Below are 44754 nucleotides of genomic sequence, written 5' to 3'. Positions count from 1 at the left end.
TCTCTGTAGTCGACCTAGCACTTACCGCTCGCAACCCAAAAGCGCACATAAATCCAATTGAAAATATGAGGGTCGCGTCAATCTAGAGGCTTTGAGCCATCGGCAATTTCCAGCCTTGGAGTCAGATTTCCATTTAGGGCGGCTCTGGTTTCGAGCCTATCCACTTTAACGGCGAGGCCGCGCAGTTCCTGATTGAACGCACCTTGGACGGCATTAATTGCGCTGTGGGTCTCTTTTACAGCTTCGAGCCTGATGTCTGACTTGGCTTCACGTAACGCAGCCTCAAGTTCTCGTACCCTCTTTTCTAATGCGGAATTTGCATCAGCCAAAATCTTGCAGCCATCCTCCAAAGCGTCAATGCGAGCAAGTGCCCCTCGCACTTGGGTTATGAGTTCTACAGCGTCTAGAATAGTGCCCATGGCCGCCAATACTCTTACTCCTCAAAACTTTTGGCGCATCTGTCCTTAATGTACAAAAGCAGTGAGGAAGAATATTCTGCGTCCTCTTTGGAATCTCGCTCCAAAGATAGTAGGTTAGCGGTTATCCAGTCCTCGCGCGAAAGGTTGAAAAGGTCCCGAACCTTCTTAGGCAGCATGTCAAACGAGAGTTCATTAGACTGCTCTCCTTTTCTGGTGTCCGTATCGCGAATGCCCACAACAAAATCGAGGTGGTCACCTTCAAATTCAACTTCCTCAATCACCAAATGGCCGGCCGCCCGCGATAATTCATCGGCGTAGGCGGCGCGGCTGCCTTGTGGCGGTTTCTTGGCCGGAGCCGCCTTCGCGACGGTTTTTGCCGCGGCCTTCGCGGCCGGTTTTTTGGCTGGCACAGCCTTTGCAACGGGCCCTACCATTTTATTGTGCGATGTCATGCTCAACTAAATAGCACCTCCCGAGCCAATGATAAACAGCAACTAACCGGGTCAATATTACACCAATGGCTCTCCGAAAGCGGCGGGGCCCTTCAAAGGATACCATGATCACCACCCAACGCGCCTCGGCGCGGATGCGGTGCCGTGCCCGAACGATCAGCACAAAGCTCTCATCGGTGGTAGCAGACAGCGAAAAATAGGCCCCCTTCACGATCACCAGCCGAACAAATTCACAATCAATTGGGAGAACGAAACGATGCTGCCTGGCTTTGCATGCGGGATTAGGGTGGCGGCGGCCGTGGCGCCTCCTGCCCCTCTATCGATCAACGGAACTCCGGTCACATCAGCCGGGGAGGATGTGCCCTATGCCGGTTTCACGGTTTCGGCGACGGGCGGCACCGCCCCCTACACCTTTTCGGTCCATGCTGGAACGCTGCCAAGCGGCATCACCTTGAACAGCTCAACCGGCGTTGTTTCGGGAACGCCGACCACTGTAGGAACGTCGTCCGGGATCGTAATTCGGGTCACCGACAATCTCGGCGCCACGGCTGACCTAGCATCCTTCAGCATCGTGGTATCGGTAGTTGATCCATACTTTGCGAACGTTGTTCTTCTGGTCGGTTTCGATGGCGCAGATGGCGCTACGTCCGCAACCGATGACAGCAACGCGGCCCATGCGCTCACCTTCACGGGCAGTTCCCAACTTGACACGGCGCAGTTCAAATATGGGACTGCTTCGTTGCTTCTCAACGGAACAAGTCGGGTAACTCTCCCGGACAGCGCCGATTGGGATTTGTCCGACGCGAACTCCGATCAATATACAATTGAAGCGTGGGTTCGGTTTGCCTCGTCCGTGACGTTCGGCGTAGAGTCCATCGTCGGCCAGTGGGGCAGCGTCGGCCAGCTATCTTGGGAATTTCGTAAGTTTGGCGCGCAAATCGACCTTGTTACAGACTCTTCCGGGTCCGGCGCACAAACCACCGTTGTCACGTCAAGCGCCGGGCTGGTTCTCAACACCTGGCACTTCCTCGAAGTAAACAAAGACTCCACCGGCAAGGTCCGCATATTTGTTGACGGCGTGATGAAGGGCAGCGCCACTCCCGCGAACTCGAATACGTTCAACGCTGCACAGGTACTTGCGATAGGCAAAACCAGCGCCGGATTGAACGGGCATATTGACGACCTGCGCATCACCAAAGGTGTGTGTCGGAACCCATCGGATGCAAGTTACACGCCGCCGACTGCGGCGTTTCCGCGAAGCTAACCGGCGATTGCCATACCGATGCCGGACGATGCCACCGATCAAAAACTGATAAACCGCGGGCAGCCCGTCACCGCGTAGCTCGGCGTCGTGAACGTCGCGGTTCCCGTGAAATAGCGGCAAAAATATCCGTTTCCGACCCTCACCTGATAGACTAGAACGCCGCTCGACGTCGCGACCAGCGTGCCAATCGACAAAACGATCACGATGGCCAAGCCGATGGCGACTGATTTCATCGCCTTGCCTTTCGCCAACCGGCCTGACGCGCTTCTGCCTCGCTGCAAAACCAGCGCTCCCCATATTGCGGGCTGATCTTCGTCTCGGAATAATGCTCTTGCCCGGGGACGTGGTAGATGTGCTCCCCGGTGTTGATGCTGATGTTGCCTTTAATGTCACAACTGCCGGCTGCGTCGAACCCACCCTTACGCACGAGCCCAGCGAGAGCTTCAAGGCTACTTGGGCTCACCGTGAAAAAGGCAGCGAGGGGAACCATCACGAGTGCAACAAGGTATTGCCATCGCCACAACCGCGCTCGACGCCTCCTGGCGTTTCTTCGCCAGCGGTCGGCCTGATTGGCACCCTTATGACGCTGGACTTTGCCCACGCCCCTCTCTCCCCGAAGGGAGAATGCTTCCAACTCACGGAAGAGTCCAGAAGCCTAGCCGGCCAGCGTCAGCTAGCCGAGCGCCCCGGCACCGAATTTGCGACTGCATCATCACATCAGGAAGAGGAGCCAAATGATGCGTCAAGATGGAACAACAGCCCGAAAAGCAACAACACGGTACGTGCCGGAATGGCGTTTCAACAAGAGAACGTTTGAGGTACCGTACCTCATGAAGCTCGGCAACATTGGCCGCCAGGAAGCGCTGGCTTTGATCGCTAGGCATGGTGGGGATAGAGACGAAATCACTGCCGAGCTGTTTTCGCGGAGAGGTCGATCACAATAGCGGCCCGGCGACCGTAGCAGGGTAGGCCAAGGCAGCCGAGCCTAACCGACGGGGCTCAGTGGCGGCGCCGGCTGGGGCCGAATTATAGGCCTCTTCATGCATCATTGCTAATTTAGTAAAATGCGCCATGTTTCCGGCCATCGAACAGACCGGCCCCTGAGTTGAATCCGTGCGTAAGCGAGTGAGTGCTGGCATTGGCCGGCTGGAATTTATCGAGCCTCTGGTGCCTACCCTCGTGGAGAAGCCTCCAGAAGGCGATGGTTGGATTCACGAGGTCAAATTTGACGGCTACCGTTCCCAGATCGTCAGGGATGCCGACGGCGTTCGCATCTTCACCCGCCGCGGTCTCGACTGGACATCGAAATACCGTGACCTCGCCAAGGCGGCCGGCGAGCTGGAGGTGGAAAGCGCCATCATCGACGGTGAGATCATCGTTCTGAACGATGCCGGCCTGTCTGACTTCGGCGAGTTGCGCAAGGCCATCACGCGGCGCCAACATGATTTGTATTTCGTCGCCTTCGATCTCCTGCACCTCAACGGCCACGACCTACGCGACATGCCTCTAGAAGACCGTCGCGAGATCCTCGCCGAGATGATCCCGGAAGGTGCACGAATTCAGTTCAGCCAGGCGTTGCCGGATGCCAAGGCGATTTTCCATCTCGTTGAGCAGGCCGGGCTTGAGGGCATGGTGTCGAAGCGGAAGGACAGCAAGTACCGCGGCGGCCCGTCGACCAACTGGTTGAAGGCGAAGTGCTACGCCATCAGTGAGTTAGAGCTGCTTGGGGTCGAGCGAGAGGCGGGCAAGCCTGCCTTTGCTCTGTTGGCCGAGCGCGGCACAGGGCGCTATGTCGGCTCGGCGTTCATCACCTTGAATCGCGAGATGCGGGAACGCCTCTGGGAGCGCGTCCAGGCACATGCAGGACCACCGCCAAAGGGCATGAGGCGGCCGGCGACGCAATGGGTCAAGCCGGGGCTGATCGGCCGCGTAAAGCACCTGCGGGGCGAGGAAGACCTGCGGCATGCTTCGTTGCAGGATTTCTGGGAGGAAGGAACATAATGCCACTCATGCTTAACCGGGCCGCTTTGAGAGCGGAACGTATCCCCTACAGCGGCGTTGGCTGATGTAAGAGAGGCGAGTGCCTGATGGCCGACGAGCCAGATAAACCACAACTAAGGGGCGGCCCGGTCATTCAGCGCTTAATCAGAGAAACAGGCATCACAGAAGAACAGGCTCGCGATCTCGTCAGCCTTTTGGGTGAAAGCAATTGGCCATCGCTGATGCGAGAAGCCAGGCTGTTGAGCCGAGCCCGCCGATAGATCGGGGCGTTGCCGAGCCCCAGCGTGGCACCTGAGGAAATCAGGCGGCACTTGGATTCCGGTCAAGAACATGGCGGGGGGCTTGGGCTTTGACCGCCGGGCCTAACCGGAAAACGGGGTAGGTTCGCCGGCCGGCGAGGTTATAGGCCGGCTTGCGTCTATGCCAACTTGGCAAAACGGGGGTGTTTGGTTCTGCACTCCTCAAATTGGATGAGACCAGAGTCGCAACCGTGAGTATGCCTGACCGTCGGCAACGTTATGCAAAAAAGGACGCCGGCTGCCGATCGGAACAGCTAACAGAGATCGGCATGCCGGCGCGCTACTCCCCAACCCTGCTTCATTTATCGGTGCGTTGTGGCGCGCGCACAACTAAGCCAAAATGATAGGGTGTCCCTACCTCACCGGACCCGTTCCGCTCCATTGGATGAACGTCACCTCCTTGCCGGTCACTTCCCGCACCGTCTTCAAAAGCGCCTCATGTAGCGTCTGCATCGAGCGGTAGTGGTCGCAGCTAGGCGAAATCAGTGGGCCGACGAGGGCCTTATGCAGCCCTTCCGCTGCCTGTAGGAAACGCTCCAAATCTTGACCTGATAACTGCTTTGGGTGCGCCTGACCGTAGCGACCTCCGTTATAGAAATCGCCCCACATAGGATTATGGTCCTACATCGCAAATCTCAGATCAAGGGCTGTTTTGGGCGACCTCACAGGAATCCAGGGCCACGGCGCCTAGGCAGCCAATGCGCGAACGCGTTGGAACGAATGTTCGTCATCCTCGTTGAAAATGCTGGCCGGATGCCCTTGTGCCCCATACCCCTTTCCGGCCAAGCCTTGATAGGCCCGCTGCTTTAGCCCGGCAGCGGGCCATTCATTTTTTACGGAATCGAGGAGATCACGCCGAAGGTGAAGAGGCGCTAACCGGCCAACGCCATTCGGTATCAGCAGAACACTGCCTAGCTTGCGCCATCATATCAGACAAGCCTAATGTAAATCATGATCTGGCCATGGAGCGGGCGCTGTGGCGCATCCGGGTTGGGCGCTATCATCGCCGCGGCCTGCGCTTTCGGAACTCCTTTGGCATCGGCACATGATGAGTATTGGTACGAAAAACAGTGCTGTCATGACCAGCATTGCGAGCCGATGGCAGACGGTGCCGTCCGCGAAACAAGCCAGGGCTTCAAGGTGCCTTCAGGCGAATTGCTGCCTTACGCGGACGGCAGGGTGCGTCAGTCACACGATATGCGTTTTCATTGGTGCCATGCCCAAAAAGCAACAGCAGGCCGGCATCATAAATTCCCATCTGGAAACCCTGACATTACGATCTGCCTGTACGTACCGCCTAAGTCATTCTGACATTCTGTCCAGCTATTAACCGCGCGCGGTACGCGCCCGATACAAGCCGAAGCCTACGACAGTAGCAAATAGACGCCCATGCCGGCCATCAGGAGGCAAGCAGCCATCCCGATCATGTCGCGCTGCCTGTAGCGCCAGACGGCGCCGGCGAGCATCGAGGCGGTGATCGCAGCGATGTAGAGCGGAACGAACAGAAGGCTACTCAACGATTTCCGGATGGGGCTTACCGCTGTCGCGGAGTGCTTTCGCCAATTTTTTGAAGAGGTGCGGGTTGCCTCTATCGCTGGCGGCATTGGCATTCACAGTCGAAAGACCATGAGCCTCGATACTGAGATGGATGTCACCCTTTTTCTCGTCGTACCAAATGCCAATCTTTGGATAAGCCGTCTTCCCACTGCGCTCGGCCATAGCATGCCTCCATTTTAGCCGAGCCGACGCATTTCCCGAAGTTGGAGAACGATCACACCCAGCGCAAAGGTGACCGATCCAAAGCCGAAAGCTGCTACCGCCAAGATTTCATGGATCGCGGATTTTGATGCCGCGAGCGTCGTCACGCCCAATAGTAATTCCAGCAAGCTGACGAGAATAATTAGAACGCCCATGCTACCCCTCCCATTTCCCTGTCGTCAGCATCGCGCAACTGACGCGTGTGCACAAGTCTTCGCCCGCAAGGGCGCGCTTGACGACTTCAGCGCAGGAAAATAGCCGGCGCCGCTCACTGGAGGTTGCCTGAAAGGCGCCGGCCGGGCGGAAAAAGTCCGCCCGCGCCTCAAGCGATAGCAGAGACTTGACGCAGCGTCATGTTGGCCGCGCAGCCATCAACAAGTAGGCGCTAGCGCCTAGCAAACTTGTGTAAACGCCGTCTTTTCTCTACAAAAATGTGTAAACGCCCAGTACTGATTGTACAGTCTGGAAATCGGCTCAGTATTCGTAAAAAATAACATTTGCTATCCGCTCGACTCTGTGGAATTCTGTCTGTCGGGGAAGGGGTTTCCTGCACATAATAGAACGGCAGAACGCCGAGACATTTGGCCGGGGTGGCAAGCTATGTCCAGGGCCGAAGTCTAAAGGCTTGCCGGCGACTCCAGGTCGTCTCCACCCCCCGGCTGCCGGCGGCATCGGCAAACAGCATGGCCTGTGGAGGCCAAAACCTGGAGTGATGGAAATGAACGCTCTTGCTATTGTCGCCGAACCACTGCCTGAGGTGTCAGCGTCAAACCGCATGGTACTCATGTGTACAGTGATCGCTCGCATAGACGAGTGTGGAAAGCAGGCCGAGTGGTGGAGCGCCCCGAGCAATTGGGCGGCGCTCGAGTGGATCAAGCAGAAGCCAAAAGAGAGGTTCGTCGTTTACGATCAATACATCGATCGGAGTTTTGCAAGCCGGTTCGGCTGACCGCCTGAAAACCACCGCAACGACAAAAACCCGCTTCGGCGGCTTCCAGACAACAAAAAAGCGGGCGTCAGCCCGCTTCCCTTCGTTGCCGAGACTAATTGCGTGATGCCAGTACATTCGTGGTCATCGCGCCGTCGATCGGCTCAAATTGCAGCGTGCGCCTTGGGTGGAACCTCACCGAACATCTGAAGGAACGTTCCTCGCCAGCGGCGACTGCTGGCGGGTATATGGCCCCGCAAGGTGTTGGAAACAAGGCGACACAAGAAAATCCCGCTTCGGCGGGGTTTTTCATCCGCACACTATTCCCTAACGCGAATTCCGGTCGGTACATATTTCTGTGGCGGAAACTGGCGATACTCCACGCCCGTCTCGGTGAAGTTGATTCCTGCGTTGGCAAGCTCCTGCATGATAACGAAAAGTGACGCCTCATGTGGCTCGCGCTTGTTCGCTTCCAAGTCGGCGATAGTGGATCGGCTCACCTTCGCCCCCTCGGCAAGATAACCCTGCGACCATCCGAGAAGCGCTCTGGCGGCGCGCACCTGCGCGGCCAACAAACCAAAATCAGTCACTTCGTCTATTATCCAACATTTTGCTTGACTTTTCAGGTGAAATCAGTCAATATGTCGGATATCATGCCATTCGTGTGATGTCCAGATGGGGGAGACACATGTCCAGACTGGCAGCAAACGACAATCTCCCACAGGGTGCATCAATCCGCTTTATGGTTGAACCCCGTCTAGTTCCGGCAGCAAAGGCGGCTCGGCGTCTTCATTTGACGCTAGCCGAATTCGAAACCAAGCGCGCCGCCTTGCATGGGCGTGGGTTTCCGCTCCCTTGCCCGGTTGTCGAGCACTTCGATTTGGTCGCCATCGACGCGTGGCTAGATAGGATGTCGGGCGTTGGTGCGGTGGGATCATCACCTAGCGATCCGGAGCGTATTGTTGCGGAAAGGCTAACCGCCATTGGCTGAGATCAAGCTCAAGCACTACCACGTGCGCAAGGGGAGGGGCTATTGGCTCGTCACCCCCAAGATGCGAGCGCACGGCTTCGACAATGTGCGTTGCGGGCCGGACGGGGCGCAGGCGTGGGCGGTAGCTCAGGAATGGGAACAGCGGTGGCAGCGTGCCCGTAAGGGGCAGGAGGCATCGCAGCGCAAGGTCTACCCGCGCAACTCAGTTGGTTACGCTTTCGAACGGCTCCGGCAGACGAACGAATGGGCCAGGAAGCCAGCGCGGACCCGTGAAGATTGGGACCGCGGCTGGCAATACATCGAACCGATTTTTGGCGACCTGAGTCCGTCGGTGATCACCTTCGAAATGCTCGACAGTTGGTATTCCAAGTGGTGCAAGGTCAAGGGCGTTGGCGAGGGCGGACGGGCCATGAAGACATGGCGCGCTCTCTACAATGTCATGGCGGCGATGAAACTGTGCCAGGCCAATCAGGATCCGTCGCTCGCAATCCGCAAGACGGCTGTTCGCGGCCGAACTCAGACGTGGGCAGAGGGCGAGGTGGTGCGCCTGGCAAAGGGCGCCTGGCGTGCTGGTTATCGCGGTCTTGCCTGCATCATCGCTGTGGCCTGGGATACCAGCTTTTCGCCCGTGGACGTTCGTACGCTCACGTCAGGACAGGCTGTGCAGACTGCGCAAGAATGGGGCTTTCTCATTGAACGCACGAAGAGTGGTGAAGCAGCGTTCGGCACGCTTTCGGCGCGTACGCAGCGGCTTGTTTTGGCGTACGTCGAATCGCTGGGCGTTACGCTAATGGACGACGCCCCAATCTTCCGCTCTCGAGGCTACACCCCCGGCACCAAGGGCGGACGTCCCCGCGCCGGTGTCCCGTACACAAAAGATGCCTTGGTTGATGATTTCGCCGACCTTCGCCTTCTTGTTTTCGGTGAGGGGGAAAAGCGTCGTCTGATGGACATGCGACGTTCTGGCGCCGTCGAAGCAAATGCCGGTGGCGCTTCAGTCGAGGCAATCTCGGCCAAGATGGGCAACTCGATCGATGAGAACAAAGCCCTGCAGCGGACCTACATGCCTGTCAATCTTGCCGCGGTTCGTTCGGCAGACGAACACCGCCGCAGAGGCCGCCAATTGCTCGGCCAGGAACGCAACGAATACAAAAAGTTGAAACTCGGCGGAGTGAAAAGTTGAAACCAATCGGAGGGAAGGGCACTAAGCCCTTGAAAAGAATGGCGCGAGTGACGGGGCTCGAACCCGCGACCTCCGGCGTGACAGGCCGGCACTCTAACCGACTGAGCTACACCCGCGCACAAGACGAGCACGGGTCAGCCGTGTTCGTCGTTGGGCCGCTGGATAAGGGGTTCGCCACCGGGTGTCAAGCGGAGTGGGACAGCATAACAGCAAACAGGAGAAGGTTTTTTGACAAGCCTCGCTTTGTTGGCGAAACCGGTATCCGAACAGGACGTTGCCCGTTCATTTTGCCTTGCGAAGCCTGTCCTGACCGCTTAAAGGTCCGCGCCGGAGCGGGCGATTAGCTCAGTTGGTAGAGCGCTTCGTTTACACCGAAGATGTCGGCGGTTCGAGCCCGTCATCGCCCACCATTTTTCAGGTTGATCTTATCCCTCTTCACTTGACCCCGATGCCGGCGGTCAGGCCGCCGTCGATTTTGTAGTCGGCGCCTGTGCAGAAGCCTGCCATGGACGAGCATAGAAACGCGATCAGCTCCGCCACTTCTTCCGGTTCGCCGATGCGGCCAAGCGGGTGTGCTTCGCCGAAGCGTTTGTAGGCGGCCTCGACATCGGCGTCGGTCCCGTTGTCGCCGCGCGCGGCCTTTTCCAGGATCGGCGTGCGGATCGATCCGGGGCTCACCGAATTCACCCGGATCCCCTGGCGGGCGTAGTCGAGCGCCAGCGAGCGCGTCAGCGTATGGATCGCTCCCTTCGTCGTCGCATAGGCGGCGACGTTCTGCTGGCAGGCGTGGCCCTGCACCGAAGCGACGTTGACGATGGCGCCGCCGCCCCGCTTGACCATTTCAGGAATGCCGAAATGCGCGGTCAAATAGATCGAGCCGACATTGACGGTCATCGCCCGGCTCCAGGTTTCGAAATCCGTGCTCGTTGCCGTGCCATAAGGGTGCACGGCGGCGGAGTTGACGATGACGTCCAGCCCGCCGAACCGCGCGACGCCGGCGGCGACCGCCCGGGCAACCTGATCCGGCACGGAAACGTCCGTCGTCACCACCAGCGCTTTGGCGCCCGAGTGGTCGAGTTCGGCCTGCATCGCCGCATTTGCGTTGCTGTCGATGCCGCAGGCGATGATTGCGGCACCACCCGCCGCCAGGCGTCTGGCGCTTGCCAGGCCGATCCCGGTCGTTCCCGTCACCAGGGCAACCTTGCCGCCAAAATCGTTCATGGCTCAAACTCCGTCATGCGTCGTTGGGATTGCCGAAGTCTCGACTCCGACTATGGTCCAACAATACGGTTTTGGCTTCGCTTCGGAAGGGACCTTTATGGAACAATGTTGGCGCTGGTACGGGCCGGACGATCCGGTCACGCTCGATCATGTCAGGCAGGCAGCGGCGACGGGCATCGTGTCGGCCCTCCACAATATCTACGATGGCCGTGCCTGGCCTCTGATCGATATCCTTGAACGCAAGCGCATCATCGAGGCCGCGGGGCTGACCTGGTCGGTGGTGGAGAGCATCCCGGTCCACAACTCGATCAAGATCGGATCGGCGGAGAGGCAGCGCTACGCCAGCTTCTACAAGGACACCATTCGCGCTTTGGCCAAGGCCGGCATTTCGACCATCTGCTACAATTTCATGCCTGTGGTCGACTGGACCCGCACCGATCTCATGTATCGGTTGCCGACCACCGGCTACGCCTTGCGCTTCGACGCGATCGACTTTGCCGCCTATGACCTGTTCGTGCTGAAGCGGCGCAATGCCGAGGCCAGCTACAGCCCGGCGCGCATCACCGAGGCGGAAGCGCGGCTGAAGGCCTTGAGCGACGAGCAAATCGACACGATCGAGCGCAACCTCATTGCCGGACTGCCGGCCACCGAACGCAAGTACAACCGCGATACGATGCGCGAGGCGCTTGCCGACTACGATGCAATCGGCCCGGTCGAACTGCGCGCCAATCTTGCCTGGTTCCTGAAGGAGATCATCCCTGTGGCCGAGGAGGTCGGCGCGCGCATGTGCATCCATCCCGACGATCCGCCTTTCTCGCTGTTTGGGCTGCCGCGGGTCGTCTCCACCGCCGACGACGCACGCTTCATCCTGGGGACGGTCGACAGCCCGGCGAACGGCCTGACATTCTGCACCGGCTCCTACGGCGTGCGCGCCGACAACGACCTTGTCGCGATGATCGAGGAGTTCGCGTCGCGGATCCACTTCGTTCACCTGCGCAACGTCACGCGCGAGGACGACGGCTCGTTCTTCGAGGCCGAACATCTGGAAGGCTCCACCGACATGGCGGCGGTGATCCTGGCACTGATGAAGGAAGAGGTCCGCCGGCGCAAGGAAGGCAGGAGCGACTGGCGCATCCCCATGCGTCCTGACCATGGCCATCTGCTTGCCGACGACATCGGCAAGACCAGGATCAACCCAGGCTATTCGCTGATCGGCCGCCTCAAGGGGTTGGCTGAACTGCGCGGCATCATGCGGGCGGTGGAGCGGTTTGGGTTGGCTTGAGACAATCGAGCGTTTGCAGGCGACAGTTTAGCAACGCGTATCCTGCGAAGGATCGCTTGCGCGATCCTTCGCTTTTTTCGCTCTATGCTCGCACCGCTGTTCGTGCCGGGGCAACGGCATTGACCGCCACTGCCACGGCGATGTTTGCGGCAAGTGCAAGCAGCCCCGTATAGACCGTGAAGGGTTCTCCTCCGAGACTGATCAGGTGCAGTGGTTTCCAGCCGGCATCCCAGACAAGCCAGGTACCGCCGAAGAAGCCGACGAACCAGCCCGCAAGCAGGGCCGGAGCCCGGAACCAGTTGGTGTAGAGCCCGAAGACCAGGGCCGGCAGCGTCTGCAGGATCCAGATGCCGCCGAGCAATTGCAGATCGAGCGCGAACTGCGTCGGCAGGAAAATGATCACCAGCAGGGCGCCCACCTTCACCACCAGCGAGGTCATCTTCGCGACCTTGGCTTCACCGGCATCGCTCACTTGAGGATTGACATAGGCTTTCCAGAAATTGCGGGTAAAGAGATTGGCGGCGCCAATGCTCATCACCGCCGCCGGCACAAGGGCGCCGATCGCGATCGCAGCGAAAGCGAAGCCTGAGAACCAGCCCGAAAACAGCGTCTTGAACAGGGCTGGAACGACGTCGGTCGCACTGTCGAGCTTGAGGTTGGCGGCGTGCCCCATGTAGCCGAGCAGCGCCAGCAGACCGAGCAGCAGCGTATAGGCCGGCAGCAGGATCGCATTCTTGCGGATCGTGTTGCCGCTGTTCGAGGCAAAAATCCCCGTCAGCGTATGCGGATACATGAAGGCTGCGAGCGCCGACCCGAAGGCGAGCGTCGCATAGGCGACATACTGGTTGCCGGCGAGAAGCAGGCTGCCGGAGCCCTTGGCCTGGAAGGCCGCGTCGGCCGAGGCGAAGACATTGGCATAGCCACCGAGCTTCGAGGGGATAAGCGCGACGGCGGCGATCACCACGATATAGATCATGATGTCCTTGACGAAGGCGATCAGGGCCGGCGCACGCAATCCCGCCGAATAGGTGTAGAGCGCCAGCACGATGAAGGCGATGGCAAGCGGCAGTTCGCCATGCAGACCGAGCGCCTTAAGCACCGCCGTCATGCCGACGAGCTGAAGGGCGATATAAGGCATCGTCGCGATGACGCCGGTTACCGCCACGGCGAGTTCGAGACCGCGCGATCCGTATTGGCCATGGACGACGTCGCCGGCCGTGACATAGCCGAAATCCCTGGCGCGCTTCCAAAGAACCGGCATGACCATGAAGACGAAGGGATAGACGACGATGGTGTAGGGCAGTGCGAAGAAGCCATACGCTCCGACAGTATAAACCAGCGCCGGGACGGCGATCACGGTATAGGCGGTGTAGAAGTCGCCGCCGACCAGGAACCAGGTGATCCAGGTACCGAAACTGCGCCCGCCAAGCCCCCATTCATCGATATGGGCAAGCGTTTCGGGCTTGCGCCAGCGGGCGGCGACAAACCCCAGGATCGTAACGAGCACGAAGAAGAAGATGAAGACGGCGAGCGCCGCGGGGTTGATGTCAGTCGTCATGGCGCGTGCTCCGATAGGCGATCCAGGTCAGCGTCGCGGTGATCGGCACCCAGGCAAGCTGGTACCAGTAGAAGAAGGGGAAGCCGAACATGGCCGGCTCGCGGACATTGTAGAAGGGCGGCCAGAGCAGGCCTAAATAGGGAATGACGAGCAGCCAGAGGGCCGCCTTGCTGCGAGGTTTTTCCATGTCGAGATACCTTCCAGGCGCCATGATATGGGCCGCCATGTTGCAGTTGCCGGTACGGAAGGCAGGCACTGTCACCGGCCGTGGAGACATCGCGCGGCGGCTCTCCTTGCGCCGCTGCGACAGGTTCGCGACCCATCGCCGGCTGTTCCGGCATGGCATGGACATAGTGAATTCCTCCCGACGGCTCGCCCTTTCGTGGCCAGCCGTGATGAACCCCTATGGCAGCGTTTTTGCCCTCACAAGATGGTGGCGGCGCTGAAATCCAAGGGTCTACCCAGAAGTGGGTAGACCGGGAATCAGCCGGGTTTTGCCACGATTCCGTGACCGAGGGCGTAGCGGATCAGTCCCGCCGTCGTGGCGATGCCGAGCTTCTTCTTGAGGTTCTTGCGATGCGTCTCGGCCGTGGCGGACGTGATCCCGAGCGCTTCGGCGATCTCCCGGTTGCTCTGACCCGCAACGATCAGGCCGAGAATGTCGCGCTCGCGCGGCGTGAGCGGATCCACCTGGTCCTGCCCCCCGCGCTCCATCAGCACGTCGGCGACGCCGGACGAGAAATATGTCCCGCCGCCTGCGACGGTCTCGATGGCGGCGACGATCTCGTCCGTCAATACATCCTTGAGGAGTAGCCGGATGCGCCGCGCATGACGGACGAAGAGATATATTCGCGGCTCTCATGCATCGAGAGCATCACGATCCGGGCGTCGGCAAGTTCCCTTCTGAACAGTTCGATCGCGTCTATGCCGCTCAGCTTCGGCATGTTGATATCCATCAGCACGACCTGTGGCCGGGTCTGCCGGCCTATTTCCAGGCCGGCATGCGCGAGGCCTGCCGTACCGACGACCTCGATATGGTCGAACGTCTCGAGCACGGCTTTCAGGCCATCCAGGACCAGCGGGTGGTTGTCGATCAGCAGCACCTTGATCACACGGCGGTCGCTCATGCAGCAACGGCCCGTTCGCTGGCCGGCATATTGGCCGATTTCGGCAGCATCGCCGTCAGCGTCGTGCCGGTCGGCAGGCTGTCGAGCAGCAGCAGGCCGCGGAAATGCGCCATGCGCTCCTGCATGTTGCGCAGCCCGAGGCCTGTCTTGCTGGAGGCGCTGCCGTCAAAGCCGGTGCCGTTGTCGGAGATCGTCATGCGCGCACGGCCGCCCTCGCTCCAGAGCTTGACCGCAAGCTGGGTGGCGCCGGAATGCCGCTCGACATTGTTGAACGCCTCCTGTGCGACGCGGTAGAGAGCCGTGCTGGCTGCCGGCTGCAAGCAGTCCGTAAAGCCTGATGCCTCGATTTCGGTCTCTATGCCCGTCCGCTCCGCGAAATTGTAGCAGAGCGCCTCGAGGGCCGCGGTCAAGCCGAGATCGTCGAGGACACGGGGGCGGAGATCGTGGGACAACCGCCTGATTTCCTTGATCGCGCCGTTGAGTGCTTCCACGCCGCGCTCGATGGTGAGCGCCGCGTCATCGACATGGTTCCTGACCTGCCTCCCGGCGAGATCCATGGCGTAGCGCACGCCGACGAGGTTCTGCGAAATGCCGTCATGCAGTTCGCGAGCCAGCCGCGAGCGCTCCTCTTCCTGGGTGTCGATCACTCGCTGGGTCAACTGCTTGAGCCTGCCATCGGCAATGCGGCGTTCGTGGAATGTCAGAAGCATGCATGTCGTGAAGACCACGAGCACCGCCGGAACGGCGACCAGCGCCACGATCACGAAGGTCTTCTTTATGTTCGCCCGCATGCTGGCGTTCGCGGCGGCGGTTTGGGCAAAGACATCGTCGAGATAGACGCCGGTTCCCACCACCCATTTCCATTTGTCGAGGCCGACCACGAACGACAATTTATCCGCGATCAGGCCTGTCGACGGCTTCTGCCATTTGTAGTGATGCAGGCCGCCGCCGGCCTTCGCCGTCGCGATCAGTTCGGCAATGACCTTGTCGCCGTCCGGATCGGTCAGGCCAAGCCAGTTTCGCCCGTGCCGGAAGCTTTGGCGCGGGTGAACGATGTTGTTGCCGTCATAGTCGTAGACGAAGAAATAGCCGTCCTTGCCATAGTCGAGCGAGGTCAGGATCGCAGCCACTTTCTCCTTGGCGGCAGCATCGTCGGGACCGGCATCGCGATAGCTTGTTTCGATGGCCGATAGAGCGAGATTGGTCAGATTGAGGATTTCCGCTTCCTTGGCTTTCAGCATGTTCTGCTCGAACGTGTCGATATTGTTCTTGGCAAGGTTTGCCGACTGCCAGGTTATGAACGTGGTGATCGCCAGGATCGCGATCATGAGTGGGACGATCGCAAGCGCGATGATCTGGTTCCGCAGCGTCAATTGGAGATCCTTCCCATGCACCGCGTCGTCGCTTAGGCGTGAACAACGATCCGCTGATAAAGGCCCGGCCAATAAGGGGCAATGCCGGCATGGGTCAAGTCTGGACGAACATTGGCCGGTTGCAAAGACAGAGGGTCGAGCCGAGAGCGGTTGTCTGGCCTGCTGCCTGTTCAGCGGATAGGCGCGTATGCCGACATCCTGATTTCTCGAACTCGGCAAGTCTGGGATAACCCGCGTCGCCCGTTCAATATTTTATAACCCGACGCTCAACGAGCACGACGATTGCAAACAGCGCGATCGACAGCGATGACGACAGCACGATCGCCGCATAGAGCCGGTCCGACTGGTAGTTGAAGCTCGCCTGGATGATGAGCGCGCCGAGCCCCTTGTCCGAGCCGATCCATTCGCCGACGATGGCGCCGATGACGGCGGTGGCCGATGCGATCCGCAGCGAGGAGAACAGCATCGGCAGGGCTCGCGGCAGGCGCAGGCTCCAGAACACCTCCCGGCGCGTCGCCGACAGCACCCGGAACAGTTCGTGCTCGTTGTCGCTGGCCGAATCCAGCCCGCGGATCATGTTGACCAGGGTCGGGAAGAAGCAGATCACGGCGGCGATGACGATCTTCGGCGTCATGCCAAGCCCGAAGATCAGGATGATGATCGGCGACAGCGCCAGGATCGGGATCGTGTTGAAGAAAAGCACGATCGGAAAATAGGCGGCCTGCAGCACGCGGCTGTGCACGAAGACCACCGCCAGCAGCACGCCGGCGAGGTTGCCGATGACGAAGCCGGCCAGCGCCTCGACCAGCGTCGGCCAGAGATTGCTCATAAACAGCGCAAGGCTCTTCCGGAAAACTCCGAATATCGCCGTCGGCGTGGGCACGATATAGGCCGGCACGCCGAGCCAGGGCAGCAGGAACTGCCAGGAGAGCAGGATCGAGGCTGCACCCAGGACGGGGAGCGCAATCGCCAGAGCCGGCGGCAGGGGTGCCTGTCTCATGAGGCCCGCTCCAGCGCGCCGCGCAATTCGGCCATGGCGGCGATAACAGCGGGATCCTCGCGTGAGCAGCGGTTGCCGTCCTGCTTGAACGGCCGCATGTCCAGGTCCTTGACTAGGCGTCCGGGATTGGCGGCAAGCACGATGACGCGCTCACCGAGATAGGCGGCTTCAGCGATCGAGTGGGTGACGAAGAGGATGGTCGTGCCGGTGCGCCGCCACAGCGCCAGCAATTCGTCGTTGAGGCGGTCGCGGGTGATTTCGTCCAGCGCGCCGAACGGCTCGTCCATCAAAAGCAACTTCGGTTGTCCAAGCAGCGCGCGGGCGATCGCCACGCGCTGCCGCTGGCCGCCCGACAATTGGTGTGGCAGGCGCTCGCCGAACCCGGCAAGCCCCATCAGCTCCAGCAATTCGTCGCTGCGATCCTCGATCGTACGCGTCAGGCTGCCTTGCCCGACACCAAGCGGCAGGCGGACATTGTCGCGAACCGTGCGCCAGGGCAGCAGGGTCGAATCCTGGAAGACAAAACCGACATCGCGGCGCGAGCGCACCGCGTGCGGCGTGTCGCCAAGCACGCTGATCGTGCCGCCGAGCGGATCAAGCAGGTCGGCGACCACCCGGAGCAAGGTCGACTTGCCGCAGCCCGACGGCCCGAGGATCGACAGGAAGGAGCCGGCCGCGACCGTGAGGTCGAGGCCGGAGAGCACTTTCACCGCCGTCTGCCGGCCGCCATAGCCGACATCCAGCCTGCTTGCCTCGATCGCGTTCGCCATCAGGCGGCGGGCGCGTCGAGCTTGGGCCGGTCGGCGGCCGAGAGTTCCAGGATCTTGGTGGTGTAAACGTCCGCTGCCGCAGGCCGGCCGTTCGGGTATTGGCCGACCTTGTCCAGCAGCGCCAATTGCTCCTCGATCGAAGCCGGGTCGAACGTTCCCCAGCCGTCCTTGGCGGTCTGCCCGTCGAAGGAAAGCTTCAGCACCAGATTGACGGTCTTTTCTTCCCAGCCGAGGTCCATTTCCGGATAGGCGGCGACCATTTTCTTCACCGCTTCCTGCGGATTGGCATGCACCCAGCCCCAGCCCTTGGCGACGGCGCCGATGAACTTGGCCAGCGTGTCCGGATCCTGTTCGATCGCGGCGTCGGTGGCGAAGTAGACATCGGCATAGGAGCTCAGCCCGAGATCGCGCACCAGAAGGTCGATGCGGTCGTCGCCGACGACGCTCAACGCCTGGGTGTTGGTGATCCAGCCGCCGATGGCGTCGACATCGCCGCGCACCAGCGGCGCCTTGTCGAAGCCGACATTGACGATGGTGACTTCGGACGGGTCGATGCCGTTCTTGGCCAGGATCTCGTCGATGACGAAGCGCGCCGTCGGCTGGATGCCGATCTTCTTGCCCTTGAGGTCGGCGACGCCGCGGATCGGCTTGGCCGGCTTCGAGGTGAAGGCATAGGGGCCGGTGCGGAAGCCGCAGGCGATGATCTTCACCGGCACGCCGCTGGCCCGCGCCGCATAGAGCTGCGGCGTTTCCGAGAACTGGCCGAGTTGGGCGGCACCCGAGATGACCGGCGGCACGGTGGCGGCATTCGGCCCGCCGGGGCTGAATTCCACCTCCAGACCGGCGTCCTTGAAATAGCCGTTGGCAACGGCTGCGATGTCGCCGATCTGTCCATTCGACATCAGCCAGTCATATTGGATGACGACCTTGCCGGCCGCCCTGGCGCCCGGCGTCAGCACCAACTGCATGCCGGCCGAGGCGGCGGCAAGGCCGGCGAAACCGGCTTTCACGAAGCTGCGGCGGTTCATGTCGTATTGTCTGTTCCCACTCATTTGTCGCTCCTGTTGCAAGACTTCTTGTTTCTTCTTCAGGCGCCGCTCCCACGGCGCGGCGTCGTCTACGGCTGTTCGTCGTGGTAGTCGCCGGGGCCGCCGTCGAGCCAGGCGTATAATTCCCAAAGCGTGTCGTCGGGATCGGTGAAGTAGGCGCAGCGCGCGTTCCAGACATAGTCTTCGGGCGGTCCGTAGAAGGGCACGCCCTTGGCGCTCAGCTCGCCATGCAGGCGGTCGACATCGGCGGGCGCATCGAGCTTCACCGCCACGCAGACCTTGTGCGCCTGGCGCGGCGACTTGAGCTTCGACACGCCGGTATGGCGGCTGATATGGTAGATCTCCCACGCCGCCAGCGTCACGCCCTCGCCATGGAAATCGGCAAAGCCTTCGGCGCGGCGGCGCAGCCGAAAGCCGAGTTTCTCGACATAGAAGTCGACCGTCCGCTCGATATCCTCGACGAGCAGGCAGACATCCGAAATCGCGTATGCACCTCCGAGCGGCATCGTCATTTCCCCTTGCCGGTGTGCTTGGCGCGCGCCGCGGGCAGCTTGACGCCGACACGCTCGGCGGCGCCGATGATATGGGCGCGCATTGCCGCCTCGGCGGCCTTGGGATCGCCGGCGACCAGCGCCTCGTAAATGCGCACATGCTCGCCGACATTGACGTCCACCAGGTCGTGCAGCGGATTGGTGAGGCGGGCGTAGTGGATCGAGCGGCGGATCTGCTCGCAAACGAAGGAAATGAAGGTGTGGATGTAGCTGTTGCCGGTGGCCCGTGCGATCTCGCGATGGAACAGCAGATCGGCGTCGATGCTGCCTTCCTCCCAGCGCTCCTCGCCGCTCATGCGGTCGAGCGCCGCCTTGATCGCGTCGAGGTGCTCCTGTCCCCGCCGCTCGGCGGCAAGGGCTGCCGACTCGGCCTCGAGGATGCAGCGCAGCTCGAACAGCCGCTCCATATTCTCGGTGTCTTTCAACGCCTCGCCGTCGATGCGGATCGAGGCGCGCTGCTCCGGCGCCAGTACGAAGGCGCCGACGCCTTGCCGCGCCTCGATCATGCCGTCGGCGCGAAGCTGTGCGATCGCTTCACGCACCACGTTGCGGCTGACGCCGAATTTCTCCGATAGCTGCTGCTCCGTCGGCAGCCGCGTGCCCGGATTGAGCTCACCGGAGTCTATCTCGCGGCTGAGGAAGGCGGCGACACGGTGAGGCAGCGCTTCCACCGTGCCGATGGCGGCCAGTCTTTGCTTCATGAAGAGGTCTCCGTCAAAGGCAGAAGGCAACCGGGGTTCATCAGCCCTTGCGGGTCGAGCGCATCCTTCAGCGCGGTGATGAGCCGGCGATGGGTGGGCGCCAGGCCGGCCCAGAAAGCGTGGTGGCGGGTGCGGCCGATGCCATGCTCGGCGCTGATCGAACCGCCGAGCGCGCCGGCGATCCGGTAGAGCCCGGCAGTGATGTCGGCGCCCCTGGCGCGCGCCTCGCTTTCGGCAAGGCCGGCTGGCGGTAGCACGTTGAAATGGATGTTGCCGTCGCCGGCATGGCCGTAGGCCTGCGGCAACCAGCCGGGATGGTCGAGCGCAACGAACCGGCGGGCCTGATCAACCAGGGCAGGGACGTCCGATATCCTGACCGCAAGGTCGGTGCGCACATGATAGCCGCGCTTTGCCTGGCCCTCGACCAGCCCTTCGCGGATTGCCCAGAAGGACCTGGCCTGCGCGCCGCTTTCGGCGAGCACGGCTTCGGTGATGAGACCGCTCCCCATGGCGCCGGCCAGGAAGTCGACCAGCAGCGCGCGCAGATCGACCGCGGCACTTGCGGACAGTTCGATCAGCACATGGACGGGAGCCTCGACCGGCGAGGCGATATCGGCGTCGATTAGGCGCGCGAGCTCGATGCACTCCGAGCCAATGATCTCGAAGGCCGACATCAGATCGGCCGAGGCCCGGCGCGCCTGCCGGAACAGCGCGATGGCTGCTTCGAACGAGGCAAGGCCGAGATAGGCGGTTTCGACCCGAACGGGTTTTGGAAACAGTTTCAGCTCGACGCCGGTGATGATGCCGAGCGTTCCTTCGCTGCCGATGAAAAGCTGCTTCAAATCGTAGCCGCGATTGTCCTTGCGCAGGCCGGAAAAGCTGCTCCACAATTCGCCGTCCGGCAGCACGACTTCGAGGCCGAGGATGAGATCGCGCGCCATGCCGTAACGCAGCACATTGATGCCGCCGGCATTGCTGGCCGCATTGCCGCCGATCTGGCAGCTGCCCTGGGCCCCGAGCGCCAGCGGAAACAGGCAGTCATACGCCTCGCTGGCATCCTTGATGGTCTGCAATATGCAGCCGGCATCGGCCTGCAGGACGAAATTGTCGGCATCTATGAGGCGGATGGCGTTCAGCCGTTCCAGGCTGACGATCACCGATCCGCGGGTCTCGATGTCGATCGCGCCCGCCACCAGGCCAGTGTTGCCGCCTTGCGGGATGATGCCCAGCCCAAGCGCTGCGCACAGCCGCACCACCGCCTGAACCTCGGCGACCGAAGCCGGCTTCAGCACCGCAAGCGCGCCGCCATGGTAATCGCCCGACCAGTCGCCAAGGTATTTCGCCATGTCGGCGGCATCGATGGCGATGCCGCCTTGCCCGACAGCGCCTTCCATGGCGCTGAGGATTTTTGGCGAAAGGCGATGAACGGTCATGTAAGGGCGACAACGATGTCTGGAGATAGGGTGATACATATCATCCTACAACTCAGATCGAGTCAACAGCTCTTCCGGGAAAGGTGGGCAATCGGTCCTCTGTCCGGGTTGAAGAACGTTGGGAGCTGCCCGTGCCGCCGGCAAAGGGAAGGTCGTGTTGGACGTATCGGGTTTAGGACCTGCTCATGCGCCGCCTTGGCCGATTGCCGCCAGGTCGAAAGCATTTCAATGGTGAGCGGCGGCTCGCCCGCGACCGTTGATCCAGCAAGGCATGGGGACAAGATGATCGAATTGCCGTTTACGCGTGACGAATACCAGCAGCGGCTTCGAAAGATCCGCACCGAGATGGCAAGGCGCGGCATCGAACTTCTGATCGTGAACGATGTTGCCAACCAGCATTACATCACCGGCTATGATGGCTGGTCATTCTACACGCCGCAAATGGTGCTCGTTCCAATCGAAGAGGTCGAGCCGGTCTGGATCGGGCGGGCCATGGATGCGGCAGGCGGGCTGCTGACAGCATGGATGAAGCCGGAAAACGTGGTTGGCTTCCCGGAGGACCATGTTCAACGCGCCGATCGGCATCCCATGGACTGGATCGCGAGCTGGATCGTCGCCAAGGGCTGGGGCAACCGCCACATCGGCATTGAGCTCGAAGCCTATTATTTCTCGCCGAAGGCACATGCCCGGCTTGTTGCCGGCCTGCCCAATGCCAGACTGCATGACGCTGATCTTCTGGTGAACTGGATACGCGCGGTCAAATCGGCGCCCGAGATCGATTATTTGCGCAAGGCATCAACCTTGGCCGAAGCGGCGGTCGCGCGGGCCTTCGAAATTATTGCACCGGGCGTTCGCGAATGTGATGCGATTGCCTCCATCCAGGCGGCACAGATCGCCGGCAGCCCGGACTTCGCGGGCGATATCACCGCTCTGCCTCCGACAATTCTCGGTGGCGAGAATGCCTCCGCTCCGCACATCATGTGGAGCGACAGGCGGTTCGGGGAGAATGAGACGATTGCCCTGGAACTCGCCGGCGTCTGCCGCCGCTATGCCGCCGGGCTTGCCAGGACGATGCAACTCGGCAAGACGCCGACGCGTGTCGCGGACACCGCAAAAGCGGTGATCGAAGGCATGGATGCGGTGCTCGAAGCGGCCAGGCCAGGAACGACCGCCGAGGCGGTCGAAGTTGCGTGGCGCAAGGTCATTCAACGCTACGGGCTGAAGAAGGAGTCGCGTATCGGCTATTCCATCGGCGTCGCGTACCCGCCGGATTGGGGCGAGCACACGATCAGCCTCAGGCCAGGCGACAAGACGGTGCTTGAGCCCGGCAACGTCGTGCATTCCATTCTTGGCATGTGGATGGACGGTTGGGGCATCGAGATCAGCGAGACCATCCTGGTGACCGGAACCGGCAACGAGACCCTGACCAAGTTCCCGCGAGACATCCATGTCAAACCCTGACGATCCGACGGCGGTGGGCGGTGCCGCGGCTCCCGTCCCAGTCGACATCGATGCCGGGATCCTCGATCGGATGATCGAGATCCGCCGGCATCTGCATCGCAATCCGGAGCTTTCGAACCAGGAAGTGAACACGCAGCGTTACCTGCGGCAGATGCTGGCTGCTCAGGGAATTGCCGACATTCGCGACGTCGCGGGCTTCGGTCTGGCCGTCGATATTGTCGGCACCGGCAAGCCTTCAAATCGCAAGCTGGTCATTCGCGCCGACATCGATGCCTTGCCCATCGAGGAGGAATCCGGTGTCGACTATGCGTCGATAAATCCAGGCGTGATGCACGCGTGCGGTCACGACGCCCATGCATCGATGGGCTTTGCGGTTGCCGCGCATCTTCATCAGTCGAGGCACGATTTTGGCGGCACCGTGCGCCTCATCTTCCAGCCGGCCGAGGAAGACGAACCGTCGGGCGGGAGACGAGTGGTCGAAGAGGGGCTTCTCGACGATGTCGACGCCGCCATCTGCGTTCATGTCGATCCGTACACGCAGTCCGGCAAGATCGCCGTCAGTTCCGGTCCATACACCTTGGCTTGCGATACGTTCGATGTTCTCGTCACGGGCTCCGCCGCCCACGCCGCAAAACCGTACGAAGGGGTCGATGCGATAGCCGTGGCGTGTTCGATGGTCACGGAACTGCAGAAGATCGTCTCGCGCGAGATCGACCCCTACGACCCGTTGGTCATATCCGTTACCACCATCAACGGCGGTAGCGCCTACAATGTGATCGCCGGCAAGGTCACATTGAAGGGCACCATCCGCAGCGGAAGTGACGCCACCCGCGAGCGGGCCTGGCACCGCGTTCGGGCCATACTCGAGGGGATAGCGGCGAGCCATGGAGCGAGTGTCCAGCTCGACATCCACAAGGGCGAGCCGGGGGTCGTCAACGATGTCGAGATGACTGAGCTGGTTGTCGCCAGCGCCAAGGCTTGCATCGGGGCCGACAATGTTCTCAACACGCCCGGATGGACCATCGCCGACGATTTTGGCTACTACAGCGAGAAACGGCCATCGGTTTATTTCCGGCTTGGAATCCGAAATGAAGAGATCGGATCGGTCTTTCCGCTCCACCATGCCAGGTTTCGTGTCGACGAGGCCGTCCTGAAAATCGGTGCGACCACTCTGGCTTCGGCAGCGACGATGTTTCTGTCGACGCAGCCGGAAAGTCTCGACGCACAGTGAATCGCGGGACAGGGTGGCCTAGAGGTACTGCTCGACCTTCTTGCCGACGGTGAGAAAACGCAGCGGGTCGACCGCCTCGCCATTGTGGCGAACCTCATAGTGCAGATGCGGGCCGGTCGAGCGGCCGCTGCTGCCGGTCTTGCCGATGACGTCGCCGGCGGCGAGCTTCTGGCCGACGATGACGTCGATTTCGCTGAGATGCCCGTAACGCGTGGCAAAGCCGTTGCCGTGATCGACCTCGACCATGCGGCCATAGCCGCCGTTCCAGCCGGCCTTGACGACGACACCGGGCGCGGTGACCTTGGCCGCCATGCCGATCGGGGCCCTGAAATCCATCCCCGAATGCAGTGCGGCGGTGCCAAGGATCGGGTCGGTGCGCACGCCGAACGGGCTGGTGACTGAATGACCCGGAGCGGGATTGGCGAGCGGCAGCTTCCGCGCTTCCTTCTTCAGATGGTCGAGCGCGTCCAGCGCCTCGTCGAGTTCCTTTACCTTGCTGTCGAAGATCATCGAGCCGTCGACCGGGATCAGCGGACCGCCGGCGTCGCTCTTGCCGAAGTCGCTGTCGACCGGCAGCCCGGCAGCCTGCAGTGCCTGGGTTATGGCATCGGCACTCTTGTAGGCGTTGTCGGCAAGCGTGGCGACGCGGGTAAGTTGTTCGGTTTCGATGGCCTTGAGCGACTGGTTGATCGACACGAACAGCCTGTCGGCGCGGTCGGCGGCCGAATCGCTGGGCAGCGGGTCGGAGCGGGTCGACCACAGCGAGAACGGCCTGGTGTCGCCTGCGCCCGGATTGGTGGTAAGGCTGGCCACGGAATAGGCCGCCGGCTGGGCGATACTGCCGGTCACGTCGGCATGTTCGTCGGGCTTGGCGGCGGCATCGGCTGCAGCGGGCGCGGTGCCGACTTCGCTTTCTGCACGTTCGAGGATCGGGCCGAGGCGGCCATGGCGCTGGCTGAGCTGGCTCTGCCGCTCGAGAAGTTCGCTGACCTTGGTTTCCATGAGTTGCTGGTCGAGAAGCTGGCGGCTGGTGATGCGGTCGACCTGGGCGCGAAGCGCCGAGATGCGGTCCTCATAGGCCTGCTGCATGCGTGCCTGGCGCGCCGTGGTGGCGCCGATGAGATCGTCGCGCAGCACCAGATAGGAGGTCGCCAAGAGGTAACCGATGGCGATCGCCGACAGCGCCGAGCCGATGAAGGCGGCAAGCCAGGGGCGGATGGTGAAATGCCGTATCTCGTTGCCCCGGGCGATGATGACTGTGTGGGGCTCTTTGCGCCTGCCGAAGACCGCTGACTGACCGGTTAGGTTCACGGGACCAAGCTTTCGTTACGACATCAACGACAAGCCTGATTACACATCATTAAGGTTAACGGTCGGTTGATTTGGCGCAACGCCTTGCAATTCACGGGTTGTAGCCGTTTTAAGATGAGGCGCGCCAGCGCGGCGGCCGTCGCGCCGACTGGCAACCTTTTCCACGTGCTTCTTCGACGGCATCCTGACCGTCACCAAAGGCAGCAACATGAAGCTTGCCGGCAACGTCATAACCTCGGCGCTGGACACCCTGACCGTGACCTGGGATGGTACGAAAAGTGCCGGTCGGTGAACGTCTAGAGTTCAGCCACCTCAACGACATAGCCATCCCGAAGCCAGTAACGTTCTCGGGATGGCGACAGCCCGGCGGCAAGCATCAGCTCGCGGGCGGTGAATGGGTTGGCTTCGTGGTTGATGGAGATCAGAAGTTTGGCGTTCTCCTTCGCCCATTGAATGTATTGCTCGGCACTGCCCCTCGACATTTCAGTGAACGAATCCACGTTGATGACGATGTCGACCGGCGGGGCTTCCGGCAGCCATTCTGGGATGCGCATGTTTACGGCTGCCCGCTCTTCGCCATGCAGCGAGATCTGATCGTCGCCAAGAGTGCGGCCCAGAAAATAGGCTTGGGCAACACCTGTCGTCGGAAGGTCGATGAGGGTGTAGTTCTCAAAGCCGAACCTTTGGGCGTAGTATGCGGTGCGGCCGAGACCACCGCCGATGTCGAGTACGGAGGGGGAAGGCATCCCGGCGGCATATCGCTTAAGCAAAATGGCCTGGTAGAGGGAGTTGATGGTCCTGTATGAGGCGACGCCGCGCTTCGATACGATGCCGAATTCGTTCGGGAATGGATTGGGAAACGACAACTCCCCACCCATGATGTCTTCGATACCGTCGATCAGTATGTCGGTGTCAAGAGCGGCCCGTGGCCCACTTTCCGGGTTTGCGAGTCTTATCGCGCCGATGACTTCGGCGAGATAAACAAGCCTAATGTGAAAAATGGCGCCCTGCTGCTTGTGAACGGCATCCCCACCATTCTTAAGCGCGTCGCTGAAGTCGCTCATGAGATTGTCGAAACCATAGTGGAACGTGGTGCTGGATGGATCGCGCAAGAGCTTGGTGGCCAGATCAATGTCGTCATTCATCAGCGCAGCTGAGACGTCGCCCTTCTTCTGTTCGACAATCGACTTCCAAAATGAGCCGGCAGGATCGGTGTGCATGGCGCACGCCGCACGGAAGGAGCGGGCTATCCGCCTTACCAAGTCGGCATCATCGGGCGTGGTCTCGCCGCTGAAAGTGGTACGGTAGGGAGCAGTCTCTACGGGAGGTTCGGCCTCTGGCTTAAGTTGTTCTGGATCTCCGCTACTGTCCAGCCGAGGCTGGGTGCAGAAATGGTCAAGCATGAAGCGTTGCCAAAGCGTTCGCGGTTGTTCCGTCATGCTGTACCCCCTAAAGTCCAACTGACCCTTAACCGAAAATCTCAACCCTGAATAGTTGCCCGCTGCGCCACTGCACAGCGATAACTCCACACCCGCGCCGCGGCCGTATCTCTTACGATTGCAGGAGGCGCAATCCATGGACCGCAACTTTTCCCGCGCGCTGGCGCTGGTGCTGAAATCCAAGGGCGAATGGTTGGACAATCCGGTCGACCCGGGCGGCGCCACGATGAAGGGCGTCACGCTCGCCAACTTCCGCCGCTACGTGAAGGCGGACGCCAGCAAGGCGGATCTGCCCGAGATCAGCGATGCCCAGATCGCCACCGTCTACCGGCGGATCTATTGGGACGCCGTCGCCGGCGTCGGCCAGGGCGGACGCATCGGTTCCGCCACGCTTGCCGCCGTGGGCAAGATGCTACCGGTGAGCGGGATCGACAAGTTCTGCGACAACCGCCTGGCCTCGCTGAAGCGCCTGCCGACCTGGCCGACCTTCGGCAGGGGCTAGACGGAGCGCGTCGTTTCGGTGTGGGCGCAGGCCTTGCTCATGGCTTCCTTATGCCGCCTGCCACGCCCGCACAGCCGGCGCCAGAAGCGTCGACAGCACCGCACGCCAGGACCGGCCAACGGCTCCGCGCGTCAAAGCGCGCGCACCGCCTCGAGCACCTCTTCGGCGTGGCCCTTGACCCGGACCTTCCGCCAGATCCTGGCGATGCGTCCGTCCTTGCCGATCAGGAACGTCGCGCGCTCGACGCCCATATAGTTGCGGCCGTACATCGTCTTTTCGACCCACAGATTGTAGGCCTCGATCACCTTGCGCTCCTCGTCGGCGACGAGGTCGACGGTCAGATCGTATTTCTGCTTGAACTTGTCGTGCTTCTTGATGCTGTCCGGCGACAGGCCGATCACCACCGCGCCGGCCTTCTCGAATTGCGGCTTCAGCTGCGAAAAGCTGATCGCCTCGGTGGTGCAGCTTGAGGTGTCGTCCTGCGGGTAGAAGTAGAGTACAACAGGCTTTCCGGAATACGCGGCGAGGCTGAGCGACCCGCCACCGTCGCGCGGAAGGTCGAATTGCGGCGCATGGTCGCCCAGGTCGAGATCAGCCATATCGGTGCCCTTGTTTGCGGTTACGCGCCAAGCCGCATCGATATAGTGTCGAGCGGGGATTCGTCCACGATCGAGTTCGTTACAACGGAATATTGCGTGGATCAGGAAGAACCGCAGCACGAGAAGATCAGGTTCAGGCGTGACGAGATCACCGACCTGGGGGCTTTTCCGTCTGCGTGCAAGGTGCCGCCGCTTGGCCGCGCCAAGATCGGCCGCGGCTTTCGCATTCTTGGGCGGCTGGTTGCCGGCCTTTGCGCGCTGGTGCTGCTGGCCGCGGCCGGCGTCTATGTGCTCGGCGCGACGGGCTTCGGCACCGAACGGCTTCGGGCCGAGGCCGAGACGGCAATCGAGAAACTGGCCGGCTTCGATGTCGATGTCGCGGTCGGGCCGGCACGACTGACGCTCGATGGCTCGAGCTTCATCGCCTTGCAGGTGAGCGAAGTCGTCTTGAAGACCGCCGATGGCAAGCCGATGGCCGATGCCGGGCGTGTACGTTTCGGCATAAGGCTGATCCCGCTGCTTTCGGGCGAGGTACGGCTGACCAGCGCCAGGATTTCAGACTCGCACATCGTGGCGGCGGCGATGCCGTCAGGCGGCGGCGACTGGACGGCCGCGTTGCGCAACGAAGACGGGCTCGTCGATCCGGAGAAGCTCGCCGACGCGGTGTTCGCCAACGTCAACCACGCGCTCGACGCGGTGCGCGAGGATTCGATGCGCCAGATCGACCTCTCGAATGTCGAGTTCGTGCTGCCGGACGCCGGCTCGGTCAAGCGGGTCACCGTCGCCGACGCCTCGGTTCTGCAGACGGGGCCGGGCAGCATGCGGCTGTCAGCCACGGCCGATGTCGACGGCAGGGCACTCACCGTCGCCGCCACGGCCACGCGCGATTCGACGGCGCGGCGCGTCAGCGCGCTGGACGCCAGCGTCGGGTTGGCCGAGGCCGAAGGTGCTGCCACGGCCACCGGCGGAAAGCTGGGCACGGTCGCGCTCAAATTGACGGGATCGGAAGGAGCGGGCGAGACGGCGTCGCGGCTTGTGGCTTCCCTGTCGCTTGCCGGCGCCGTGCTCGATCTCGGCACGCGTGGCCTGCTTCCAGCCGACGTCGATGCCAATGCCACGCTCATCTCCGGCTCGAACAAGATCCAGGTCGACAGGCTGCTGCTCAAGACCGGCCGCTCGACCTTCGACTTCGCCGGTTCGATCGGACCGAAGCCGGCCTCCGGCACGGCGGGCGAAGAGCCGGCCTACCGCTACGACCTGACCAGCGACCGTTCGATTTTGGCGCCTTCCGAGTCGCCGGAGCCGGCGCTCGACTTCGTCGCGCGCGTTGCTGGCGTCTATCAGACCAAAAGCCACAAGCTCCTCGCCGAGCAGATCGGGGTCCGGTCGGGCGGCTTGAGCGAGGTCATGGGCACGGCCGCGGTCACCCTTGTCGACGGCAAGGCGCCGGGCATATCCGTCTCCCTCAACGTCCACGACATGCCGGTCTCGCATGTCAAGCAATTGTGGCCCTGGTTCTCCGCCCGCAACGCCCGCCTCTGGGTGCTGAACAATCTGTTTGGCGGCCGTGTCGTCAATGGCAGCGTGGGATTCCAGGTCGTGCCGGATCGTCTCGGCAACGGCGTCCCGCTTTCCGCCAGCGAGGTGTTCGGCCGCTTCCAGATCGAAGGGTCGCGCTTCGACACCGCCGGCCGCATCCCGCCGATCCGCGATGCGGTGGGCGAGGTTTCGTTCCATGGCAACGACGTCGACGTCGCGCTCACCTCCGGCAGCGTCTTCATGCCGAGCGGCCGCACCGTGGCGGCCAGCAACGGCACGCTGACGGTCAAGCAAGCCAACCGCCCGCCGGTGATCGGCGCGCTCGATATCGACGTCGCCGGCGAGGCGCCGGCGATCGCGGAGCTCGCTTCCTACGAGCCGATCAACGCCATGCGCCATGTCGGCCTCGTGCCGGAGGACCTGTCCGGCGAAATGACCGGCCACGTCAAGGCGGACATTCCGCTGCAGTCGGGTGTCGACACCTCGAAACTCGATTGGCTGGTATCGCTCGACTACACGGACCTGTCGCTCGCCAAGCCGTTCGAGGACCAGACGGTGACCGAGGCCGACGGTTCGATCACGGTCGGGCCCGATCAGGCAGTGATCTCCGCCAAGGCGCGGCTCAACGGCATCCCGGCCGAGCTTGACCTCGTCGAACCGCTCAAGGACGGTGGCCCGCCGCGCAGCCGCAAGGTCGCATTGGTGCTCGACGACAAGATACGCGCTGCCGCCATGCCTGGCCTGTCGCCGCTGCTTTCGGGAACCATAAAGGTGGCGATCGACAAGAGCGAGGGCGACCAGAACGTCTCGGCTGACCTCACCAATGCCAGGCTGGACATTCCCTGGGCAGGCTGGAGCAAGGGCGCGGGCGTTCCGGCCAAAGTCACCTTCGTCATGGCCAAGTCGGGCAGCACCACGACGCTGTCCGATTTCGACCTCGACGGAAAGAGTTTTTCCGTCGATGGCGACGTGACGCTGGTCAACGGCGGCCTGTCGTCGGCCCGCTTCAGCAAGGTCGCGCTGAACAGGGGCGACGATGTCGCCGTGTCGGTCAAGCGATCGGGCAAGGGCTACGCGGTCGATGTCAGCGGCGAGGCACTCGACGCCCGCTCGCTGATCAAGCAGTTCACCTCCGACGTTGACACCGCCACCAAGACCACCGGCTCCGATGCGATTTCGGTCAGCGCCGACGTCAATTCCCTGACCGGATTCCATGACGAGGTACTGTCCAATTTGAAGCTGGACTACAGCGCCGCCGGTTCCAGGGTGAACGGGCTGAAGGTGAGCGCAACCGCAAGTTCGGGCGCCGCGATCACCATCAGCAACACGGCCGGCGACGGCCAGCGCATGCTCAACATGAAGTCGGCGGACGCCGGCGCGATCCTGCGCTTCCTCAACATCTACGAGCACATGGAAGGCGGCTCGATCACGCTGTCGATGGCTGGCACAAGCGATGGGCCGATGAAGGGCCAGGTCGATTCCAGCAACTTCTTCATCGTCAACGAGCCGAAGCTTGCCTCGATCGTATCGACGACACCGGCCGGTGACAGCCGCAATTTGAGCCAGGCGGTCAAGGCCGACATCGATACGTCGCGGGTCAAGTTCGAGCGCGGCTTCGCCGAGATCGACAAGGGCGCCGGCTATCTGAAACTTGCGAACGGCGTGCTGCGCGGCCCGCGCATCGGCACCACCTTCCAGGGCACGCTCTACGACCAGAGCAACAATATGGACATGACCGGCACCTTCATGCCGGTCTACGGCCTCAACCGCATCTTCGGCGAACTGCCGCTGTTCGGCCCGCTGCTCGGCAATGGCAGGGACCGCGGCCTGATCGGCGTCACCTACCGGCTCAAGGGCAACGCCAACAAGCCGGTTCTGGACATCAACCCGCTGTCGGTGATCGCGCCTGGCATATTCAGGTCGATCTTCGAGTACCGGTGAGGCGGGTCGGGTTTAGCCTTCAATCGGCCGCGCCAGGACGTGTTTTTTCTTGCCGAGTGAAAGCTTTATGACGTTTTCCGGACTCAAATCCTGAAGTGTTACCATGCGGCGGTCGTCCGAGACCGGCTGGTCGTTGAGGCGCACGGCGCCGCCCTGGATGTGCCGCCGCGCCTCGCCGTTGGAGGCTGCGAGCCCGGCGGTGACGAGCAGCGACAATATGCCGACGCCGGCTTCCAGCGCCGCTCTGTCCACGTCCACGCTCGGCAATGTGTCGGCGAGCGCGCCTTCCTCGAAGGTCTTGCGCGCGGTTTCGCTGGCAGTCTCCGCCGCGTCGCGGCCATGCAGCATGGCGGTGATCTCGGTGGCGAGGATCTTCTTCGCCTCGTTGATCTCCGAGCCGTCGAGTTGTTGGAGCCGCGCCACCTCGTCGAGCGGCAGCGTCGTGTAGAGCTTCAGGAAGCGGCTGACATCGGCGTCCTCGGTGTTGCGCCAGTACTGCCAGAACTCGTAGGGCGACAGCATCTCGGCATCGAGCCAGACGGCGCCCGAGGCCGACTTGCCCATCTTGGCGCCCGACGAGGTGGTGAGCAGTGGCGTGGTCAGCGCATAGAGCTGTGCGCCTTCCATGCGATGTCCGAGATCAATGCCGTTGACGATGTTGCCCCACTGGTCGGAGCCGCCCATCTGCAGCCGGCAGCCGACGCGCTTGTAGAGCTCGACGAAGTCATAGGCCTGCAGGATCATGTAGTTGAATTCGAGGAACGACAGCGACTGCTCGCGGTCGAGCCGGAGCTTGACGGAATCGAAGGCCAGCATGCGGTTGACGGAAAAATGCCGGCCGACATCGCGCAGGAAGTTGACGTAGTTGATCTCCATCAGCCAGTCGGCGTTGTTGACCATGACGGCGTCGTGCGCACCGCTGCCGAATTTGAGGTAGGGCGCGAAATTGCGGCGGATGCCGGCGAGATTATCCTCGATATCCTGCGGCGTCAGGAGCTTGCGCGCCTCGTCCTTGAAGGACGGGTCGCCGATCATCGAGGTGCCGCCGCCCATCAGCGCGATCGGCCGGTGGCCGGTCTGCTGCAGCCAGTGCAGCATCATGATCTGGATCAGCGATCCGGCGTGCAGGCTCTTGGCGGTCGCGTCGAAGCCGATATAGGCGCTCACCGTTTCCTTGGCGAAAAGCTGGTCGAGGCCGGCATCATCCGAGGTCTGGTGGATGAAGCCGCGCTCGCTCATCGTGCGCAGGAAATCGGATTTGAAGGCGGACATTTTTTCTTTCCCGAAAGCGCCAGGCCGCTGCGGCTGGCGTGATATGAACGCGGGCGTTTAGCATCCAAGCGCGATCAGCAAAAGTGGAATCCGGTTTTGCGTCTGATCGCGCTTCAGCCGGTAAGCGCGATCAGCAAAAGTGGTTTTCGGTTTTGCGTCCGACCGCCCGCCAACAAAAGACCAGCGATCAGCAAAAGTGGAATCCGGTTTTGCGGGCCTGCGGCGGTGCCATTTGCGAATCCTTGCCTCATCGTTTTGGCTGGCGTAATGAGGCGCCGCGCAACGGCTTCGCCCGAGGCGCGCCGCGACGAGGCCAATCGACCGCCCCGCAGATCAAGTCAGGAATCCGGCCTCCCGCACATGAACAGGAATTACCTCATCCTCTTTCTGTTCAGCCTGCTGATGACGCTCAGTGGGCTGATGACCCTACCGCCCGTCGATCGCGACGAGTCACGCTTCGTCCAGGCCACCAAGCAGATGGTCGAGACCGGCGACTATGTCGACATCCGTTTTCAGGATGTCTCCCGCTACAAGAAGCCGATTGGCATCTACTGGCTGCAATCGGCGGCGGTCGCGCTGAGCGGGCAGGGGGCCGAAGCCCCGATCTGGGTCTATCGCCTTGTGTCGGCCCTGGGCATTGCCATCGCCGTCGTCGGCATTGCCTGGACGGGCACAAAACTTTTCGGCGCCAAGGCCGGTCTCGCCGCCGGCCTGATGATGGCCGCGATCTTCGCCACCGCCTTCGAGGCCCGCGACGCCAAGACGGACGCCATGCTCCTGGCCTGCTGCGTGGCGGCGCAGGGCGCGCTGGCGCAGATCTACCTGGCATCGCGCCGCAATGAACCGGTTGCCGGCCATCTGCCGTGGGTCTTCTGGATCGCCCAAGGCGCGGGAATCCTCATCAAGGGCCCCGTGAGCCCGCTACTTTCGGTCCTGACGGTCGCCGCGCTGTTCGCCTTCGAGCGCGACTGGCGCTGGTTGTTGAAGCTGAAGCTTGTGCGCGGTATCGCGCTGGTCCTGCTGATCGTGCTGCCCTGGGTCATCCTCATTACCTGGAAGAGCGGTGGCGCATTTCTGCAGGAAGCCGTCGGCAAGGACATGATTGCCAAGGTCGCGCAGGGTGAGGAATCGCATGGCCTGCCGCCCGGCTTCTACATGCTGACCTATTCGCTGTTCATGTGGCCCTTCGGCCTGATTGCGGTCGGCGCCGGGCTGCAGGCCATCAACCGCTTCTGGGACGATCCGCGCCTGCGCTTCTGCCTCGCCTGGTACATCCCGTTCTGGCTGGTGTTCGAGCTGATCCCGACCAAGCTGCCGCACTATGTCATGCCGGCCTATCCCGGCATGGCGCTGCTGATCGGCTGGCTGCTCACCTTGCCGGCCGAGGAGGCCAATGCGCCACTACGGCGCTGGCAGTCCTGGCTGTGGTGGGCGACCGCTTTCGGCCATGTCGTGGTCTCCATAGGCCTGGCTGTCGTTTGCATCGGAGCGCCGCTTTATCTGGCCGGGACATTTTCCTGGTGGAGCTTGCCTGCCGCGCTCGCCGCCGGCTATCTGGCCTTCCCGCGCCAATTGCAGGTGCCGCTCGCCCGCATCGGCGCAATCGCGGTCTGCGCCGGCATCACTTTCTCCCTGCTGTTCGGTGTCATCGCGCCATCCTTGAAGCCGATCTGGCTGAGCCCGGCGATCAAGGCCGCAGTCGATGCGAACCGCCCGTGCGAGACGAGCGTGCTCGCCTCCGCGCCGTATCATGAGCCGAGCCTCGTCTTCCTGGTCGGCACCAAGACGATGCTGACCGATGTCGACGGCGTCGCAAGGCACCTGCTCGACGACCCCGCTTGCGCGCTGGGACTGGCGCCGGTCGCGGATGAGAAGAAGCTGAACGATGCGCTGGCCGGGCAGGGCAAATCCGCACGCCGGCTGGCTGAGATCGACGGCCTCAACTACTCGTCAGGGGACAAGCTGTCGCTCGGCCTCTATCGGGTGGACAAGTGAACACGTCCATGACCCCGCCTGCGGTGTTCCGTCGGTCTCTCGGCAACTTCCTCGACACGATGCGGATCGTGCGAAGGCGCTTTGCCGTGCGCAAACCCGACTATCCGCGCATAGCCTGGCCGGTCTGGCTGCTCGCCTGGATCATGCTCACGGCAGCGGTCTTCTTTCGCCTTGACCACGCAGCCGGGACGCGTTGGGGGGAATGGCCTCCCGGTCTTGCGCGCTTCACCGAGTTTTTCACCGACTTCGGCCTGGGCGGCTGGTATCTCATTCCGGCAGCACTCTGCCTTGTCGCCGCCAACCTGACCGACTGGCGAGGCCTTTCGCGGCGCGCGCGAATGCTCGTCTACAACTGGACCTGCCTTGCCTTTCTGGTGCTCGGCGCGGTCGGTCTTTCGGGCATCGCCGTCAATCTGCTGAAATACAGCATCGGGCGGGCGCGTCCGCGCTATTTCGACGATTTCGGAGTGTTGTCGTTGCATCCTTTCGCTTTTGATGCGCGCTTTGCCGGCTTTCCGTCCGGCCACGCCACCACCATGGGCGCCGTCTTCGGCGTCGCGCTGCTCTTGTTTCCGAGACGCTGGTACATCGCGCTGGCGATCACAGCGTGCATCTCGTCGACGCGGGTCTTCGTCGGCGCGCACTATCCCAGTGACACCGTCGCCGGCTTTGGCCTCGGCTGCGCCAGCGCGATCCTGTGCGGACTTCTCTTCGCCCGGCTCGGCTTCATCTTCCGCCGAACGTCGGCGAAGCTGCCTGTCCGCAAGACAACCTTTCGGCTCGCAGGCTATGGCGGGACAGGAAACAGAAGGGTGGCGTCCAGACAGAGCGAAGATCGCGTCGCCGCGGACCGGCCTTAGGGTCAAAACTCAACCGTCAGGGTCGCCAATGGCCGGGATGGGTGGGAAGTTGCCGTTCGGCTCAATAGCCAGAATGCGCACGTTGCGCCAGAAAACGGTCATCCACCGCCATTTCTCGAATGACCGCAGTGGGCCGGAAGCGGACTTGCGGCTTCGAGGCTTGGAATGTCAGAAGCGGACATTCAGGGCCGGCTGGGGCATCGTCGTGACCTGACCCCTAGTGGTCATTCCGGAGGCGAGATTGAAGGTCCGAATCGGATTGAGAAAACGGACGTTCGGCTATGCTATCAGCGCCGACCGTCGCGCCACCCCCATTGGCGAGACGCCCGTGAGCCTCTTGAAACCCCGACTGAAGGCCGCCTCCGCCGGCCTACAGTGGAACGAATTAAACAAATGTTGACAAACGTAAGCCTACGGTGAAGGTCGCCTTAGGACGAACATTGCAAGTCCGGGGAATAATCCTGGGAGGAGTCCTATGACGTACTGGCCCCATTTGCGGCGGAATGGGTGTCCACTACACGATTAAGCCTTGGTGGGGGGCAACCGCGAAAATGTTGCGAGAACGAGGACCTCATCAATGGCTGCGATTGCTCTTCCTGGCGATTGGACCGGACAGTACAAAGGATCGGAGCTGAACCTCTCCAGTTTCAACCTCTCCTTTTCCGACGAGTTCAATACGATGGATGTCGTGCCGAACAACGGCACCGGCAAGTGGTTCGCGCCTGTGCATGCCCCCTATGGGGCCGCCACGTTCATGTCGCCGGAGGGAGCAACGAACCCGTTCTCCGTCTCTGGCGGGCAGCTGACCATTACCATGAAGCAGGTGGACGGCGGCTGGCAGTCGGGAACGATGCAAACGGTCAACAGCGCCGGCCAGGGTTTCGCGCAAGAGTACGGGTACTTCGAGATGCGTGCCGCCTTTCACGGCGGGGCGGGAGCCTGGCCGGCTTTCTGGATGCTGTCGCCCGATCAGACTGTGCCACGCGTCGAGGTCGACATCGTTGAAGCGTATGGCGGCGATCCCGATGGTCATCACCAGGCGGTGCACTTGAGCAATAAGGAAAGCCACGCTTCGAAAGGCAACTATACGGGCCTCGCCGGTTCGATGTTTGACGGGGCGTTTCACACCTACGGCGCGAGGATCACGACGGACTGGATCACCGTGTACTATGACGGCAAGGAGCTGAGCCGCTTTCCAATGAGCGAGTCCTTCCGCACGCCACTTTATATGCTGGTCTCGCTGGCCATGAATCCCAAAGAGGTCGAGCAGGCGTCCGGCACGTACAAGATGGTCGTCGATTACGTGCGCGCCTATGCCGCGCCGGATGTGATGGAGCAGCACCTGACCGGGACGGATGCGGCGGATATCCTGAACGGCGGCAGCTTTGATGACGTTCTGGACGGGGGAGCTGGTGCTGACAAAATGTCCGGCGGTTTCGGCAACGATACCTACCGCGTCGACAACGCATTCGACGTAGTCATTGAGGCTGCCGGCGCCGGCATCGATCTGGTCATCACCTCGATGACGTATTCGCTGTCCGGCCAGCAAATAGAGCAGCTCACGCTCACCGGCGTTGCCGACATCGACGCGATGGGTAACGAACTCGACAACACGCTGGTCGGCAACGCCGGCAGGAACCTGCTCTCCGGCTTGTCCGGCGACGACGCCCTGCGGGGCGGCGCCGGAGCCGATCGGCTCGACGGCGGAGCCGGAATCGACAAGATGGAGGGCGGCGCAGGCAACGATACCTACTATGTTGACAATGCGCTCGACCGCGTGATCGAGGGCGACGCGGCGGGCAACGACCGGGTATTCAGCTCGATCACCTATTCACTGCCCAGCCATGTCGAAAATCTGACTCTCATGGGCGTCGCCAACATTAACGCCCAAGGCAATTCTTCCGACAACGAGCTGACCGGGAACAATGGGAACAACCGGTTATATAGCTATGATGGCGCGGACCGGCTCGATGGCGGGAGCGGGGCCGACCTGTTGAATGGCGGTGCCGGCAACGATACCTATTATGTGGACAATGTACTGGACAACGTCATCGACGAAGCGGGCCTCGACCAGATTTTCAGCTCGGTCACGTACTCACTGGCGGTCGATCGCCGGGAGGTAGAAAATCTGCGTCTGACCGGCAACGCCAACGTCAGAGCCACGGGAAATTCCCTCGACAACGTGCTCGACGGCAACGACAGCGACAATAACCTGGACGGCGGCCGAGGCAATGATTCCGTGCTTGGGCGGGGTGGCAACGATGCACTAGTCGGCGGCCTGGGTATTGACCAGCTTACTGGTGGCGCCGGTAACGATTCCTTCATTTTCAGCGCGGCGCTCTCGGTGGCCAACCGCGACATCATGACGGATTTCAACCATTCGGCCGACTCAGTCAGGCTCCAAAATGCGTATATGGAGGCACTTGGAGCCACCACCGGAGCCCTCGACCCAGACTACTTCTTCGCTGGAACCAGCGCCCACGACGCCGACGACCACATCATCTATAACAAGGTTACGGGTGAGTTGTTTTACGATTCCAACGGAATTGCAGCAGGTGGCGTGACACAGCTCGCGACGCTGACGAACAGGCCGACGCTGCTCGCCGACGATTTTTTCGTGATCTGATCCGGCGCCTACAGCGGTGCGCGTGAAAACGAGATCACGCGCACCGCTATAGCTTCTTGTTTGCGCATCGCTTTGTTCGAAAAGCCGGTGACCACTTTTTCGAGCGATGCTCTAGTCTACTGCGGCATAAACTGTGTTGGATGTCTTTGGCAGCAGGGACATCGTGTGATGTTATCCTACAACGTCGCTCCGACCGATCCAGTGCCCGTTCGTGACAGCTAGCAAGAACAGCGCCCATAAGCTCCGGCAAGGCCGCTGGTGGCTTGTCCCGTGGTGGAAGGAGATGCCGAACGCCTGGATTTCAGGCGTTCGGCATCTCCTTCCAGCGCTCCAGCCGCTCTTCGATCAGCTCCGCGCGCTGGCGATCGTCGTTTCCGTCCAGGATGGCCAAATCCGCCGGATCGGCGCGCAGGTAGACACCGGACGTCCGCGCGTTCACGCCCTCGGGGGTACTTGTGGAGAGCAGCCACCGAGAGAACTGCACTTGCGTGCGCGTTCAGCGTTAGGCTGTCGCGACCTGAAATGACCTGCCGAGGTGGAAGGAGCTCCGCTAGTTGGCGAAGGCTCACTAGGGCTAGTCCCGATTTGAACCGCTGAGGACCTTTGCCAGCTACCCGCCGCACACGCAGCTTATGCCCGCACCATTGAAGGTCCGGCTACAGCAGACAAAGCGGCCTAAGTTCCGTGTTGAGGGAGGTCCGCCTATGGCGCAACCGCGACCTCCAGTGCGGTCGCCGGTAATGTCCGCATTAAGGCAGTGGCACAGCTAACTTTAATGACCGATATGCGGCGCAAAGCTGCCGTTCGTGTCGTGGAAGACGTACGCCGGCTTCGGGTCTAACTCGGTCGTTCAGAGTGATTGGGTTTGACCCAAAGAGCCTCGGCCTCAGTTATTCGCGTTCAATACCGCCATAGGATCTGACCAGCTCGGCCATGTCTGGCGCGCTTGCACTCGGCGCCTCGGTCTCCAGCCCTTCGGCGACGCCGACGCGGTCGGCGACCGGCCGGTTCTGGCTGACCTTCCATTTGCCGCTGATGTCGGTAATCTCGATTTCCAGCCCGATGATGCCCTTGATCTGCGACTGGATGAAGCTCGCCGGAGCGTCGGTCACCGCCCAGGGTGCCTCGCGGCTGCCTTCCTGCGACGCGGTCAGCTCGGCGATCTGCTGCGCGATCCAGGCAGCGTCGTCGATCACCTTGACCGTGCCGCGTACCTGGACGATGGCATAGTTCCAGGTCGGCACGACCTTGCCGGTCTCGCGCTTGGTCTCGTACCAGGACGGCGTCACATAGGCGTCGGCGCCCTGAAAGACGACCAGCACCGGCGAAGCGGGGTTTTCGGCCAGCAGCCGCCACTGCGGGTTGGCCTTCGCCAGATGGGCGCGCAGCCTGCCCTTCGCGCCAATCTCGGCGTCGAGCAGGAACGGGATCGCGTTCGCGACCGGCCCCTCGGCGCCGTTGGAGATCAGCAGTCCCAGCGGATGCGCCCGTACCAGCCCGTGCAGGACGTCCTGCCGCGTCTCCTGGAAATGCGGAGGCTGGTACATGGCGATCGCTCCTTATCTCAGGCGCTTCGGCCGCGGGTCGGACAATTCGCCGGCGAGCCGCCGGTCGAGATAGTCGGCGCATTCCTGCAGCAAGAGGTCCGCGTCATTGGCGAAGAAGTGGTTGGCGCCGGGCAGCGTCTTCTGGGTGATGGTGATGCCCTTTTGTGTGTGCAGCTTGTCGACCAGCGCCTGCACGTCCTTGGGCGGCGCCACCTTGTCGGCATCGCCATGGATGATCAGGCCCGACGACGGGCAGGGCGCCAGGAACGAGAAATCATAGGTGTTGGGCTGCGGCGCGATCGAGATGAAGCCCTCGATCTCGGGACGGCGCATCAGAAGCTGCATGCCGATCCACGAGCCGAACGAATAGCCGGCGACCCAGCAGCTCTTGGAATCCGGATGCAGCGACTGCACCCAGTCGAGTGCTGCGGCGGCATCCGACAACTCGCCGGTGCCGTGGTCGAATTCGCCCTGGCTGCGGCCGATGCCGCGGAAATTGAAGCGAAGCGTGGTGAAATCGCGCTTCTGGAACATGTAGAAGAGGTCGTAAACGATCTTGTTGTTCATTGTGCCGCCGAATTGCGGATGTGGATGCAGCACAATGGCGATCGGCGCGCTCTTTTCCTTAGAAGGCTGGTAGCGACCCTCAAGGCGGCCGGCCGGACCGGTAAAAATGACCTCAGGCATAAAATACTCCACATGGCATAAGAATGCGCGGCGCCCGGAACACTCTTTCCTCTGGCCTTGACGCAGGGCGAGCGTCTTCTTAGAAGCTAGTTTAGAATTGTTCAAAACTGGGTGGCCAAAACCTGCCGGCTAGGCCGCCCGCGCCGCAAGCCGGGTAAATAGGACGGCTTGCCTTGCGATTTCAAGGAAATAACGCGCTATCCTCGCCGAATGGCTTTTGACGGGACCAATTGAAGGAAAATGGCCGCAACTCGCGCCTATCTCGACTACAATGCCAGCGCGCCACTCAATGCAGAGGCGCGTTCGGCGATGATTGTCGCACTCGACGTCGCCGCCAATCCGTCGTCGGTCCATGCCGAGGGTCGCGCCGCCCGCCGGCTGATCGAGGATGCGCGGCGCGATGTCGCTCGGCTGGTCAACGCCAAGCCGGAGCATGTCGTGTTCACCTCCGGCGCGACGGAAGCCGCCTCGACGCTTCTTTCGCCCGACTGGCAGATGGGACGCGGCACTGTCCGCATGAGCCGGCTCTATGTTTGCGAAGCCGATCATCCCTGCTTGCTGAATGGCGGCCGCTTCCCGGTGGCGCAGTTGACGCGGATCGGTGTCGACGCCAACGGCATCGCCGATCTCGGCGCATTGGCGGCGGCCCTTGCCGCCCATGACAAGGCCGATGGCCTGCCGTTGGTGGCGATCCATGCCGCCAACAACGAGACCGGCGTCATCCAGCCCGTTGAGGCCATCGCCGGAATCGTCAAGGCGGCGGGCGGCATACTCGTCGTCGATGCGGTGCAGGCGGCTGGCCGTATTTCCCTGGATATGTCGGCGCCTTACGCCGATTATCTGATCCTGTCCTCGCACAAGATCGGCGGCCCCAAGGGTGTCGGCGCCATGGTCGCCGCGTCCGATCTTATGATGCCGAAGCCTCTGGTCAATGGCGGCGGCCAGGAAAAGGGCCACCGCGGCGGCACCGAGAACCTTGCAGCCATCGCCGGGTTTGGCGCCGCGGCACGGCAGGCGCTGGCCGGGCTGAACGACGTCGATGTGCTCGCGCGCCGCCGCGATGAGGTCGAAACGATCATCAAAACGCTGGTGAATGACGCGGAAATCTTCGGAACCGGCGCGCCAAGGCTTGCCAACACGACATTCTTCGCTATTCCCGGCATCAAGGCCGAGACGGCGCAGATCGCATTCGATCTGGCCGGCGTCGCGCTGTCGGCGGGATCGGCCTGTTCGTCGGGCAAGGTCGGTCCGAGCCATGTGCTGAAGGCCATGGGCTACGGCGATGGTCTTGGTGCCTTGCGCCTGTCCATCGGCCACGCGACGAGTGCCGAGGACATCGAACTGTTCCGGACCGCGCTGGCAGGCATTGCCGCGCGCCGGACGGGCAGGGAAAGAGCCGCCTGAGGGTGGCAAGACGAATTCGGGCCTTGCGGCCTGGTAGAGCCGTGCGTTTCAAAGTGGCCGGGTGAATTCCCGGTCGGGACGCACTATATGGAGCTTACGCCGCCTCGGCTGCCTGCGGGCCCGTCGCGATGCCATAGTTTGAAAACTGTCGGGCCTTGACCCCGGCGTGGATGGAGAACGCTTATGCCTGCTGTGCAGGACACGATCGATCGGGTCCGAAAGATCGACGTCGACCAGTATAAATACGGATTCCAGACAGAGATCGCGATGGACAAGGCCCCCAAGGGCCTGAGCGAAGACATTATTCGCTTCATCTCGGCCAAGAAGGACGAGCCGTCCTGGATGCTGGAATGGCGTCTTGAAGCCTATCGCCGCTGGCTGACGCTGGACGAGCCGACCTGGGCGCGCGTCCACTATCCGAAGATCGACTTCCAGGACATCTACTATTACGCAGCGCCGAAGAGCACGCCCGGACCGACATCGCTGAGCGACGTCGATCCCGAACTCTTGAAGGTCTATGAAAAGCTCGGCATTCCGCTCAGGGAGCAGGAAATCCTCGCCGGCGTGCAGAAGACCGACGTGTCGGAATTCGAGGAGGCCAGCGACAATGTCTACAAGTCGGGCCGCGTTGCCGTCGACGCGGTGTTCGATTCCGTCTCCGTCGTCACCACCTTCAAGAAGGAGCTGGCGCAGGCCGGCGTCATCTTCTGCTCGATCTCGGAAGCCATCCGCGAGCACCCGGAGCTGGTGAAGAAGTATCTCGGCTCGGTCGTGCCGACCACCGACAACTACTATGCCACGCTGAACTCGGCCGTCTTCACCGACGGTTCCTTCGTCTTCGTGCCCAAGGGCGTGCACTGCCCGATGGAGCTGTCGACCTATTTCCGCATGAACGAGAAGAACACCGGCCAGTTCGAGCGCACGCTGATCATCGCCGAGGAGGGGGCTTACGTCTCCTATCTCGAAGGCTGCACGGCGCCGCAGCGCGACGAGAACCAGCTGCATGCCGCGGTCGTCGAACTGGTGGCGCTCGACGACGCCGAGATCAAATATTCGACGGTGCAGAACTGGTACCCCGGCGACGCCGAGGGCAAGGGCGGCATCTACAATTTCGTCACCAAGCGCGGCGACTGCCGTGGCCACCGCTCGAAGATTTCGTGGACGCAGGTCGAGACCGGCTCCGCCATCACCTGGAAGTACCCGAGCTGTATCCTGCGCGGCGACGATTCCAGCGGTGAGTTCTATTCGATTGCCGTGTCGAACGGCTACCAGCAGGTCGACAGCGGCACCAAGATGATCCATCTCGGCAAGAACACGTCGAGCCGCATCATTTCCAAGGGCATCGCCGCCGGCTTCTCGCAGAACACCTATCGCGGCCAGGTCTCGGCGCACCGCAAGGCGACCAACGCGCGCAACTTCACCAATTGCGACTCCTTGCTGATCGGCGACCAGTGCGGGGCGCACACCGTGCCCTACATGGAAGCCAAGAACTCGACGGCGCAGTTCGAGCATGAAGCGACGACGTCGAAGATTTCCGAGGACCAGAAATTCTACGTCATGCAGCGCGGCATCCCCGAGGAGGAGGCGATCGCACTGATCGTCAACGGCTTCGTCAAGGACGTCATCCAGCAGCTGCCGATGGAATTCGCGGTCGAGGCGCAGAAGCTGATCGGAATCAGCCTCGAAGGAAGCGTGGGGTGACAAAGGCGCCCAAACGCGAATCCGCAGAAAAGCATGTCTATCTGCGGGATCGAATGGACAGCTGGGAATCGAGGCTGCAACTGGCGTTGTGTTTGGGCGCCGCGGGTGTTGCGTTGCTTGTCGCGGTCTATTCGCCGGACGGCTTTTGGCAGGGGCTTTTGGAAGCCTTGAAGCAGTTGATAAATCGGATTTAGCCGGGCAGACGGCTACGGATAGGACGAATGGAAATGCTTGAAATCAGAAACCTCCATGCCCGCATCGTCGACGACGGCACCGAGATCATCCGCGGGCTGGACCTGACGGTGAAAGCCGGCGAGGTCGCCGCCATCATGGGCCCGAACGGTTCGGGCAAGTCGACGCTGTCCTATATCCTCGCCGGTCGCGAGGACTATGAGGTCACCGAAGGCGACATCCTCTACAACGGCCAGTCGATCCTCGAAATGGATCCGGCCGAGCGCGCCACGGCCGGCATCTTCCTGGCCTTCCAATATCCGATGGAGATACCGGGCGTCGCGACCATGGAATTCCTGAAAGTGGCGATGAACGAGCAGCGCAAGGCGCGTGGCGAGGAGCCGCTGAAGATCCCGGAATTTTTGAAGCGCGTGAAGGACGCCGCCGGCTCGCTCAGCATGGACATGGCGATGCTGAAGCGGCCGCTCAATGTCGGCTTTTCCGGCGGCGAGAAGAAGCGCGCCGAGATCCTGCAGATGAAGCTCCTGGAGCCGAAGCTTTGCGTGCTCGACGAGACCGATTCCGGCCTCGACATCGACGCGCTGAAGATCGTCTCGGACGGCGTCAACGCGCTGCGTTCGCCGGAGCGTGCCATTGTCGTCATCACCCACTACCAGCGCCTGCTCGAGCACATCGTGCCGGACAGCGTGCACGTCCTCTACAAGGGCCAGGTCATCAAGTCGGGCGACAAGTCGCTGGCGCTCGATCTCGAAGCCAATGGCTATGCCGGTGTGATCGGCGAAGCCGCATGAGATGCCAGGGGCGGAACTGATGAACATGCACGCACAACCGCAGCGCACCCCGGCCGAAACGGCGTTGATCGACGCCTTCGGCGAGCGGCTGTCGCTGCTGCCTGGCGACGGCGCGGTAATGCTGAAGCGCGACGACGCCATCGAGGCGATCAAGCACGGCCTGCCGACCCGGCGCATCGAATCCTGGCACTACACGGACCTGCGCCGACTGCTGACTTCGGTGCCGGAGTTCGATCCCGCAGCCGCCACCAAGGCCATTGCGCCAATCGTCGAAGGCTCTGCCATCCTGCCGGTCT

Annotated in this window: 42 protein-coding genes, 2 tRNA genes and 1 pseudogene (1 of these 45 only partly in view); 18 read left to right on the top strand and 27 right to left on the bottom strand. The window is 61.9% G+C overall.

Going from position 1 to position 44754, the window contains the following annotated elements; all coding sequences use genetic code 11:
* Window positions 1-77 precede the first annotated feature (77 nt).
* Together AC04SI_RS13925 and AC04SI_RS13920 are read right to left on the bottom strand one after the other, a co-directional pair.
* Entirely contained in the window at window positions 78-428 is a 351-nt protein-coding gene (locus tag AC04SI_RS13925) for a hypothetical protein (RefSeq protein ID WP_488474337.1), read from the bottom strand.
* 5 nt (window positions 429-433) lie between these two features.
* Window positions 434-877, bottom strand: a complete 444-nt coding sequence (locus AC04SI_RS13920) for a hypothetical protein (protein ID WP_488474336.1) — start codon at window positions 875-877, stop codon at window positions 434-436.
* A gap of 250 nt (window positions 878-1127) precedes the next feature.
* On the opposite strand from AC04SI_RS13920, the gene AC04SI_RS13915 reads away from it, so the two are divergent.
* Complete coding sequence (locus AC04SI_RS13915; RefSeq protein ID WP_488474335.1) at window positions 1128-2135, top strand: LamG-like jellyroll fold domain-containing protein; 1008 nt, start codon at window positions 1128-1130, stop codon at window positions 2133-2135.
* A gap of 38 nt (window positions 2136-2173) precedes the next feature.
* Here the strand turns inward: AC04SI_RS13915 and AC04SI_RS13910 are convergent, their stop codons facing one another.
* Both AC04SI_RS13910 and AC04SI_RS13905 read right to left on the bottom strand, forming a co-directional pair.
* Entirely contained in the window at window positions 2174-2368 is a 195-nt protein-coding gene (locus tag AC04SI_RS13910) for a hypothetical protein (RefSeq protein WP_488474334.1), read from the bottom strand.
* Complete coding sequence (locus tag AC04SI_RS13905) at window positions 2365-2736, bottom strand: sunset domain-containing protein (protein ID WP_488474333.1); 372 nt, start codon at window positions 2734-2736, stop codon at window positions 2365-2367. Before AC04SI_RS13905 ends, AC04SI_RS13910 begins: the two co-directional genes overlap by 4 nt.
* Window positions 2737-3260: 524 nt before the next feature.
* Between AC04SI_RS13905 and AC04SI_RS13900 the strand changes: the two genes are divergently transcribed.
* Complete coding sequence (locus AC04SI_RS13900) at window positions 3261-4136, top strand: ATP-dependent DNA ligase (protein WP_488474332.1); 876 nt, start codon at window positions 3261-3263, stop codon at window positions 4134-4136.
* Window positions 4137-5799: 1663 nt separating this feature from the next.
* Here AC04SI_RS13900 and AC04SI_RS13895 read toward each other — a convergent pair.
* Genes AC04SI_RS13895 through AC04SI_RS13885 form a run of 3 tightly spaced genes read right to left on the bottom strand, consistent with a single transcriptional unit; the run spans window position 5800 to window position 6348 of the window.
* Window positions 5800-5952, bottom strand: coding sequence for a hypothetical protein (locus AC04SI_RS13895; protein ID WP_488474331.1), 153 nt, complete (start codon window positions 5950-5952; stop codon window positions 5800-5802).
* Window positions 5945-6154: a hypothetical protein gene (locus AC04SI_RS13890; RefSeq protein ID WP_488474330.1), complete on the bottom strand. Its 210-nt coding sequence runs from the start codon at window positions 6152-6154 to the stop codon at window positions 5945-5947. The genes AC04SI_RS13895 and AC04SI_RS13890 overlap by 8 nt, the downstream gene beginning before the upstream one ends.
* Before the next feature lie 14 nt (window positions 6155-6168).
* Window positions 6169-6348, bottom strand: coding sequence for a hypothetical protein (locus AC04SI_RS13885; protein WP_488474329.1), 180 nt, complete (start codon window positions 6346-6348; stop codon window positions 6169-6171).
* A gap of 563 nt (window positions 6349-6911) precedes the next feature.
* Here AC04SI_RS13885 and AC04SI_RS13880 point away from each other — a divergent pair.
* On the top strand, window positions 6912-7142 hold the full coding sequence (locus tag AC04SI_RS13880) for a hypothetical protein (protein ID WP_488474328.1): 231 nt from the start codon (window positions 6912-6914) through the stop codon (window positions 7140-7142).
* Between the two features lie 299 nt (window positions 7143-7441).
* Here AC04SI_RS13880 and AC04SI_RS13875 read toward each other — a convergent pair whose 3' ends face one another.
* A complete protein-coding gene (locus AC04SI_RS13875; protein WP_488474327.1) occupies window positions 7442-7711 on the bottom strand; it encodes a helix-turn-helix domain-containing protein in 270 nt (89 codons plus the stop codon).
* A 393-nt stretch (window positions 7712-8104) separates the two neighbouring features.
* Between AC04SI_RS13875 and AC04SI_RS13870 the strand changes: the two genes are divergently transcribed.
* Entirely contained in the window at window positions 8105-9295 is a 1191-nt protein-coding gene (locus AC04SI_RS13870) for a hypothetical protein (protein ID WP_488474326.1), read from the top strand.
* Window positions 9296-9334: 39 nt separating this feature from the next.
* Here AC04SI_RS13870 and AC04SI_RS13865 read toward each other — a convergent pair.
* Window positions 9335-9411, bottom strand: a tRNA-Asp gene (locus AC04SI_RS13865).
* Between the two features lie 218 nt (window positions 9412-9629).
* Between AC04SI_RS13865 and AC04SI_RS13860 the strand changes: the two genes are divergently transcribed.
* Window positions 9630-9705 (top strand) — tRNA-Val (locus tag AC04SI_RS13860).
* Window positions 9706-9730: 25 nt separating this feature from the next.
* Here the strand turns inward: AC04SI_RS13860 and AC04SI_RS13855 are convergent.
* On the bottom strand, window positions 9731-10516 hold the full coding sequence (locus AC04SI_RS13855; protein WP_404277934.1) for an SDR family NAD(P)-dependent oxidoreductase: 786 nt from the start codon (window positions 10514-10516) through the stop codon (window positions 9731-9733).
* A 97-nt stretch (window positions 10517-10613) separates the two neighbouring features.
* Here AC04SI_RS13855 and uxuA point away from each other — a divergent pair, with 97 nt between their 5' ends.
* Window positions 10614-11798 (top strand): mannonate dehydratase, encoded by a 1185-nt coding sequence (uxuA, locus tag AC04SI_RS13850; RefSeq protein ID WP_404277936.1) that lies wholly within the window; start codon window positions 10614-10616, stop codon window positions 11796-11798.
* 82 nt (window positions 11799-11880) lie between these two features.
* Here the strand turns inward: uxuA and mctP are convergent, their stop codons facing one another.
* From mctP to AC04SI_RS13800, 10 genes and pseudogenes are all read right to left on the bottom strand, one after another.
* A complete protein-coding gene (gene mctP / locus AC04SI_RS13845) occupies window positions 11881-13356 on the bottom strand; it encodes a monocarboxylate uptake permease MctP (protein ID WP_404277938.1) in 1476 nt (491 codons plus the stop codon).
* Window positions 13346-13543, bottom strand: coding sequence for a DUF3311 domain-containing protein (locus AC04SI_RS13840; RefSeq protein ID WP_404277964.1), 198 nt, complete (start codon window positions 13541-13543; stop codon window positions 13346-13348). The genes mctP and AC04SI_RS13840 overlap by 11 nt, the downstream gene beginning before the upstream one ends.
* 296 nt (window positions 13544-13839) lie before the next feature.
* Window positions 13840-14483: pseudogene (gene mctR / locus AC04SI_RS13835) on the bottom strand (two-component system response regulator MctR).
* Window positions 14480-15856 (bottom strand): two-component system sensor histidine kinase MctS, encoded by a 1377-nt coding sequence (gene mctS, locus AC04SI_RS13830; protein WP_488474325.1) that lies wholly within the window; start codon window positions 15854-15856, stop codon window positions 14480-14482. The pseudogene mctR and the gene mctS overlap by 4 nt, the downstream one beginning before the upstream one ends.
* 244 nt (window positions 15857-16100) lie before the next feature.
* Window positions 16101-16856: an ABC transporter permease gene (locus tag AC04SI_RS13825; RefSeq protein ID WP_404283980.1), complete on the bottom strand. Its 756-nt coding sequence runs from the start codon at window positions 16854-16856 to the stop codon at window positions 16101-16103.
* Window positions 16853-17626, bottom strand: coding sequence for an ABC transporter ATP-binding protein (locus tag AC04SI_RS13820; protein ID WP_192178996.1), 774 nt, complete (start codon window positions 17624-17626; stop codon window positions 16853-16855). Before AC04SI_RS13820 ends, AC04SI_RS13825 begins: the two co-directional genes overlap by 4 nt.
* A complete protein-coding gene (locus AC04SI_RS13815) occupies window positions 17626-18654 on the bottom strand; it encodes an ABC transporter substrate-binding protein (protein ID WP_404284034.1) in 1029 nt (342 codons plus the stop codon). Before AC04SI_RS13815 ends, AC04SI_RS13820 begins: the two co-directional genes overlap by 1 nt.
* Before the next feature lie 89 nt (window positions 18655-18743).
* The gene (locus AC04SI_RS13810) at window positions 18744-19181 is read right to left on the bottom strand and encodes a VOC family protein (protein ID WP_404283982.1); all 438 of its coding nucleotides are present in this window, start codon (window positions 19179-19181) and stop codon (window positions 18744-18746) included.
* Between the two features lie 2 nt (window positions 19182-19183).
* On the bottom strand, window positions 19184-19927 hold the full coding sequence (locus AC04SI_RS13805; RefSeq protein WP_006204455.1) for a FadR/GntR family transcriptional regulator: 744 nt from the start codon (window positions 19925-19927) through the stop codon (window positions 19184-19186).
* Entirely contained in the window at window positions 19924-21360 is a 1437-nt protein-coding gene (locus AC04SI_RS13800; protein ID WP_488474324.1) for an FAD-binding oxidoreductase, read from the bottom strand. The genes AC04SI_RS13805 and AC04SI_RS13800 overlap by 4 nt, the downstream gene beginning before the upstream one ends.
* Window positions 21361-21642: 282 nt before the next feature.
* Here AC04SI_RS13800 and AC04SI_RS13795 point away from each other — a divergent pair, with 282 nt between their 5' ends.
* Together AC04SI_RS13795 and AC04SI_RS13790 are read left to right on the top strand one after the other, a co-directional pair.
* Window positions 21643-22821 (top strand): M24 family metallopeptidase, encoded by a 1179-nt coding sequence (locus tag AC04SI_RS13795; protein WP_404283986.1) that lies wholly within the window; start codon window positions 21643-21645, stop codon window positions 22819-22821.
* 70 nt (window positions 22822-22891) lie between these two features.
* Window positions 22892-24052 carry a M20 metallopeptidase family protein gene (locus AC04SI_RS13790; protein WP_488474323.1) on the top strand — a complete coding sequence of 387 codons (1161 nt, stop codon included), beginning with the start codon at window positions 22892-22894 and terminating at the stop codon, window positions 24050-24052.
* An 18-nt stretch (window positions 24053-24070) separates the two neighbouring features.
* On the opposite strand, the gene AC04SI_RS13785 is transcribed toward AC04SI_RS13790, so the two are convergent.
* Together AC04SI_RS13785 and AC04SI_RS13780 are read right to left on the bottom strand one after the other, a co-directional pair.
* Complete coding sequence (locus AC04SI_RS13785; protein WP_404283990.1) at window positions 24071-25363, bottom strand: M23 family metallopeptidase; 1293 nt, start codon at window positions 25361-25363, stop codon at window positions 24071-24073.
* A 296-nt stretch (window positions 25364-25659) separates the two neighbouring features.
* A complete protein-coding gene (locus tag AC04SI_RS13780) occupies window positions 25660-26802 on the bottom strand; it encodes a putative sugar O-methyltransferase (protein WP_404283992.1) in 1143 nt (380 codons plus the stop codon).
* 136 nt (window positions 26803-26938) lie between these two features.
* On the opposite strand from AC04SI_RS13780, the gene AC04SI_RS13775 reads away from it, so the two are divergent.
* The gene (locus AC04SI_RS13775) at window positions 26939-27304 is read left to right on the top strand and encodes a glycosyl hydrolase 108 family protein (RefSeq protein WP_488474322.1); all 366 of its coding nucleotides are present in this window, start codon (window positions 26939-26941) and stop codon (window positions 27302-27304) included.
* Window positions 27305-27435: 131 nt separating this feature from the next.
* Here AC04SI_RS13775 and AC04SI_RS13770 read toward each other — a convergent pair whose 3' ends face one another.
* Window positions 27436-27903: a peroxiredoxin gene (locus tag AC04SI_RS13770; protein WP_006204461.1), complete on the bottom strand. Its 468-nt coding sequence runs from the start codon at window positions 27901-27903 to the stop codon at window positions 27436-27438.
* Between the two features lie 96 nt (window positions 27904-27999).
* Between AC04SI_RS13770 and AC04SI_RS13765 the strand changes: the two genes are divergently transcribed.
* The gene (locus AC04SI_RS13765) at window positions 28000-31383 is read left to right on the top strand and encodes a hypothetical protein (protein WP_488474321.1); all 3384 of its coding nucleotides are present in this window, start codon (window positions 28000-28002) and stop codon (window positions 31381-31383) included.
* Between the two features lie 12 nt (window positions 31384-31395).
* Here the strand turns inward: AC04SI_RS13765 and tyrS are convergent, their stop codons facing one another.
* Complete coding sequence (tyrS, locus tag AC04SI_RS13760; protein ID WP_404283998.1) at window positions 31396-32655, bottom strand: tyrosine--tRNA ligase; 1260 nt, start codon at window positions 32653-32655, stop codon at window positions 31396-31398.
* Window positions 32656-33015: 360 nt separating this feature from the next.
* Between tyrS and AC04SI_RS13755 the strand changes: the two genes are divergently transcribed.
* The 3 genes from AC04SI_RS13755 to AC04SI_RS13745 all read left to right on the top strand — a co-directional run bounded on the left by AC04SI_RS13755 (window position 33016) and on the right by AC04SI_RS13745 (window position 38136).
* A complete protein-coding gene (locus AC04SI_RS13755; protein ID WP_404284000.1) occupies window positions 33016-34650 on the top strand; it encodes an ArnT family glycosyltransferase in 1635 nt (544 codons plus the stop codon).
* A gap of 8 nt (window positions 34651-34658) precedes the next feature.
* Window positions 34659-35510, top strand: coding sequence for a phosphatase PAP2 family protein (locus AC04SI_RS13750; RefSeq protein WP_488474320.1), 852 nt, complete (start codon window positions 34659-34661; stop codon window positions 35508-35510).
* Between the two features lie 577 nt (window positions 35511-36087).
* Entirely contained in the window at window positions 36088-38136 is a 2049-nt protein-coding gene (locus AC04SI_RS13745) for a family 16 glycosylhydrolase (RefSeq protein ID WP_404284004.1), read from the top strand.
* A gap of 301 nt (window positions 38137-38437) precedes the next feature.
* Here AC04SI_RS13745 and AC04SI_RS13740 read toward each other — a convergent pair whose 3' ends face one another.
* The 3 genes from AC04SI_RS13740 to AC04SI_RS13730 form a co-directional block, all read right to left on the bottom strand.
* Complete coding sequence (locus AC04SI_RS13740) at window positions 38438-38575, bottom strand: hypothetical protein (RefSeq protein ID WP_488474319.1); 138 nt, start codon at window positions 38573-38575, stop codon at window positions 38438-38440.
* A gap of 451 nt (window positions 38576-39026) precedes the next feature.
* Entirely contained in the window at window positions 39027-39683 is a 657-nt protein-coding gene (locus tag AC04SI_RS13735) for an FMN-binding negative transcriptional regulator (RefSeq protein ID WP_404284008.1), read from the bottom strand.
* A gap of 12 nt (window positions 39684-39695) precedes the next feature.
* Window positions 39696-40370, bottom strand: a complete 675-nt coding sequence (locus tag AC04SI_RS13730; protein ID WP_006205994.1) for an alpha/beta hydrolase — start codon at window positions 40368-40370, stop codon at window positions 39696-39698.
* 240 nt (window positions 40371-40610) lie between these two features.
* Here AC04SI_RS13730 and AC04SI_RS13725 point away from each other — a divergent pair, with 240 nt between their 5' ends.
* From AC04SI_RS13725 to sufD, 5 genes are all read left to right on the top strand, one after another.
* The gene (locus AC04SI_RS13725; protein ID WP_404284009.1) at window positions 40611-41774 is read left to right on the top strand and encodes a cysteine desulfurase family protein; all 1164 of its coding nucleotides are present in this window, start codon (window positions 40611-40613) and stop codon (window positions 41772-41774) included.
* A gap of 183 nt (window positions 41775-41957) precedes the next feature.
* Entirely contained in the window at window positions 41958-43475 is a 1518-nt protein-coding gene (gene sufB, locus AC04SI_RS13720; RefSeq protein ID WP_404284011.1) for a Fe-S cluster assembly protein SufB, read from the top strand.
* Entirely contained in the window at window positions 43472-43669 is a 198-nt protein-coding gene (locus AC04SI_RS13715; RefSeq protein WP_404284012.1) for a hypothetical protein, read from the top strand. Before sufB ends, AC04SI_RS13715 begins: the two co-directional genes overlap by 4 nt.
* A gap of 33 nt (window positions 43670-43702) precedes the next feature.
* Window positions 43703-44458, top strand: a complete 756-nt coding sequence (gene sufC / locus AC04SI_RS13710) for a Fe-S cluster assembly ATPase SufC (protein WP_404284013.1) — start codon at window positions 43703-43705, stop codon at window positions 44456-44458.
* A 19-nt stretch (window positions 44459-44477) separates the two neighbouring features.
* A protein-coding gene (sufD, locus tag AC04SI_RS13705) for a Fe-S cluster assembly protein SufD (RefSeq protein WP_404284014.1) crosses the window boundary here: on the top strand, window positions 44478-44754 show its 5' end (the start). It continues 992 nt past the right edge of the window; only the first 277 of its 1269 coding nucleotides appear in the window; its start codon is at window positions 44478-44480; its stop codon lies off the right edge, out of view.

This window comes from Mesorhizobium sp. CNPSo 4689, assembly GCF_057784325.1.
Note: the sequence above shows the minus strand (reverse complement) of the source record. Positions and strands in the feature narration are given on the sequence as shown.

Coding starts and splice junctions, on each gene's coding strand:
- AC04SI_RS13915 (WP_488474335.1), top strand. CDS start 1,128: ATGCTGCCTGGCTTTGCATGCGGGATTAGGGTGGCGGCGGCCGTGGCG.
- AC04SI_RS13910 (WP_488474334.1), bottom strand. CDS start 2,368: ATGAAATCAGTCGCCATCGGCTTGGCCATCGTGATCGTTTTGTCGATT.
- AC04SI_RS13890 (WP_488474330.1), bottom strand. CDS start 6,154: ATGGCCGAGCGCAGTGGGAAGACGGCTTATCCAAAGATTGGCATTTGG.
- AC04SI_RS13885 (WP_488474329.1), bottom strand. CDS start 6,348: ATGGGCGTTCTAATTATTCTCGTCAGCTTGCTGGAATTACTATTGGGC.
- AC04SI_RS13880 (WP_488474328.1), top strand. CDS start 6,912: ATGAACGCTCTTGCTATTGTCGCCGAACCACTGCCTGAGGTGTCAGCG.
- AC04SI_RS13855 (WP_404277934.1), bottom strand. CDS start 10,516: ATGAACGATTTTGGCGGCAAGGTTGCCCTGGTGACGGGAACGACCGGG.
- uxuA (WP_404277936.1), top strand. CDS start 10,614: ATGGAACAATGTTGGCGCTGGTACGGGCCGGACGATCCGGTCACGCTC.
- mctP (WP_404277938.1), bottom strand. CDS start 13,356: ATGACGACTGACATCAACCCCGCGGCGCTCGCCGTCTTCATCTTCTTC.
- AC04SI_RS13840 (WP_404277964.1), bottom strand. CDS start 13,543: ATGGAAAAACCTCGCAGCAAGGCGGCCCTCTGGCTGCTCGTCATTCCC.
- AC04SI_RS13825 (WP_404283980.1), bottom strand. CDS start 16,856: ATGAGACAGGCACCCCTGCCGCCGGCTCTGGCGATTGCGCTCCCCGTC.
- AC04SI_RS13820 (WP_192178996.1), bottom strand. CDS start 17,626: ATGGCGAACGCGATCGAGGCAAGCAGGCTGGATGTCGGCTATGGCGGC.
- AC04SI_RS13815 (WP_404284034.1), bottom strand. CDS start 18,654: ATGAACCGCCGCAGCTTCGTGAAAGCCGGTTTCGCCGGCCTTGCCGCC.
- AC04SI_RS13810 (WP_404283982.1), bottom strand. CDS start 19,181: ATGCCGCTCGGAGGTGCATACGCGATTTCGGATGTCTGCCTGCTCGTC.
- AC04SI_RS13805 (WP_006204455.1), bottom strand. CDS start 19,927: ATGAAGCAAAGACTGGCCGCCATCGGCACGGTGGAAGCGCTGCCTCAC.
- AC04SI_RS13800 (WP_488474324.1), bottom strand. CDS start 21,360: ATGACCGTTCATCGCCTTTCGCCAAAAATCCTCAGCGCCATGGAAGGC.
- AC04SI_RS13795 (WP_404283986.1), top strand. CDS start 21,643: ATGATCGAATTGCCGTTTACGCGTGACGAATACCAGCAGCGGCTTCGA.
- AC04SI_RS13790 (WP_488474323.1), top strand. CDS start 22,892: ATGATCGAGATCCGCCGGCATCTGCATCGCAATCCGGAGCTTTCGAAC.
- AC04SI_RS13780 (WP_404283992.1), bottom strand. CDS start 26,802: ATGACGGAACAACCGCGAACGCTTTGGCAACGCTTCATGCTTGACCAT.
- AC04SI_RS13775 (WP_488474322.1), top strand. CDS start 26,939: ATGGACCGCAACTTTTCCCGCGCGCTGGCGCTGGTGCTGAAATCCAAG.
- AC04SI_RS13770 (WP_006204461.1), bottom strand. CDS start 27,903: ATGGCTGATCTCGACCTGGGCGACCATGCGCCGCAATTCGACCTTCCG.
- tyrS (WP_404283998.1), bottom strand. CDS start 32,655: ATGTCCGCCTTCAAATCCGATTTCCTGCGCACGATGAGCGAGCGCGGC.
- AC04SI_RS13755 (WP_404284000.1), top strand. CDS start 33,016: ATGAACAGGAATTACCTCATCCTCTTTCTGTTCAGCCTGCTGATGACG.
- AC04SI_RS13750 (WP_488474320.1), top strand. CDS start 34,659: ATGACCCCGCCTGCGGTGTTCCGTCGGTCTCTCGGCAACTTCCTCGAC.
- AC04SI_RS13745 (WP_404284004.1), top strand. CDS start 36,088: ATGGCTGCGATTGCTCTTCCTGGCGATTGGACCGGACAGTACAAAGGA.
- AC04SI_RS13735 (WP_404284008.1), bottom strand. CDS start 39,683: ATGTACCAGCCTCCGCATTTCCAGGAGACGCGGCAGGACGTCCTGCAC.
- AC04SI_RS13730 (WP_006205994.1), bottom strand. CDS start 40,370: ATGCCTGAGGTCATTTTTACCGGTCCGGCCGGCCGCCTTGAGGGTCGC.
- AC04SI_RS13725 (WP_404284009.1), top strand. CDS start 40,611: ATGGCCGCAACTCGCGCCTATCTCGACTACAATGCCAGCGCGCCACTC.
- sufB (WP_404284011.1), top strand. CDS start 41,958: ATGCCTGCTGTGCAGGACACGATCGATCGGGTCCGAAAGATCGACGTC.
- sufC (WP_404284013.1), top strand. CDS start 43,703: ATGCTTGAAATCAGAAACCTCCATGCCCGCATCGTCGACGACGGCACC.